General features: G+C 72.9%; 55 protein-coding genes and 1 pseudogene (1 of these 56 cut by a window edge). 38 read left to right on the top strand and 18 right to left on the bottom strand.

The window, feature by feature from the left end; genetic code table 11:
* Together DB033_RS13685 and DB033_RS13680 are read left to right on the top strand one after the other, a co-directional pair.
* Window positions 1-495, top strand: partial view of a trans-sulfuration enzyme family protein gene (locus DB033_RS13685; protein WP_205843895.1) — the final stretch only. It extends 705 nt beyond the left edge of the window; 495 of the gene's 1,200 nt are visible here — the last part of the coding sequence; the start codon falls outside the window, past its left edge; the stop codon is at window positions 493-495.
* A complete protein-coding gene (locus tag DB033_RS13680; protein WP_111767527.1) occupies window positions 492-947 on the top strand; it encodes a nucleoside deaminase in 456 nt (151 codons plus the stop codon). The genes DB033_RS13685 and DB033_RS13680 overlap by 4 nt, the downstream gene beginning before the upstream one ends.
* 50 nt (window positions 948-997) lie before the next feature.
* Here DB033_RS13680 and DB033_RS13675 read toward each other — a convergent pair whose 3' ends face one another.
* Both DB033_RS13675 and DB033_RS13670 read right to left on the bottom strand, forming a co-directional pair.
* Window positions 998-1,390, bottom strand: a complete 393-nt coding sequence (locus DB033_RS13675) for a VOC family protein (protein WP_111767526.1) — start codon at window positions 1,388-1,390, stop codon at window positions 998-1,000.
* Window positions 1,391-1,547: 157 nt separating this feature from the next.
* Window positions 1,548-2,528 (bottom strand): nucleoside hydrolase, encoded by a 981-nt coding sequence (locus DB033_RS13670; protein WP_111767525.1) that lies wholly within the window; start codon window positions 2,526-2,528, stop codon window positions 1,548-1,550.
* A 168-nt stretch (window positions 2,529-2,696) separates the two neighbouring features.
* On the opposite strand from DB033_RS13670, the gene DB033_RS13665 reads away from it, so the two are divergent.
* From DB033_RS13665 to ligA, 7 genes are all read left to right on the top strand, one after another.
* Window positions 2,697-3,476: an electron transfer flavoprotein subunit beta/FixA family protein gene (locus tag DB033_RS13665; protein WP_240615896.1), complete on the top strand. Its 780-nt coding sequence runs from the start codon at window positions 2,697-2,699 to the stop codon at window positions 3,474-3,476.
* Between the two features lie 34 nt (window positions 3,477-3,510).
* Window positions 3,511-4,470, top strand: coding sequence for an electron transfer flavoprotein subunit alpha/FixB family protein (locus DB033_RS13660; protein WP_111767523.1), 960 nt, complete (start codon window positions 3,511-3,513; stop codon window positions 4,468-4,470).
* 149 nt (window positions 4,471-4,619) lie between these two features.
* Window positions 4,620-5,837: a cysteine desulfurase family protein gene (locus tag DB033_RS13655; protein WP_111767522.1), complete on the top strand. Its 1,218-nt coding sequence runs from the start codon at window positions 4,620-4,622 to the stop codon at window positions 5,835-5,837.
* A 7-nt stretch (window positions 5,838-5,844) separates the two neighbouring features.
* Window positions 5,845-6,915 carry a tRNA 2-thiouridine(34) synthase MnmA gene (gene mnmA, locus DB033_RS13650; RefSeq protein WP_111768297.1) on the top strand — a complete coding sequence of 357 codons (1,071 nt, stop codon included), beginning with the start codon at window positions 5,845-5,847 and terminating at the stop codon, window positions 6,913-6,915.
* Entirely contained in the window at window positions 6,916-7,989 is a 1,074-nt protein-coding gene (locus tag DB033_RS13645; RefSeq protein ID WP_205843893.1) for a uroporphyrinogen decarboxylase/cobalamine-independent methonine synthase family protein, read from the top strand. It begins immediately after the preceding gene.
* Between the two features lie 49 nt (window positions 7,990-8,038).
* On the top strand, window positions 8,039-8,908 hold the full coding sequence (locus DB033_RS13640; protein ID WP_111767521.1) for a DUF6928 family protein: 870 nt from the start codon (window positions 8,039-8,041) through the stop codon (window positions 8,906-8,908).
* Window positions 8,909-8,955: 47 nt separating this feature from the next.
* A complete protein-coding gene (gene ligA / locus DB033_RS13635) occupies window positions 8,956-11,484 on the top strand; it encodes an NAD-dependent DNA ligase LigA (RefSeq protein ID WP_240615895.1) in 2,529 nt (842 codons plus the stop codon).
* A 139-nt stretch (window positions 11,485-11,623) separates the two neighbouring features.
* Here ligA and DB033_RS13630 read toward each other — a convergent pair whose 3' ends face one another.
* Window positions 11,624-12,277 carry a hypothetical protein gene (locus DB033_RS13630; RefSeq protein ID WP_111767519.1) on the bottom strand — a complete coding sequence of 218 codons (654 nt, stop codon included), beginning with the start codon at window positions 12,275-12,277 and terminating at the stop codon, window positions 11,624-11,626.
* Window positions 12,274-13,335: a MarR family transcriptional regulator gene (locus DB033_RS21135; protein WP_205843892.1), complete on the bottom strand. Its 1,062-nt coding sequence runs from the start codon at window positions 13,333-13,335 to the stop codon at window positions 12,274-12,276. The genes DB033_RS13630 and DB033_RS21135 overlap by 4 nt, the downstream gene beginning before the upstream one ends.
* Before the next feature lie 186 nt (window positions 13,336-13,521).
* On the opposite strand from DB033_RS21135, the gene fmt reads away from it, so the two are divergent.
* Both fmt and DB033_RS13610 read left to right on the top strand, forming a co-directional pair.
* Window positions 13,522-14,469 carry a methionyl-tRNA formyltransferase gene (gene fmt, locus DB033_RS13615; protein ID WP_111768295.1) on the top strand — a complete coding sequence of 316 codons (948 nt, stop codon included), beginning with the start codon at window positions 13,522-13,524 and terminating at the stop codon, window positions 14,467-14,469.
* Window positions 14,466-15,875, top strand: a complete 1,410-nt coding sequence (locus DB033_RS13610; protein ID WP_111767518.1) for an RsmB/NOP family class I SAM-dependent RNA methyltransferase — start codon at window positions 14,466-14,468, stop codon at window positions 15,873-15,875. Before fmt ends, DB033_RS13610 begins: the two co-directional genes overlap by 4 nt.
* Window positions 15,876-15,921: 46 nt before the next feature.
* On the opposite strand, the gene DB033_RS13605 is transcribed toward DB033_RS13610, so the two are convergent.
* On the bottom strand, window positions 15,922-16,623 hold the full coding sequence (locus tag DB033_RS13605) for a nicotinamide mononucleotide transporter family protein (protein ID WP_111767517.1): 702 nt from the start codon (window positions 16,621-16,623) through the stop codon (window positions 15,922-15,924).
* Window positions 16,624-16,754: 131 nt separating this feature from the next.
* Between DB033_RS13605 and rpe the strand changes: the two genes are divergently transcribed.
* Window positions 16,755-17,408, top strand: coding sequence for a ribulose-phosphate 3-epimerase (rpe, locus tag DB033_RS13600; protein WP_111768294.1), 654 nt, complete (start codon window positions 16,755-16,757; stop codon window positions 17,406-17,408).
* 9 nt (window positions 17,409-17,417) lie between these two features.
* Here rpe and DB033_RS13595 read toward each other — a convergent pair whose 3' ends face one another.
* Window positions 17,418-17,801, bottom strand: a complete 384-nt coding sequence (locus tag DB033_RS13595) for a hypothetical protein (protein WP_111767516.1) — start codon at window positions 17,799-17,801, stop codon at window positions 17,418-17,420.
* An 811-nt stretch (window positions 17,802-18,612) separates the two neighbouring features.
* Here DB033_RS13595 and DB033_RS13590 point away from each other — a divergent pair.
* From DB033_RS13590 to DB033_RS13565, 6 genes are all read left to right on the top strand, one after another.
* Entirely contained in the window at window positions 18,613-19,263 is a 651-nt protein-coding gene (locus DB033_RS13590; protein ID WP_111767515.1) for a response regulator, read from the top strand.
* Window positions 19,260-21,305, top strand: a complete 2,046-nt coding sequence (locus DB033_RS13585; RefSeq protein ID WP_111767514.1) for a sensor histidine kinase — start codon at window positions 19,260-19,262, stop codon at window positions 21,303-21,305. The genes DB033_RS13590 and DB033_RS13585 overlap by 4 nt, the downstream gene beginning before the upstream one ends.
* Before the next feature lie 111 nt (window positions 21,306-21,416).
* Window positions 21,417-22,058 carry a riboflavin synthase gene (locus DB033_RS13580; protein WP_111767513.1) on the top strand — a complete coding sequence of 214 codons (642 nt, stop codon included), beginning with the start codon at window positions 21,417-21,419 and terminating at the stop codon, window positions 22,056-22,058.
* A complete protein-coding gene (locus tag DB033_RS13575) occupies window positions 22,055-23,398 on the top strand; it encodes a bifunctional 3,4-dihydroxy-2-butanone-4-phosphate synthase/GTP cyclohydrolase II (RefSeq protein ID WP_111767512.1) in 1,344 nt (447 codons plus the stop codon). The genes DB033_RS13580 and DB033_RS13575 overlap by 4 nt, the downstream gene beginning before the upstream one ends.
* Entirely contained in the window at window positions 23,395-23,889 is a 495-nt protein-coding gene (gene ribH, locus DB033_RS13570; protein ID WP_111767511.1) for a 6,7-dimethyl-8-ribityllumazine synthase, read from the top strand. Before DB033_RS13575 ends, ribH begins: the two co-directional genes overlap by 4 nt.
* Window positions 23,889-24,488 carry a PH domain-containing protein gene (locus DB033_RS13565; RefSeq protein ID WP_111767510.1) on the top strand — a complete coding sequence of 200 codons (600 nt, stop codon included), beginning with the start codon at window positions 23,889-23,891 and terminating at the stop codon, window positions 24,486-24,488. Before ribH ends, DB033_RS13565 begins: the two co-directional genes overlap by 1 nt.
* Before the next feature lie 24 nt (window positions 24,489-24,512).
* Here DB033_RS13565 and DB033_RS13560 read toward each other — a convergent pair whose 3' ends face one another.
* Window positions 24,513-24,881 carry a DUF1844 domain-containing protein gene (locus DB033_RS13560; protein WP_205843890.1) on the bottom strand — a complete coding sequence of 123 codons (369 nt, stop codon included), beginning with the start codon at window positions 24,879-24,881 and terminating at the stop codon, window positions 24,513-24,515.
* Window positions 24,882-25,237: 356 nt separating this feature from the next.
* Between DB033_RS13560 and infC the strand changes: the two are divergent.
* The 4 genes and pseudogenes from infC to DB033_RS13540 all read left to right on the top strand — a co-directional run.
* Window positions 25,238-25,754: pseudogene (infC, locus tag DB033_RS21815) on the top strand (translation initiation factor IF-3); the annotation flags it as partial.
* Between the two features lie 654 nt (window positions 25,755-26,408).
* Window positions 26,409-26,603, top strand: a complete 195-nt coding sequence (rpmI, locus tag DB033_RS13550; protein ID WP_111767508.1) for a 50S ribosomal protein L35 — start codon at window positions 26,409-26,411, stop codon at window positions 26,601-26,603.
* A 143-nt stretch (window positions 26,604-26,746) separates the two neighbouring features.
* Window positions 26,747-27,136, top strand: a complete 390-nt coding sequence (gene rplT, locus DB033_RS13545) for a 50S ribosomal protein L20 (protein ID WP_111767507.1) — start codon at window positions 26,747-26,749, stop codon at window positions 27,134-27,136.
* 98 nt (window positions 27,137-27,234) lie between these two features.
* The gene (locus tag DB033_RS13540) at window positions 27,235-28,131 is read left to right on the top strand and encodes a TrmH family RNA methyltransferase (RefSeq protein ID WP_111767506.1); all 897 of its coding nucleotides are present in this window, start codon (window positions 27,235-27,237) and stop codon (window positions 28,129-28,131) included.
* A gap of 116 nt (window positions 28,132-28,247) precedes the next feature.
* On the opposite strand, the gene DB033_RS13535 is transcribed toward DB033_RS13540, so the two are convergent.
* On the bottom strand, window positions 28,248-28,808 hold the full coding sequence (locus tag DB033_RS13535; RefSeq protein WP_111768292.1) for a type II toxin-antitoxin system PemK/MazF family toxin: 561 nt from the start codon (window positions 28,806-28,808) through the stop codon (window positions 28,248-28,250).
* A 237-nt stretch (window positions 28,809-29,045) separates the two neighbouring features.
* Here DB033_RS13535 and pheS point away from each other — a divergent pair, with 237 nt between their 5' ends.
* Genes pheS through DB033_RS13515 form a run of 4 tightly spaced genes read left to right on the top strand, consistent with a single transcriptional unit; the run spans window position 29,046 to window position 34,365 of the window.
* The gene (gene pheS / locus DB033_RS13530; protein WP_111767505.1) at window positions 29,046-30,101 is read left to right on the top strand and encodes a phenylalanine--tRNA ligase subunit alpha; all 1,056 of its coding nucleotides are present in this window, start codon (window positions 29,046-29,048) and stop codon (window positions 30,099-30,101) included.
* On the top strand, window positions 30,101-32,596 hold the full coding sequence (gene pheT, locus DB033_RS13525) for a phenylalanine--tRNA ligase subunit beta (RefSeq protein WP_111767504.1): 2,496 nt from the start codon (window positions 30,101-30,103) through the stop codon (window positions 32,594-32,596). The genes pheS and pheT overlap by 1 nt, the downstream gene beginning before the upstream one ends.
* Before the next feature lie 28 nt (window positions 32,597-32,624).
* Window positions 32,625-33,221, top strand: a complete 597-nt coding sequence (locus DB033_RS13520) for a DUF5998 family protein (protein ID WP_111767503.1) — start codon at window positions 32,625-32,627, stop codon at window positions 33,219-33,221.
* Between the two features lie 4 nt (window positions 33,222-33,225).
* Window positions 33,226-34,365, top strand: a complete 1,140-nt coding sequence (locus DB033_RS13515) for an alkaline phosphatase family protein (RefSeq protein WP_111767502.1) — start codon at window positions 33,226-33,228, stop codon at window positions 34,363-34,365.
* Window positions 34,366-34,387: 22 nt separating this feature from the next.
* On the opposite strand, the gene DB033_RS13510 is transcribed toward DB033_RS13515, so the two are convergent.
* From DB033_RS13510 to DB033_RS13465, 10 genes are read right to left on the bottom strand one after another with little or no spacing between them, the layout of a single operon-like run.
* Window positions 34,388-35,332: a hypothetical protein gene (locus DB033_RS13510; protein ID WP_111767501.1), complete on the bottom strand. Its 945-nt coding sequence runs from the start codon at window positions 35,330-35,332 to the stop codon at window positions 34,388-34,390.
* A 49-nt stretch (window positions 35,333-35,381) separates the two neighbouring features.
* Window positions 35,382-36,383, bottom strand: coding sequence for an agmatinase (speB, locus tag DB033_RS13505; protein ID WP_111767500.1), 1,002 nt, complete (start codon window positions 36,381-36,383; stop codon window positions 35,382-35,384).
* 12 nt (window positions 36,384-36,395) lie between these two features.
* Window positions 36,396-37,172 carry a class II aldolase/adducin family protein gene (locus tag DB033_RS13500; RefSeq protein WP_111767499.1) on the bottom strand — a complete coding sequence of 259 codons (777 nt, stop codon included), beginning with the start codon at window positions 37,170-37,172 and terminating at the stop codon, window positions 36,396-36,398.
* Between the two features lie 16 nt (window positions 37,173-37,188).
* Complete coding sequence (locus DB033_RS13495) at window positions 37,189-38,241, bottom strand: PDR/VanB family oxidoreductase (protein WP_111767498.1); 1,053 nt, start codon at window positions 38,239-38,241, stop codon at window positions 37,189-37,191.
* Window positions 38,228-39,445 (bottom strand): aromatic ring-hydroxylating oxygenase subunit alpha, encoded by a 1,218-nt coding sequence (locus tag DB033_RS13490; protein WP_111767497.1) that lies wholly within the window; start codon window positions 39,443-39,445, stop codon window positions 38,228-38,230. Before DB033_RS13490 ends, DB033_RS13495 begins: the two co-directional genes overlap by 14 nt.
* Window positions 39,442-40,359 (bottom strand): sugar phosphate isomerase/epimerase family protein, encoded by a 918-nt coding sequence (locus tag DB033_RS13485; RefSeq protein WP_111767496.1) that lies wholly within the window; start codon window positions 40,357-40,359, stop codon window positions 39,442-39,444. The genes DB033_RS13490 and DB033_RS13485 overlap by 4 nt, the downstream gene beginning before the upstream one ends.
* A complete protein-coding gene (locus DB033_RS13480) occupies window positions 40,356-41,348 on the bottom strand; it encodes an NAD(P)-dependent oxidoreductase (protein ID WP_111767495.1) in 993 nt (330 codons plus the stop codon). Before DB033_RS13480 ends, DB033_RS13485 begins: the two co-directional genes overlap by 4 nt.
* A gap of 52 nt (window positions 41,349-41,400) precedes the next feature.
* The gene (locus DB033_RS13475; protein ID WP_111767494.1) at window positions 41,401-42,189 is read right to left on the bottom strand and encodes an amino acid ABC transporter ATP-binding protein; all 789 of its coding nucleotides are present in this window, start codon (window positions 42,187-42,189) and stop codon (window positions 41,401-41,403) included.
* Window positions 42,186-42,926, bottom strand: a complete 741-nt coding sequence (locus DB033_RS13470) for an amino acid ABC transporter permease (protein ID WP_111767493.1) — start codon at window positions 42,924-42,926, stop codon at window positions 42,186-42,188. Before DB033_RS13470 ends, DB033_RS13475 begins: the two co-directional genes overlap by 4 nt.
* Before the next feature lie 4 nt (window positions 42,927-42,930).
* Window positions 42,931-43,809, bottom strand: a complete 879-nt coding sequence (locus DB033_RS13465) for a transporter substrate-binding domain-containing protein (protein ID WP_111767492.1) — start codon at window positions 43,807-43,809, stop codon at window positions 42,931-42,933.
* Window positions 43,810-44,038: 229 nt separating this feature from the next.
* On the opposite strand from DB033_RS13465, the gene DB033_RS13460 reads away from it, so the two are divergent.
* The 12 genes from DB033_RS13460 (at window position 44,039) to tyrS (ending at window position 56,452) form a co-directional block, all read left to right on the top strand.
* On the top strand, window positions 44,039-44,983 hold the full coding sequence (locus DB033_RS13460; protein WP_276309215.1) for an Lrp/AsnC family transcriptional regulator: 945 nt from the start codon (window positions 44,039-44,041) through the stop codon (window positions 44,981-44,983).
* Window positions 44,980-45,687 (top strand): 3-phosphoshikimate 1-carboxyvinyltransferase, encoded by a 708-nt coding sequence (locus DB033_RS13455; protein WP_157970685.1) that lies wholly within the window; start codon window positions 44,980-44,982, stop codon window positions 45,685-45,687. Before DB033_RS13460 ends, DB033_RS13455 begins: the two co-directional genes overlap by 4 nt.
* A 69-nt stretch (window positions 45,688-45,756) precedes the next feature.
* Window positions 45,757-46,785 carry an N-acetyl-gamma-glutamyl-phosphate reductase gene (gene argC / locus DB033_RS13450; RefSeq protein WP_111768291.1) on the top strand — a complete coding sequence of 343 codons (1,029 nt, stop codon included), beginning with the start codon at window positions 45,757-45,759 and terminating at the stop codon, window positions 46,783-46,785.
* A complete protein-coding gene (argJ, locus tag DB033_RS13445) occupies window positions 46,782-47,933 on the top strand; it encodes a bifunctional glutamate N-acetyltransferase/amino-acid acetyltransferase ArgJ (protein ID WP_111767489.1) in 1,152 nt (383 codons plus the stop codon). Before argC ends, argJ begins: the two co-directional genes overlap by 4 nt.
* Window positions 47,930-48,856, top strand: a complete 927-nt coding sequence (gene argB, locus DB033_RS13440) for an acetylglutamate kinase (RefSeq protein ID WP_111767488.1) — start codon at window positions 47,930-47,932, stop codon at window positions 48,854-48,856. Before argJ ends, argB begins: the two co-directional genes overlap by 4 nt.
* Window positions 48,849-50,111 carry an acetylornithine transaminase gene (locus DB033_RS13435; RefSeq protein WP_111767487.1) on the top strand — a complete coding sequence of 421 codons (1,263 nt, stop codon included), beginning with the start codon at window positions 48,849-48,851 and terminating at the stop codon, window positions 50,109-50,111. The genes argB and DB033_RS13435 overlap by 8 nt, the downstream gene beginning before the upstream one ends.
* Window positions 50,108-51,025 (top strand): ornithine carbamoyltransferase, encoded by a 918-nt coding sequence (argF, locus tag DB033_RS13430; protein ID WP_111767486.1) that lies wholly within the window; start codon window positions 50,108-50,110, stop codon window positions 51,023-51,025. The genes DB033_RS13435 and argF overlap by 4 nt, the downstream gene beginning before the upstream one ends.
* Before the next feature lie 13 nt (window positions 51,026-51,038).
* The gene (locus tag DB033_RS13425; protein ID WP_111767485.1) at window positions 51,039-51,524 is read left to right on the top strand and encodes an arginine repressor; all 486 of its coding nucleotides are present in this window, start codon (window positions 51,039-51,041) and stop codon (window positions 51,522-51,524) included.
* 82 nt (window positions 51,525-51,606) lie between these two features.
* Complete coding sequence (gene argG / locus DB033_RS13420; protein ID WP_111767484.1) at window positions 51,607-53,031, top strand: argininosuccinate synthase; 1,425 nt, start codon at window positions 51,607-51,609, stop codon at window positions 53,029-53,031.
* A gap of 1 nt (window position 53,032) precedes the next feature.
* Window positions 53,033-54,478: an argininosuccinate lyase gene (argH, locus tag DB033_RS13415; protein WP_111767483.1), complete on the top strand. Its 1,446-nt coding sequence runs from the start codon at window positions 53,033-53,035 to the stop codon at window positions 54,476-54,478.
* On the top strand, window positions 54,465-55,118 hold the full coding sequence (locus DB033_RS13410) for a DNA-3-methyladenine glycosylase (protein WP_111767482.1): 654 nt from the start codon (window positions 54,465-54,467) through the stop codon (window positions 55,116-55,118). The genes argH and DB033_RS13410 overlap by 14 nt, the downstream gene beginning before the upstream one ends.
* Window positions 55,119-55,132: 14 nt before the next feature.
* Window positions 55,133-56,452: a tyrosine--tRNA ligase gene (tyrS, locus tag DB033_RS13405; protein ID WP_170315558.1), complete on the top strand. Its 1,320-nt coding sequence runs from the start codon at window positions 55,133-55,135 to the stop codon at window positions 56,450-56,452.
* Window positions 56,453-57,046 lie beyond the last annotated feature (594 nt).

The raw sequence follows: 57,046 nt of genomic DNA, 5'->3' as shown, positions 1-57,046 counted from the left end.
GGCTGGGCCTACGCGATCGGTGTCGGGATGACTCCCGACCCGCACGCCGCCTGGCTGACGTTGCGGGGCCTGCAGACGCTGCCGCTGCGGATCCGGGAGGCCAGCGCCAACGCCACCGAGCTGGCCGCCCGGCTGGCCGCCCATCCGGCCGTGCAGGCCGTCCACCACCCCTCGCTTCCCGGCCACCCGCAGCACCGTCTCGCCGCGACCCTGCTCGACCGGCCGGGGGCGATGCTGTCGTTCGACCTGGCCGGCGGCGCCGCGGCGGCCAAGCAGTTCACCTCGGCGGTCGGCCTCATCCAGCTGGCTGCGTCCCTCGGTGGCGTCGAGACGTTGACCATGCACCCGGCGTCGAGTTCGCACCGCGCGTACACGCCCGATCAGCTGGCGGCCGCGGGGATCAGCCCCGGCACCGTGCGGCTGTCGACCGGCGTCGAGGACGTCGAGGATCTCTGGTCCGACATCGCGCAGGCTCTGCAGAAGGTGGACGCATGACCGCACCGACCGACGACCGTGCCCTGCTGGCCGCCGCCGTCGCCGAGGCCCGGCAGGGGCTCGCCGAGGGGGGCATCCCGATCGGCGCCGCCCTCGTGGTGGACGGCGAGGTGCTGGCGACCGGACACAACCGGCGCGTCCAGCTCGGCAGCGCCATCCGGCACGGCGAGACCGACTGTCTGGAGAACGCCGGGCGGCTGCCGGCCGCGGTGTACGCCCGCGCCACGATGGTCACGACGCTGTCGCCGTGCGACATGTGCACCGGTGCGATCCTGCTGTACGGGATCCCGCGGGTGGTCATCGGCGAGAACACCACGTTCTACGGCGGTGAGGACCACCTCCGGTCCCGTGGCGTCGAGGTGGTGGTCCTGGACGACGACGAGTGCACCGCGATGATGCGCGACTTCATCCGGGACAACCCGGAGCTGTGGAACGAGGACATCGGCGTCTGACCCGGTGCCGTCGCCGCCGGTCCGGGTCGACCGACGCCGGTGACGCCGGCTCAGGCGCCCGCGTCCCGGTCGCTGCAGAGCCCGAGTCGCCGGCCGGACGGGTCGGCCAGCTCGGCCCACCAGCCCATGCCCTCGGCGATGAGGGTCCGCGGGGTGATCACCGTGCCGCCGGCGGCGGTGGCCGCCGCCAGCACCTGCTCGAGGTCCGCGACGTTGACGTAGATACGGACCCCACCCCCGGCCGGCTCCTCCGACGAGGCGAACAGCCCGCCGATCATCCGGTCCCCGAGGTTGACCGCCAGGTACCCGTCGCCGAACGGCGCGACCGTCCAGCCGAACACCGCGGGATAGAAGCGCGCCGCCTCGTCCAGGTCGGCCACCGGGATCTCCCACCAGGTGACGGTGTTCAGGCTGGGATCGGTGGGCGGGGTCGTGGTCGTCATGACAGCTCCTCGGGTCGGGGACCCGCGTACCGGCGGGGCCCCGGGGTCGTGGACACCTTCGGGACGTGGGGGGCCGCCGGATCCGACACGGCTGCGGGCCCGGTTCCGACCCGATCGCGGCGGGCCGGCCGCACGACGGCGGCCCACCCACATCCTGTCAGCCGGTGAACGCGGAGAGCCAGAGTGCGCGGTACCGGTCGGCGTCGACGGTGAGGGCCACGTCGGTGGCGGTGCCGTCGCGATGGGACCGGACCGGGGCGTCACCGACCCATCGCCGGCGGTCGACGACGGTCTGACCCCGGGTGGCGCCGGCGCCGGTCTCGACGCGGACGGGGTACCGCCCGGTGCCGATGCCGCCCGGGTCGATGACCGCGCAGACCGCACCGGCGTCACCGATGGTGCAGGCGTCACCGCCGAACACCCCCAGCGAGAACTCGATGAGCCGGCCGGCCAGTTGGGCGGCGGAGTCGTGGGAGGCCGCGAGCCGCGCGCCGTCGGCCGTCCCCACCTCCACGTCGAGGAAGACGTCCAGGCCGTACATCGTGACCGGGATGTCGAGTTCGTCGGCCGCGGCCAGCACGATCGCGGTGGCTTCCGGGTCGGCGTAGACGTTGAACTCGGCGAGCGCGGTGACGTTGCCGACCGACGCCGACCCGCCCATGAACACGATCCGCTCGATGCCGGGCGCCACCTCGGGGTGGGAGCGCAGCAGCAACGCGATGTTGGTCTGCGGCCCGAGCGGCACCAGGGTGATGGTCTCGCCGTTGCCGATCGCCGCCATCAGCTCGCGCCGCAGCAGGTCGGTGGCGTGCAGCTTTTCGATCCGGCGGTCCGAGGGCCGGGAGAAGCCACCCAGTCCGTCCGGCCCGTGGATCTCCGTCGCGTGGTGCGGCGGGGTGAGCAGCGGCCGGGTCGCCCCGCGGCCCACCGGCACCTCGGGCGCACCGGCGACGTCGAGGACGTAGGCGGTGTTGGCCACCACCTGGTCGACGCCGACGTTTCCGGACACGCAGGTCACCGCGCGCAGGTCCAGGCGCGGCGAGCGGGCCGCGAGCATCAGGGCCCAGGCGTCGTCCACGCCGGTGTCCACGTCGAGGATCACCGGGATGCGGGTGTCGTCAGGGGTGGCGTCGGTCACAGGAGCACCGTACCGGCGCCGGTGGGCGACTCCCGGGGCGGCACCGGGTGCCGTGGCGCTCGACGGCGCCGGACCGGAGCGCTAACTTGGGAACCAGCAGCGACCTAAGCGGTCGCTTAGATGCTGGCCACCAGCGGGTCCGACCCGCTCCGACAGGAAGCAGCCGACGTGGACATCGTCGTACTGATCAAGCAGGTCCCCGACACCTACTCCGAGCGCAACCTGCGCCCCGCCGACGGTCTGCTCGACCGGGACGCGGCCGACGCCGTCATCGACGAGATCGACACCCGCGGCGTCGAGGCGGCGCTGCAGCTGACCGCCGCCGAGGGCGGCGAGGTGACGGTGCTGACCATGGGCCCGTCGCGCGCCGCCGAGGTGTTGCGCAAGGCGCTGGCCATGGGCGCGGACAAGGCCATCCACGTCAACGACGACGGCCTCCAGGGTTCCTGCGCCGTCCAGACCTCCGCCACCCTGGCCGCCGCGCTGAAGACGGTCCCGTTCGACCTGGTCATCGCGGGCAACGAGTCCACCGACGGCCGCACCGCGGCGGTTCCGGCGATGCTGGCCGAGCGGCTGCAGCTGCCCCAGCTGACGTTCGTGCGCAACCTGACCGTCGACGGCACCACGCTGAAGGCCGAGCGGGTCGTCGAGGGCGGCTACTCCTCGCTCGAGGCGTCGCTGCCCGCGGTCGTGTCCGTCACCGAGAAGATCAACGAGCCGCGGTACCCGAACTTCAAGGGCATCATGGCCGCCAAGAAGAAGCCGCTGACCACGCTGACGTTGGCCGACCTGGGCATCGGCGCCGACGAGGCCGGGCTCGCGCACTCGCACTCCGCCATCGTCGACGCGACGCCCAAGCCCCCGAAGGAAGCCGGCGAGAAGATCGTCGACGACGGCACCGCCGGCACCAGGGTCGCCGAGTTCCTCGCCTCCGCCCGCCTGGTCTGACCGGCCGGCTCCCGAATCCTCGAAAGGCTTTCCCATGTCCGAAGTCCTGGTCCTCGTCGACATCGTCGACGGTCAGCTCCGCCCCGTGAACGCCGAGATGCTGGCCTTCGCGGCCCGTCTCGGCACCCCCGCGGCCGTGGTCGTGGGTGCCCCCGGCACCGCGGCGGCGCACCGTGAGCAGCTCGCCGGCTGGGGGGCGCAGACCGTCTACGCCGCCGAGTCCGACGACGCCCCGCACTACCTGATCACCCCGCAGGTCACGGCGCTCGCCACGGTCGCGGCGTCCGTGCAGCCCGCGGCCGTGCTGTTGCCGCTGACCGTGGACGGTCGCGAGACGGCCGGTCGGCTCGCCGTGCGCCTGGACGGCGCGCTGCTGTCCGACGTCGTCGACCTGGCCGCGGACGGCACCGTCACGCACTCCGTCTACGGCGGCAGCTACACCGTGCACGCCAGGGCGGCGGCGGGTATCCCGGTCATCACCATCCGGCCGAACTCGCTGCCCGACCCGCAGGCCACCCCCGGCGCCGGCACCCTGACGGAGGTGCCGCTGACCTTCGACACCGCCACCGCGACCCGGATACTGCAGACCGAGACGGAGCCCGTCGGCGACCGTCCGGACCTCGCGGCCGCCTCGGTGGTCGTCTCCGGCGGCCGCGGCGTCGGTTCCGCCGAGAACTTCGCCGTCGTGGAGGACCTGGCCGACGCGCTCGGCGGTGCCGTCGGGGCGTCCCGGGCCGCGGTCGACTCCGGGTACTACCCGCACCAGTTCCAGGTGGGCCAGACCGGTACCTCGGTGGCCCCCCAGCTCTACATCGGCCTCGGCATCTCCGGCGCGATCCAGCACCGGGCCGGGATGCAGACGTCGAAGACGATCATCGCGGTCAACAAGGACGCCGACGCCCCCATCTTCGAGATCACCGACCTCGGCATCGTGGGTGACCTGTTCACCGTGGCGCCCCAGCTGGCCGAGGCCGTCAAGGCCCGAAAGAGCTGACCCTCCGGGGTTCGAGCCCGGTCCACCACCCGGTGGGCCGGGCTCCGTCGTCTCCGGACGGCGTCGGTGCCGTTCTTCGAGGGGCCGCCGTCCGTTCCGACCGGCGACCGTCGAGGGCCCGCCGCCCGCGCGGTTACCCTGGTCGATTGATGGTGTATCTCGATCATGCCGCCACCACCCCGGTCCTTCCGGCCGTGGTCAGGGCGATGACCCAGGCGTTCGCCCACACGGGGAACGCCTCCTCGCTGCACTCCGCGGGCCGCGCCGCCCGCCGCCGCGTCGAGGAGGCACGCGAGACGATCGCCGCCGCGCTCGGTGCCCGGCCCAGTGAGGTGATCTTCACTTCCGGCGGCACCGAGTCCGACAACCTGGCCATCGCCGGGCTGTACCGCGCCCGGCGGCGGGTGGACGCCGCCCGCGTCCGCATCCTGGCCAGCCCGACGGAGCACCACGCGGTGCTCGACGTCCTGGAGCATCTCGAGGCCGACGAGGGCGCCACCGTCGACTGGCTCGAGGTGGACGACTACGGCCGGGTGCACGCCGACACCCTGTCGGCCGCCATCGCGGAGAACCCGGACGACGTCGCGCTGGTCACCGTCATGTGGGCCAACAACGAGGTGGGCACGGTCAACCCGGTCCGCGAGCTCGTCCAGGTCGCCCACGCCCGCGGGATCCCGCTGCACACCGACGCCGTGCAGGCCGTCGGACAACTCGCCGTGGACTTCGGGGCGTCCGGGGCCGACGCCCTGACGCTGACCGCTCACAAGCTGGGCGGCCCGACCGGCGTGGGGGCGTTGCTGCTCCGCCGCGACGCGACCGTCGACCCCATCCTCTTCGGCGGTGGGCAGGAACGCGGTGTGCGGTCCGGGACCTTGGACGTGGCCGGGATCGTCGGGTTCGCCGTGGCGGTGCAGGACGCCGTCGGGTCCCTGGACCGGCGTCAGCCGCAGCTCGCCGCGCTGCGCGACGCCCTGATCGCCGGGGTCCGCGGCGTGGTGCCGGACGTGGTGCTGGCCGGCGATCCCGGACAGTCGCACGTCGACGGCGGGCCCAGCCGGTTGCCCGGCAACGCCCATCTGCGCTTCCCCGACTGCGAGGGCGACTCGCTGCTGATGCTGCTGGACGCCCAGGGCATCGAGTGCTCCACCGGCTCGGCCTGCACCGCCGGCGTCGCCCGTCCGTCCCACGTCCTGCTCGCCATGGGGGTTCCGGAGGCCGAAGCGGTGGGCGCCCTGCGGTTCTCCTTCGGTCACACCTCCACCCCGGCGGACGTGGATGCGGTGGTCGCCGCCATCGGCCCGGTCGTCGAACGGGCCCGCCGGGCCTGGCAGGCGTCCCGTCGCCGGGTGGTGACCTCGGATGCCTGAGCCGCGGCTGCGCGTCCTCGCGGCGATGAGCGGCGGGGTCGACTCCGCGGTCGCCGCGGCGCTCGCCGTGGAGGCCGGCCACGACGTGACCGGCGTGCACATGGCGCTGTCCCGGCAGCCCGGCACCCTGCGGACCGGGTCCCGGGGCTGCTGCACCATCGAGGACGCGATGGACGCCCGCCGGGTCTGCGACCTGCTGGGCATCCCGTACTACGTGTGGGACTTCTCGGCCGAGTTCGTCGAGGACGTCGTCGCCGATTTCCTGTCCGAGTACGCGGCCGGCCGCACGCCCAACCCGTGCCTGCGGTGCAACGAGAAGATCAAGTTCGCCGCGCTGCTGGACCGGGCCATCGCCCTGGGCTTCGACGCGGTGGTCACCGGCCACCACGTCCGGCTGGTCGACGGCGAGCTGCGGCGATCGGTCGACGAGGCCAAGGACCAGTCGTACGTGCTGGCGGTGCTGACCCGCGAACAGCTGGCGCACAGCATGTTCCCGCTGGGCGGCCACACCAAGGAGTGGGTCCGGGCGGAGGCGGCGCGGCGCGGGTTCTCGGTCGCGGCCAAGCCCGACTCGTACGACATCTGCTTCATCCCCGACGGCGACACCCGCGGCTACCTGACCGAGAAGCTGGGCAGCCGGCCCGGTGCGGTGGTCGACGCCGAGACCGGCGAGGTGCTGGCCGCACACGACGGGACGTACGGCTACACCATCGGCCAGCGCAAGGGCCTCAACCTCGGCCGCCCCGCGACCGACGGCCGCCCCCGCTACGTGCTCGACATCGAGCCGGTCAGTGGCACGGTGACGGTCGGCGCCGCCGAGCGGTTGTCGGTGTCGGTGATCAGCACCGCGGAGCCGGTGTTCCCGACGGCAGGCGGGCAGGAGTTCCCGATGCGCACGGTCATCCAGGTCCGGGCCCACGGCGGGACCGCCGCCGCCAGTGCCGATCTGGTCGACGGGCGGTTGCGGATCACGCTGGACGAGCCGCTGCGCGGCATCGCCCCCGGGCAGACCGTGGTGCTCTACGACCCCGCCAACGAGCGCGTCCGCGCGTCGGCCACCATCGTGCGGGCGGGCTGAGTGACCACCGCCGAGACGCCTCCGCCGCCGGCCTGGCCCGCGGCCGCCGCGACCGGTCTGGGGGCGATGCCCGGTCACGACGTCGCCGAGAGCCTGCGGGTCATCGTCGGGGAGGTCCCGGAGCTGCCGTTCCTGCCCGTGCTTCCCGCCCGGGGTGTGGGCGCGGACCCGGTGGGCCGCTCCATCGCGCTGCTCGTCGACATCTGGGCCGACGTGGTCCCGTCCGGATGGCGGGTCTCGCGCCGGCCGTCCCGTGACGTCCGCCGCGGGCGGGACCTGCTCGACCGGGATCTGGACACCCTGGAGGAGCTCGCGTCGGCCGCCGGGACGGTCAAGCTGCAGGTCTGCGGGCCCTGGACCCTCGGTGCCGAGCTGGAGACCTCGGCCGGAAACCGGATGCTCACCGACGCGGGTGCGATGGACGATCTCGTCGCGTCCCTCGCCGAGGGGCTCGCGCAGCACGTCGCCGAGGTCCGCCGGCGGCTGCCGCACGCCGGCCTCGTCGTCCAGCTCGAGGAGCGGCTGCTGCCGGCGGTGCTCGCCGGGGCGCTGCCGACCGCCAGTGGTCTGAGCACCGTCCGGGCCGTCGAGGAGGCGGTCGTCCGTGACGGTCTCCGCGCGGTGCTGGCGGCGGTTCCCGGGGTACGCACGGCGTTGGACGCCGGCCGCCGGCCGCCGCCGTGGTCGCTGCTCGGCGCCGTCGGCTTCGACGCCGTCCGGGTGGACTTCACGTCCCTCGGCCGCACCGCGGCGGAGCTCGACCCGGTCGGGGAGGCGCTCAACGCCGGCACCGTGCTGCTGGCCGGTGTCATCCCGCCCGCCGCACCCGCGAACGGCCCGGCGGTGCCGCTCGCCGAGCGTGCCCGGCCGATCACCGAACCCCTGCGTGCCCTGGGCTTCCCCGACGCCACCCTCGCCTCGCTGATCGTGCCCACGCCGGCCGGCGGCCTGGACGCCGTCCCGGGGGGCACCGCGGTGCAGGTGCTGCGGTCCGCCCGCGAGGTCGCCCGGCTGCTCGCCGAGGGCGCCGGCGCGGACGGGCTCGACGACCACCCGATCGACGCCCACCGCTGAGACGTCCGCCCCGTCCGGACCGAGATATCCCCTCCAGGAGGCATTCCCGATGGCCAAGATCGAGATCCTCGGTCTGGCCGCCGGTCTCCCACGCACCGAGCTGGTGCCCGGGACCGGTGGCGACCCGTCCGTGGCCCGTGATCTGCTGACGCGGTTGTTCCCGGGGCGGATCGGTGCGCCGCTGCCCCCCGCGGACCTGTTGACCGCCAGCTATCCCGAGTACGGCCGGATCTACGCCGGCGTGTTCGGGCGCACCGCGGTCGTCTGCGGCCAGGACCTGCTGGAGTTGACCGACCTGACCGCGGCCCTCGCCACCGTCGGCGCCGGTCGCACCGCGGTCCGGCTGCAGGTCAACAGCGTCGCCGACAGCACCGCCCTGGAGATCCTCGGACCCGACGGCGACACCGCCCGCGAGCTGATGCTCGTCGCCGAGCAGGGGGTGATCGTCGACGAGGGCGCGAGGTTGGATTTCGAGCAGCCCTTCTGGGCCGGCGACGAGGACCCGGAGGGTGCCTTCGCCGTCGTCAACGGCGCCGGGATGCCCTTCGACGTGATCGATTTCGGGCAGGAGGCGCTGCGCACGCTGTTCGGCTTCGTGGTCGACCAGGACCGGCGCCCGGGTGATCTGGACGCACGGCGCATCCTGCTGCACGGCTTCGTGATCGCCGCCGACGCCGACGATCCCGCCGACATGGCCGCGGCGCGCAGTGGTGGCGACGTGCCCGAGCTGCCCGCCGACGTCGCGCCGGATCCCGGCGGCCCGCGCAGCCGTCTCCGTCCCCCCGCCGACGGGGACACCACGGACCTCGGCGGTGGCGGCAGCGGTGGCAGCGGTGCCGCGCCCGGACCGGACGGCTCCGCCGACAGCCGCGCCGGCGGTTCCTGGTGGGCCCGGCTGCTGGACCGCCTCTTCGGCTGACCGCCACGGCCCGGTCACTGTCGTCCCTGCGTCGTAATGTCACACGCGTGACCGCACCCACCCCTGGAACGACCGACCCGGTGTCCGCCGACGATCCGGAGGCCGTCGTCCCGGCCGCCGCGCCGCCCGCCGACGACGCGCCCGCCGCCGCACCGGTCACCGATCCGGAGGTCCTCCGCCGGCACGGTGAGCTGGCCGACGAGATCAGCGGCCACCAGTTCCGCTACTACGTCCAGGACGCGCCCACCGTCACCGATGCCGAGTTCGACGCACTGCTGCGCGAACTCACCGCGATCGAGCAGGCCCATCCGGAGCTGGTCACCCCGGCGTCACCCACCCAGCGGGTGGGCGGTGGCTTCGCCACGGAGTTCGCGACCGTCCAGCACCGCGAACGGATGCTGTCGCTGGACAACGTCTTCTCCCTCGACGAGCTGGCCGCCTGGCTGGAACGCGCGGAACGCGACGCCGCCGGGCCGGTGCACTGGCTGACCGAGGTCAAGATCGACGGTCTGGCGATCAACCTGCGCTACGAGCGCGGGCGGCTGACCCTGGCCGCGACCCGGGGCGACGGCACCACCGGCGAGGACGTCACCCTCAACGTCCGCACCATCACCGGGATCCCGATTGCGCTCGCCGACGACGGCGGGCACGACATCCCCGAACTGGTGGAGATCCGCGGCGAGGTGTTCTTCCCGCTCGACGGGTTCGCCGAGCTCAACGCCTCCCTGGTGGCGGCGGGCAAGGCGCCGTTCGCCAACCCCCGCAACTCCGCGGCCGGCTCGCTGCGGCAGAAGGACCCGCGGGTCAGCGCCGCCCGCCCGCTCCGCATGCTGTGCCACGGCATCGGTGCCCGGGTGGGCTTCGACATCACGCGCCAGTCCGAGGCCTACGAACGGCTCCGCGCCTGGGGGCTCCCGGTGTCCGACCACAACCTGGTCGTGGACACGCCCGCGCAGGTGCTCGAGCGGGTGGAGTACTGGCGGGAGCACCGGCACGACATCGAGCACGACATCGACGGCCTCGTCGTCAAGGCCGACGAGATCGGCGTGCAGCGCCGGCTGGGCACCACCTCCCGGGCGCCGCGCTGGGCGATCGCGTTCAAGTACCCGCCCGAGGAGGTCAACACCCTGCTGCGGGACATCCAGGTCAACGTCGGACGTACCGGCCGGGTGACGCCGTTCGCCGTTCTCGAGCCGGTGCTCGTGGCCGGCTCGACGGTCGGGATGGCCACCCTGCACAACGCCGGCGAGGTGCTCCGCAAGGGCGTCCTGATCGGCGACACCGTCGTGGTCCGCAAGGCCGGTGACGTCATCCCCGAAGTGCTCGGGCCGGTCGTCGAGCTGCGCGAGGGCCGCGAGTTGCGGGCGTTCGTGATGCCGACGGAGTGCCCCGAGTGCGGCTCGCCGTTGCGGCCGGCGAAGGAGGGCGACATCGACATCCGTTGCCCCAACTCCCGCTCGTGCCCCGCCCAGCTGCGGGAACGGGTCTTCCACCTGGCCGGCCGGGGTGCCTTCGACATCGAGGGGCTCGGGTACGAGGCGGCCACCGCGTTGCTGGCCGCGGGGGTCATCACCGACGAGGGTGATCTGTTCGATCTCACCGAGGACGACCTGCGCCGTGTCGGACTGTTCCTGCGGGCCAAGGACGACCAGCTCACCGAGGTCGGGCGCCGGTTGCTGCGCAATCTCGACGCCCGGAAGGACCAGCCGCTGTGGCGGGTGCTGGTGGCGCTGTCGATCCGGCACGTCGGGCCGACCGCCGCCCGGGCGCTGGCTCAGGAGTTCGGCTCGATGGAGGCCATCCGGGCCGCGTCGGAGGCCGAGTTGGCCGCCGCCGAGGGCGTCGGCCCCACCATCGCCGGCGCGCTGACCGAATGGTTCGCCGTCGACTGGCACGACGAGATCGTGCGGAAGTGGACAGCCGCCGGGGTCCGGATGGCCGACGAGCTCGGCGACCGGCCCGAGCAGACGCTGGCCGGCCTGTCGGTGGTCGTGACGGGTTCGCTGGAGACGTTCTCCCGGGACGAGGCGAAGGCCGCCCTGCTCGAGCGCGGTGCCAAGGCCGCGGGCAGTGTCTCGGCGAAGACGGCCTTCGTGGTGGTGGGGGAGTCGCCCGGTTCCAAGCACGACAAGGCGGTCCAGCTGAAGGTGCCGATCCTCGACGAGGACGGCTTCCGGATCCTGCTCGAACAGGGGCCCGACGCCGCCCGGGCGGTGGCGGTCGTCGGCGACGGCAGCGAACCGGCGCCCGGTCCGGCCGACGGGGCCGAGGCTGCCGCCGCCGGCGGTGACACGCCGCCGCCACCGAAGAAGCGGGCGCCGCGGAAGAAGCCGGCCGCCGCGCCGGCGGACGCCGCGCCCCCCGACCTCGCGCCGGCTGCCGACGGACAGCCCGCCACCGCGGCCGCAGTGGCGGACGGGGCTGCGGGAGACACGCCGCCGCCGCCGAGGAAGCGGGCGCCACGGAAGAAGCCGGCCACGCCCGCCGACGCCGCTACGGCCGCCGCCGAGGACCCTGCTCTCGCGGCAGTCGGGGCGGACGGTACTGCCGCGGAGGCGCCGCCGCCGACGACGTAGGCGTCGCGGAAGACGTCGGCCGCTGCGGCCGCCGACGTCGCCGTCCCGCCTGTCGGGGCAGCGCTTCCCGACGGATGTGCACCACGCCCGAGCGGGCGGGTGCCGCTGGGACGGACGAGGTGCCCGCGAGCGGCTGACCTCAGTCGATCTCGGCGCCGGCCCGGAGCAGGTTCTCCCGGGTGGCGGTCAGGAAACCAGCCGGGTCGTCGGTCCACGCGCAGATGACGTGGATCGCCGTCGGGCCGGCCTTGGGCACTCTCACGGTGCGGGGGGTGGCCAGCACGATCTGCACGGTGGTCTCGGAGGAGACGGTCACGTGCAGGGCCGCACCCTCGGGGGCGTCGGTCAGCTGCAGCGTGCGGTTGCCCGGCAGCTTCTCCCGGTGCACCCGGACCTCGGCGACCTCGTCCCAGCCGATGACGTGATCGACGGAGAACCCGGAGCGGATGCGGATACCGTCCGGCCCGACGAGATGCGGACAGACGTACATCGACGCCAGCAGGCCGAGCATCCACAGCAGCCCCCACAGGCCCAACCCGAGGCCGACGAGACGCCAGGTCAGCGTGGGCAGCAGGAGATCCAGGATGGGGATCTCGACCGCGGAGATGCCGATGAACACCCAGAACAGCGGGGCGGCGGCGGCCCCGTACCCGAAGGTGACGGTGCCGGGAGCGATCCGTGCCGGACGCCGGAACACCCAGCGGTACAGGCTGACCCAGATGTTCACCTCGAGTCGCACGACGCGCACCGCCAGCCGGAACGCCTGACCGGGAAGTCGGAGCGCGGCGTTCACCGCCGCACCTCGGGTGATGCGGCACCCTCGAGTCGGCCGCCGTCCCCCACCGGAGGAGGGGGCGTGCTCCCGGCGACCGGCGCACCTCCGGCGACCGGACCGGCATCGCCCGAACGGGCGGGACGTGCCGATCCGGTCGAGCGGGCCGGTCCGGTCGAGCGTGCCGATCCGGCCGACTCTGCGGTCCCGCCTGTCCCAGCCGAGCGGGCTGTCCCGGCCGGGCGGGCCGGTCCGGTCGAGCGGGCTGTCCCGGTCGAGCGGGCCGGTCCGGTCGAGCGTGCCGGTCCGGCCGACTTCGCCGTCCCGCCTGTCCCGGTCGAGCGGGCTGTCCCGGCCGGGCGGGCCGGTCCGGTCGAGCGGGCTGTCCCGGCCGAGCGTGCCGATCCGGCCGACTTCGCCGTCCCGCCTGTCCCGGCCGAGCGGGCTGTCCCGGCCGACTGCGGCGTCCCGGTCGACCCTGTCGACCCATCCGTCCCTGTCGACCCATCCGTCCCTGCCGCCGCGGCCGTCCCTGCCGCCGCGGCCGTCCCTGCCGCCGCGGCCGTCCCTGCCGCCGCGGCCGTCCCTGCCGCCGCGGCCGTCCCTGCCGCCGCGGCCGGCCCCGCCCCCGCGTCCGTCGTCGCGGATGCCGCGGCCAACCGCTCCAGCACCGCCTCGCTGACGTCCAGGAAGGCGGCCAACCGGTCGTCGTCGATGTCACCGAAGAGGGTGCGGCTCAGCTCCTGCCGGCCGGTGACGAGCCCCTCGGCGACCGTCTCGCCGTGCGGGGTCAGCCGCACCGACACCGCGCGCCGATCGGTGGGGTGCGGGGCCCGTTCGACGAACCCGGTCGCCACCAGACCGTCGACGAGACCGGTGATGTTGCGTGGGGTCACACCCATGCGGGCCGCCAGTGCCTGCTGGGTCCGGGGCCCTTCGGCCTGCAGCACCCACAGCAGATGGGCTCTGGGCACGGTGAGGCCGACCGCGGCGAGCCCGCGGGTCATGTCGTCGTCGAACACGACGACGAGTTCGAGCACCCGGTCCAGCGCCTCGGTCGGCGTCGGGGCGTTCCGCATCGTGAACCTCCTACATTGTGTAGTGCCTTCACGATACGCCGCAGGGAGGCGGCCGGTGAGGGAGTCGCGCGCCCCCGCACCGGTCCGCCAGCGACGCCCACCGTCCCTCGGCGATCCTGAGGACCCGCCACGGTGCCTAGACTTCTGTCGAACGTCCCGCGAACGGGACCCGTCCTTGGAGCTGTCCTGCGCATCGTCTTCGCCGGAACCCCCGAACCGGCCGTGGTGTCGCTGCGGGCCCTTCTCGACTCCGGACACGAGGTGCTGGCGGTCGTCACCAGGCCTCCCGCGCCGACGGGCCGCGGCCGGACTCTGCAGCCGAGTCCGGTGGAGGAGCTCGCCCGCGACCGCGATTTGCGGGTCCTCACGCCGACCGGCGGCCGTGACCCGGAGCTGCTCGACGCTCTCACCGCGCTCGCGCCCGACGCCGCCGCGGTGGTCGCCTACGGTGCGCTGCTGCCGCAACCCGTGCTCGACGTCCCGGCCCACGGCTGGGTCAACCTGCACTTCTCGCTGCTCCCGGCTTGGCGTGGGGCGGCTCCGGTGTACGCCGCGATCAGGCACGGTGATGACATCACCGGTGCGAGCACCTTCCGGCTCGAGGCCGGCATGGACACCGGGCCGGTCTTCGGCACCGTGACCGAGCCGATCCGTCCCACCGACACCACGACCGACCTGCTCGGACGACTGTCCGTCAGCGGCGCCGAACTGCTCGTCCGGACCCTGGACGGCATCGCCGACGGCACGCTGGAACCGGTGCCACAGCCGCCGGGCGGCGTGAGTCACGCGGGCAAGGTCACCGTCGCCGACGCGCGGATCGACTGGACGACGCCGGCCGTGGCGATCGACCGGGCCGTGCGGGCGTTGACCACCGAACCCGGCGCCTGGACCGTCTTCCGCGGCCATCGGCTGGGCCTGGGCCCGGTCGAGCGGTCCGGCGCACCGGCCGGCGAACTGGCCCCGGGCCAGTTGGCCGTGTCCAAGACGTCGGTCCTGGTCGGGACGGCGACCACGCCGCTGCGTCTGGGCACGGTCCGACCGCCCGGCAAGCGCCCGATGCCCGCCGCCGACTGGGCCCGCGGTGTCCGCCCCGGCCCGGAAGACCGTTTCACCCATCCCGAGGAGCAGGCATGACGCGACCCAGCGGACCCGACCGACGGGGCGGAACCCGGCCTCCGCGCCGGCCGGACACCGCGCCGCCGCCGGCCGTCGACCAGGCGCGCGCGGCGGCGCTGGAACTGCTGTCCGCGGTCCGCACCGACGGCGCCTACGCCAACCTGGCCCTGCCCAGGATCCTGGCCGCCCGCGGCCTCAGCGGCCGCGACGCCGGTCTGGCCACCGATCTCGCCTACGGCTCGTGCCGGGCGATGGGTCTGATCGACGGCATCATCGCCGAGTGCTCGGACCGGCCGCTGGAGGACCTGGACGGCGCCGTGCTCGACGCCCTCCGCCTCGGCACGTACCAGCTGCTGCGCACCCGGATCCCGGCGCACGCGGCCGTGAGCACCACGGTGGATCTCGTCCGGTCGGGTCCCCGTCCCGGTGCCGCCGGGTTCGCCAACGCCATCCTGCGCAAGGTCGGCCAGCGGTCCGAGGACCAGTGGGTCGCCGTGCTCGCGCCGCCGGTCGACGTGGACCCGGTCGGTCACTGGGCGGTGGCGACCGCGCACCCGCGCTGGATCTCGCAGGCCTTCGCGGACGCACTCGCTCCCCGGAGCGACGAGCTGGCCGCGGCGCTGCAGGCCGACGACGTGCGACCCCGGGTGCACCTGGTGGCGCGGCCCGGCCGCATCACCCGGGACGAGCTGGTGGCCGCGGCCGGCGGGACGGCGGCCGCGTACTCGCCGTACGGGGTGTATCTCGACGAGGGCGACCCCGGCCGGATCGCCGCGGTGGCGGACGGCCGCGCGGCCGTGCAGGACGAGGGCTCGCAGCTGGTCGCGGTGGCCCTGGCGAACGCGCCGCTCGAAGGCACCGACCGCCGCTGGCTGGATCTCGCGGCGGGTCCCGGCGGCAAGGCGGGCCTGCTGGGCGCACTCGTCGCCGGGCGGGACGGCACCCTGGACGCCGTCGAGCCCGCACCGCACCGCGCCGATCTGGTCCGCAAGACCGTCCGCGGCCTGCCGGTCACCGTGCGCACCGCGGACGGCCGCGACCCCGGCTTCGAGCCGGGCACGTTCGATCGCGTGCTGCTGGACGCGCCCTGCACCGGTCTCGGTGCACTGCGTCGCCGACCCGAGGCGCGTTGGCGTCGCAGCCCGTCGGCGGTGGCCGGCTTGGTCAGTCTGCAGGGGGAGCTGCTGGCGAGCGCGCTGCGGCTGGTGCGGGTGGGGGGAGTGGTGGGCTATGTGACCTGTTCGCCGCACCTGGCCGAGACCGAGGGCGTGCTCAGGCGTCTCGGGGACGACGTCACGGTGCTGGATGCCCGGGCGATGCTGCCCGGCGTGCCGGATCTCGGCGACGGGCCCACGGTCCAGCTGTGGCCGCACCGGCACGGCACCGACGCGATGTTCCTGGCCCTGATCCGCCGCGACGCCTGACGGGCCGGGCCGCTCGCGGCGGGCGCCGGTCGCCGCCGGCGCCGGATCAGGCCAGCGTCGTCATGGCCGGGTCGTGCAGTCCGACCGGCGGTGGGCGGCGCGAGATCCGCAGCCAGACCACGAAGCCCCACACGACGAAAGCCCCGTACACGGCGTAGAGCACCGCGGACGGGTAGAAGCGGAAGTACAGCAGCTCCGGCACCCCGATGAGGTCCACGGCGATCCAGCACAGCCAGAAGTCGACCCAGCCGCGGGCCATCGCGTAGGTCGCCAGCACCGACCCGACGAAGATCCACGAGTCGGCGAGGTAGTACCACCACGCCGCGGGGAACCCGGCCCCGATGGACCGGAACGTCACGAAACAGACCAGCACACCGGCCACGGCGGCGGTCAGGTAGACGGCCCGCTCGCGGGCGGTGGCCCACCGGGGGATGACCGCCTCCCCGCCGGAGGTCGCCCGCGTCTGCCGCCAGCGGTGCCAGCCGTAGACGCTGGCGGCGATGAAGAACACCTGCCGGGCCGCCTGCCCGTAGAGGGTGGCGCCCTGCGGGTTGCCGAAGGCCACCCCGAGGAACACGGTGAACAGCAGCAGGTTGCCGACGATGCCCACCGGCCAGGCCCAGACCTTGCGTCGCAGACCGCCGATGGCGGAGGCGAGACCGAAGCCGTTGCCGACGACCTCCCGGACGGTGATCTCGGCGCCGCCGATGGTGAGGTGGGCCGCGAAGGCCGTCTCGAACCAGTTCATGCCCGTCCAGTCCCCGTGAAGGGCGTCGCCGGTCCGACGCGGGGTCCGCGACGCCGCACTCCGCCGCCGAGAGCGTAACGGCGCCGCGGCCGGTGCCATTCCCGGTCGCTAGGGTGGCTCGCGTGCAGACGCTGATCGCCCCGTCCATCCTGTCCGCCGACTTCGCCCGGCTGGGGGAGGAGGCCGCTGCGGTCGCCGACGCGGACTGGCTGCACGTGGACGTGATGGACAACCACTTCGTGCCCAACCTGACGTTGGGGTTGCCCGTGGTGAAGTCGCTGCACGCGGCCACCGATCTGCCCCTGGACTGCCATCTGATGATCAGTGACCCCGAGCGGTGGGCGGTCGGCTACGCCGAGGCCGGCGCCTACAACGTGACCGTGCACGCCGAGGCGATCACCGGCGACCCGGTGCGGCTGGCCGGGCGTCTCCGCGACGCGGGCGCGAAGGCGGGACTGTCGCTCAAGCCGGGCACCCCGCTGGACGACTGGTCGGAGGTGCTGCGGTCCTACGACACGCTGCTGATCATGACGGTGGAGCCGGGCTTCGGCGGTCAGAGTTTCCAGCACGAGATGCTGGCCAAGATCAGGCAGGCCCGCTCACTGGTCGACACCGGCCACCTCAACGTGGTCGTCGAGGTGGACGGCGGGATCGCCGAGGACACCATCGCCCTCGCCGCCGAGGCGGGCGCCGACTGCTTCGTGGCCGGGTCGGCGATCTACGGCGCCGACGACCCGGGCCGGGCCGTCGGCGCGTTGCGACGGCTGGCGGCTTCCGCGCGCTGACGCGGCGGCTCAGCGGCGCTGGGCGAAGAAGGCGTTGGCCGCGGGCGTCGACAGGACGGCCAGCACGACGACCGCGAAGACGAGTGACCGCAGAGCCGACGACTGCAGGGTGCCGTCGGTGTTGACCAGCGTCACGATGGCCACCGCGGCCTGGACGACATTGACCACGGCGACCACCGCACGGGCCGTCGGGTTGCCGTTCAGCAGCCCCTTGGCCACCGCGAAGTGGATGAGACCGACGACGAGCGCGAACACGGCCGCCACGACCGCCGGGCCCGGCAGGCCGAACAGCACGACGGCCGTGAACACGGACGAGATGCCACTCAGCACGATCAGGACGACGAGCACGGTGACGAGGACGGGGCGCTTGACGGAGGTGACGGACGTGGTCATGGTGGAGCCTTCCGGATGACGCCACTCGATCGTGGCCTGTTCGACAGGGTCAAGGGACGGTAGGGACGAGAGGTCCACCTCCTCCATAGACCTGGGCCCTGTCCGCCGCGCGGTGGTCGTCGGGTGGTGGCCGCGCCGTGACGCCGCCGGGTCGCTTCGATCCCGCCGGTTCGCTGCGGACTCCGCCGGTCCGTTGCCGGCCCCGCCGGTGCGCTTCGCGCGTGGCTGGTCGACCGCGACCTCCGCCGGCTTGCTCGGGGCCCCCGCCCGTTTGCTCGGGACCCCGCCGGTTCGCTGCGGGCCCCGCCGGTCGGCCCCGCGCCCGCCGGTTCCCTCGGGGCTCCGCCGGTTCGCTGGTGGGTCCCGACCGTTTGCGCCGCGCCAGCCGGTTCGCGCCGGGGTGCGCCGCTTCCCTCCGCATCGCCGCCGGTGTGCTCCGCGTCGCCGCGGGTTCCCTCCGCATCGCCGCCGGTGTGCTCCGCGTCGCCGCGGGTTCCCTCCGCATCGCCGCCGGTGTGCTCCGCGTCGCCGCGGGTTCCCTCCGCATCGCCGCCGGTGTGCTCCGCATCGCCACCGGTCCGCGTCGACGTTGCCGGCTCGTCTCGACGTGGCGCGGTTCGCGCCGGGGCTCCGCCGTCCCTACGACAGCCCTGCCGGTGCGTTCGCCGCCTGGTCCGACTCCGTCCCCGGACGGTACTATCGGCCGGCCCGGGCGGGGCCGGGACCTGGGTCTATTCCGCATTCCGGGTCCGCACCGACACTGGTGCGGGGTGCACATCGCATCCGCCGGATGCCGTGCGAGGAGCGACGCGTGAAGGTCGTCATCGGTGAGGACGAGGTCCTGCTCCGGCGGGGCCTCACCCTGGTGCTCGAGAGCGCGGGTTTCGAGGTCGCCGCCGCCGCCGACGACGGCCCCGGCCTGTTGGCGCTGACGGAGCTGCACCGGCCCGACCTGGTCATCACCGACGTCCGGATGCCGCCGACGCACAGCGACGAGGGCATGGTCGCCGCGCTCACCATCGCCCGCAGCCATCCCGAGATGGCGGTCGTCGTGTTGTCCCAGTACGTGCAGCGTCGTTACGCGGTCGAGCTGCTGGCGGAGAAGCGCCGCGGTGTGGGTTACCTGCTCAAGCAGCGGATCGCCGACGTCGACACCTTCTGCGCCGACCTCCGCCGGATCCAGGTCGGCGGGGCGGTGATCGACCCCGAGGTCGTGGAGATCATGGTGGCGCGGGCCGGCCAGGACGACGGGGCGATCGCCCGGCTGACGCCCAGGCAACGACAGGTGCTGACCCTGGTGGCCGAGGGGCGCAGCAACAGCTCGATCGCCGCCGCGCTGGTGGTCACCGAGAAGGCGGTCGTCCAGCACACGTCGCGGATCTACGACGCCCTGGGACTGTCGGTGGACGACGAGGGCCACCGACGCGTGCTGGCGGTGTTGAAGTACCTGGCCCGCTCGTGAATGCCGACCCGGCGGTCGCGGCGCCGCGACCGCCGAGGTCGGACCTGCTGCGCTCGCAGCGACGCGCCCTGCTGTTGGTGGCCGTGGGGGTGCTGGTCTCCGGCGGCGTGCTGCTCGCCGTGATGGTCGCGGAAGGTCTGCCCGGTTGGTGGGCCCTGGTCCCCTTCCCGACCTGTGTGCTGTGGGCGGGAGCCGGCATCTTCGCCTGGTGGCGTCGACCGGGCAACGGGCTGGGGGCCCTGCTCGTCTGGGGCGGTTTCAGCTTCCTGCTGTCCGCCCCCAGCGGCTCCGACACCCCGTGGCTGGCGATGATCGGCGCGGAGTTCGGCGCCGCCCAACTGGCCGTGCTGGTGCACCTGCTGCACGCCTTCCCGGCCGGTCGTCTCCGGGGGCGCTTCTCGGTGATCACGGTGGTCTGCGTCTACGTGGTGTCCTTCGTCCTGCAGATACCGAAGTGGGCGTTGGACGGACGGCAGTCCGACCTGCCGCTGTTCGTCGCGGATCGTCCCGGACTCCACCACGGGCTCGGCATCGTCCAGTCGGCGTCCGGCGCGCTGGCGATGGTCGCGACGACGGTCCTGCTGGTCGGCCGGCTCCGCCGCGCCAGGCCGTTCCAACGCCGGGTGCTGATCCCCCTGTTCACCTACGGGATCCTCACCGCGCTCTGGGTCCCGTTCTCGGCCAACGTGCTGCGACGGGGACTCGGCGTCCCCGAGGTGATCACCGACGGCACCCAGAACATCCTGCTGGCCGGCATCCCCATCGCGTTCGCGCTGGCGGTGTTCCGCGGTGGCTTCGCCCGCACCGGGGAGCTGCAGGAGCTGTCGGAATGGCTCAGCGCCCGGGACGACCGGCGGTCGCGCCTGGGGATCGCGCTGGCGTCCGTGCTGGGTGACCCGAGCCTGCAGCTGGTGTTCTGGGTCCCGGACGAGCAGCGCTACGTCGACGCCGACGGCCTGCGGGTCGAGATGCCCGAGGCGTCCGAGGCGCGCGGCGTGGTCACCATCGAGCTGTCCGGCGAGCCCATCGGCGCGGTGATCTACGACGCGGAGCTCATCGACGACCCCGAGCTGGTCCGCGCCGCGGGTCGGGTCGTCGCCCTCGGTGTCGACCGGGAGCGGCTGACCGCCGCGTTGCACGTCACCGAGCAGTCGTTGCGTCGGTCGAGGGAGCGCATCGTCGAGACGGCCGACCGCGAGCGCCGCCGGATCGCCCAGGACCTGCACGACGGCCTGCAGGTCAAACTCGTGCTGCTGGCCCTGGAGGCCCAGCAGGTCGCCAACGAACTGGCCCCCGGTGCCCACACCCGGGTGCAGGCCACCGAGCTGCGGCACGGCATCGACGCCGCCGCGGCCGAACTGCGGGCCCTGGTGCACGCGGTGATGCCGTCGGCCCTGCTCGAGCGGGGCCTGGCCCTGGCCACCGAGGACCTGCTCGACCGGGTGCCGCTGCGGTCGGTGCTGCGGGTCAGCGGCGTCGGACCGCTGCCGATGCCGGTGCAGAGCACCGCCTACTTCGTGGTCGCCGAGGCCGTCGCCAACGTGGTCAAGCACGCCCACGCGGGGAAGGTGTCGGTGCACGTCGTCCGGCGCGGCCACCTGCTCACCGTCGACGTCCAGGACGACGGGGTCGGCGGTGCCTCGGTCGACCTCGGCACGGGCATCCGCGGTCTGCTCGACCGGGTGGACGTCCTGGGCGGTGACCTGCAGCTGACCAGCCCGCCGGGCGCGGGCACCCGGCTGACCGTCCGGCTGCCGGTGTCCGCCGACGCGGAACCGCCTACCGCGCCGACCGCCGCCGCCGCGCCCGCCGCCACTGTGCCCGCCGCCGCCGTGCCCGCCGCCGCCCCGGTGCCCGCCGCGGCCCCGGCGCCCGCCGGTCCCGCAGTGCCCGCCGCCGTCGGGGCGCCGGCCGACGCCGGGGCGCCCGCCGGCGCGGCGTCGCCCGCCCACGCCGGGGTGGGGGAGCGGTCCACCGACGCGCTGCACGTCGCCGCGACGGGAACCCGCGGGACCGCGACCCCGGCCCGACCCGGGGTGTGACGACGATCCGACCGGACCGCCGCGTCGATGGGGGAGACTGGACGGTGGCGCCGCCGCTCGGCCGCGCCGGTCCGTCACGCACGGACGCCCCGTCCGCAGGAGGAATGGCACGTGTTCACCGGCATCATCGAGGAACGCGGCGAGGTGCTCGACCTCACCCTCGCCGCCGATGGCGACTCAGCCCGCCTGACCATCCGGGCCGCCACGGTCACCGACGACGCGGGTCACGGCGACTCGATCGCGGTGTCCGGTGTGTGCCTGACCGTCGTGGACCGTGCTGCGGGCACCTTCACCGCCGATGTGATGGCCGAGACCCTGTCCCGCACCACCCTGGGCGCCCTCGCCGTCGGTGACGCGGTCAACCTCGAGCGTTCTGTGCTCCCGACGACCCGGATGGGCGGCCATGTCGTCCAGGGCCACGTCGACGGCGTCGGCACCCTGGCGTCACGCACCCCGCATCCCGCCTGGGACGAGATCCGCATCGCGGTGGGACCCGAGCTGGCCCGCTACATCGCCGGCAAGGGTGCCATCGCCATCGACGGCATCTCGCTGACCGTGGTCGACGTGCACGACACCGACACCGGCGCCGAGTTCGGCATCGGCGTCATCCCGGAGACCCGGGCCGCCACCACCCTCGGCGGCCGCGGTCCCGGCGACCGCCTGAACATCGAGGTCGACGTGATGGCCAAGTACGTCGAGCGGCTGCTCGGCACCACCCGCGGCACCGCTCCCGACGGGAGCGTCCCCGCGTGACCGCCGCAGACCACCGGTTGCCCAACGGCTTCCACACCATCGAGTTCGCCGTCGCGGAGTTGGCCGCCGGCCGCACCATCCTGGTGGTGGACGACGAGGACCGCGAGAACGAGGGCGATCTGATCTTCGCCGGCGAGCTCGCCACGGCCGCCGAGACGGCCTTCATGGTGCGCTGGTCCTCCGGCGTCATCTGCGTGCCGATGCCCGCGGAGGACTGCGACCGCCTCGAGCTGAGCCCCATGACGCTGGTCAACACCGATCCCAAGGGGACCGCGTACACCGTCTCCGTCGACGCGAAGGTGGGTGTCGGGACCGGGATCTCGGCCGCCGACCGGGCCCGCACCATCCGGGCGCTGAGCGACCCGGCCACCGAGGCGGGCGACCTCAGCCGGCCCGGCCACGTCTTCCCGCTGCGCGCCCGCGAGGGCGGGGTGCTGACCCGCCCCGGGCACACCGAGGCCGCGGTCGACCTGCTGCAGATGGCGGGTCTGCGCCCGGTCGGTGCCATCGCCGAGGTGGTCAGCGAGGACGGGTCGATGGCGCGTCTGCCCGAGTTGCGGGAGTTCGCCGCCACCCACGGGCTGGCCCTGATCACCATCGCCGACCTGGTGGCCCACCGGCGGCGCTCCGAGGTGCACATCGACCAGGTCGCCGACGCGCGGCTGCCGCTGCCGCAGGGCGAGTTCCGGGCGATCGGCTTCCTCAGCCGGGTGACCGGCAAGGAACTCGTCGCGCTGGTCAAGGGGGACATCGCCGACGGCGAGAACATCCTCGTCCGGGTGCACTCCGAGTGCCTGACCGGCGACGTCTTCGGTTCGCTGCGGTGCGACTGCGGGCCGCAGCTGGACGCGGCGCTGGACGCGGTGGCCGCCGAGGGGCGCGGGGTCGTGCTGTACATCCGGGGCCACGAGGGCCGTGGCATCGGGCTGCTGCAGAAGCTGCGCGCCTACGAGCTGCAGGACGCCGGTGCCGACACCGTGGACGCCAACCTCGATCTGGGGTTGCCGTCGGACGCCCGCGAGTACGGCACCGGTGCGCAGGTGCTGGCCGCCCTGGGGATCCGGTCGATGCGGCTGCTGACCAACAACCCGGCCAAGCGCGCCGGGCTCGAGGGCTACGGGCTGTCCATCGTCGAGCGGGTGCCGCTGCCGGTGGAGAGCAACCCGGAGAACCTCCGGTACCTGACCACCAAGCGTGACCGGATGGGGCACGCCCTGGCCGGGCTGGCCGCCGAGATCCTCGGCGCCGAACGGGTCACCGACGGCAGTCCGGTCGACCCGGTGGACATCGACAACGCCGACGGGGCCGTTCCCGCCGACATCACGAGGAGCCGTTCATGAGTGGCGAAGGCCGCCCCGCCCTGGTCGTACCGGACGCCCGCGGTCTGCGCGTGGCGATCGCGGTGGCCCAGTGGCACCCCGAGATCATCGACGGACTGCTGAGCCGCGCCCTGGCGGTGGCGGGGGAGGCGGGCACCGCCGAGCCGACGGTGGTGCCGGTGCCGGGATCGATGGAACTGCCCGTGGTGGTGGCGCAGCTCGCCACCAACCACGACGCGGTGGTCGCTCTCGGCGTCGTCGTCCGCGGTGGCACCCCGCACTTCGAGTACGTCTGCGAAGCCGTCACCCACGGGCTCACCCGAGTGAGCCTGGACGCGGGTGTGGCCATCGGCAACGGCGTGCTGACGGTGAACACCGTCGAGCAGGCGGTCGACCGGGCCGGTGGCCCCGGCGCCGCCGAGGACAAGGGCGGGGAGGCGATGGCGGCCGCACTGGCCACGGCGCTGACCCTGCGCAACCTGCGGGCCCCGGCCGCGAGAATGGGTTTCTGATGTCCGACCAGCCGCATCCGGCCGCACCCCCGGCCACCGGTCCCACCCCCGGGGCCGTGACGGTCCGACCTCGACGCATCGCCGTCTACGCCGCCATCGGGGCCGCCGCGGTCATCCTGGTGGGGGTCTTCGTCGCGCTCAAGCTGCGCGGCTCCGACACCGGGGTCTACTTCCGCACCTCCGACGCCGTCGCGATGGCCGGCCTCGGGCTGCTGTTCGCCGGCGGCATCATGCTCACCGCCCGACCGCGGCTGCGGGCCGACGCGCACGGTCTGCGGGTGCGCAACATCGTCGGTGAGCGCTTCGTCCCGTGGCCGGTGATCGAGCGCATCTCGTTTCCGGAGGGCGCCGTCTGGGCGCAGCTGGAGCTCGCCGACGACGAGGTCATGTCGGTGATGGCCATCCAGTCGATGGACAAGGAACGCGCGGTGGTCGCCCTGCGCGAGGTGCGCGCCCTGTACGACCACCACGCGCCGCCGCAGACCCGGCGGCAGCGGACGCCCGTCCCGGCGGAGGACCCGAACCGGCCACTGGGCCGGCTGGAGATCATCGACCGCGAGAAGGCCGCCCAGGGCGGCGGTCGCAAGCGCCGCCGCTGAGCTCGGCCGACCGACCCCCGGCGGTCAGTGCGGGCGGGGACGACTCTCGCCGGGACCCTGACCGGGCTGGTCGGGGACGGCGGAGTACTCCCGGAAGGCGCCCTGCAACGCGCCCAGCCCCTCGCGGAACGCCGCGGCGTGGGGCCCCAGGTCGGGGAGCGCGGCGTTGAGCAACCCGGCCAGGGCCGTGATGAGGGTGCGCGCCTCGTCCAGGTCCCGGTGCGCGGGCCGGTCCGGGTCCTCGTCGGCGAGGCCGAGCTGCTCGGCGGCGGCGCTCATCAGCATCACCGCGGCCCGTGAGACCACCTCGACGGCGGGGATGTCGACCAGGTCCCGCTCGGCCGGGCCGGTCGGTTGCGGGTGCTCGGGACGGAGTTCTGCTGGCGGGTTCACATGCGCTAGACTCTCAGGTGCGAGTGTCCAGGACGAAATCGTGAGATCAGCCCCGGACGCCTCGCACAGACTGCAAGTGGAGCCCGACTCCCACCCGCGCTGCCTCCGGCGGCCGGGTTCGGTCCAGCATTCCGGGCCGGTGTCCTCCCGCCCACCGCGAGGTGGTGCGACGATGCCGTTCCTGTCCGCTGTATTGCCTTCCCGGCGTGCCGGGTGGGGTGGAATCGGGTCCCGTTGCCTTCGGCAGCGGGACTTTTTGCATTCTGCGGTCCGTTGTACCGGTGGTGACGCCTCTGGCGCGGCCGACCGGCCGCAGCACAGCGCCACCCGAACATCACCGTCTTCAGGAGGACTCAATCAGCGTCGAGCCACGCATCAACGACAGGATTCGCGTGCCGGAGGTCCGGCTCGTCGGACCGAACGGCGAGCAGGTCGGCATCGTGCCGATCAGCCGCGCCCTGGACATGGCCGCCCAGGCCGATCTCGACCTGGTGGAAGTCGCTGCGACCGCACGTCCGCCCGTGGTCAAGATCATGGACTACGGCAAGTTCAAGTACGAGAACGCCCAGAAGGCGCGTGAGGCCCGCCGTAACCAGGTCCTCACCGTCATCAAGGAGATGAAGCTCCGTCCAAAGATCGACGGGCACGACTACGAGACCAAGAAGGGTCACGTCGTACGCTTCCTCAAGGTCGGCGACAAGGTCAAGGTCACGATCATGTTCCGTGGCCGCGAGCAGTCGCGCCCGGAGCTGGGTTTCCGGCTGCTGCAGCGGCTCGCCGCCGACGTCGCCGACCTGGGCTTCGTGGAGGCCGCCCCCAAGCTGGACGGCCGCAACATGATCATGGTCCTGGCTCCCCACAAGGCGCCGACCAAGGTCGCCAAGTCGCCGACCCCGGCCAGCGGGCCGCGCACCCCGCGCGGTGAGCAGGTCCAGGGATCGCAGGTCGACGGCGACGAGGACGTCTCCGACGATCTCGACGACGACGACATGACCGACGACACGACGACGGACGCCCCGGTCACCCCCGCGGCGCCCGCCGAGCCGGCACCGGAGCCGATCTTCAAGAAGGCGGCGGTACCGCCGACGCCGATCGCCGCGCCCGAGCGTCCGGAGCGGCTCGACCGCCCGGACCGTGCCGAGCGCTCGTCGTCCGGTCGCCCGCCGTCGGGCACCCGGCCGTCCGGACCGTCGTCGCGTCCGTCGGCCCCGCGTCCGACCAGCAACCCGTCCGGTCCGTCGGCGCCGTCCTCGGCCCCGTCGACCGGGTCCTCGGCTCCGTCGTCCGCACCGCGGCCGCCGGCACCGTCCGCCCCGCGTCCCGCGGTCCGGCCGGCGACCACCGGTGGCACCCCGGGCAAGCCCGGTGGCGGCGCTCCGCGTCCCGGTGCTCCCGGTCCGCGTCCGGGTGCTCCCGGTCCGCGGCCGCCCAAGCCGACGACCTGATCCAGCACATCCACTTGAACCACCCGCCGGCAGCCAGCCGGCACCTGTCCGCGTGCGGACGGGCTGAGAGACGAGGAACGACATGCCCAAGATGAAGACCCACTCCGGGATGAAGAAGCGGGTCAAGGTGACCGGCTCCGGGAAGCTCGTCCGCGAGCAGGCGAACAAGCGCCACCTGCTCGAGGTCAAGAACAGCAAGCGCACCCGGCGCCTGACCGGGACGACCGACGTGGCCAAGGTCGACGTGCCCCGCGTCAAGCGGATGCTCGGTCGCTGACCTCAGGTCTGCTGCTCCACCACCGGCCTCCGGGCCACGCCGCCGGTTCCACCGGCCACCCGCACGACCCCATCCCAGAATCCCGCTCCGCCGTCCGACCCGAGGTCGCGGCGTGAGCACGAAGTAGAAAGACAGGTGCCACCGTGGCTCGCGTCAAGAGGGCGGTCAACGCCCAGAAGAAGCGCCGCACGACCCTGGAGCGCGCGGCCGGTTACCGCGGCCAGCGCTCGCGGCTGTACCGCAAGGCCAAGGAGCAGGTCCTCCACTCCCTGAACTACGCGTACAACGACCGTCGCAAGCGCAAGAACGAGTTCCGCAAGCTGTGGATCTCCCGCATCAACGCGGCCGCCCGCGCGAACGGCATCACCTACAACCGCTTCATCCAGGGCCTGAACCTGGCCGGCGTCGAGGTCGACCGCAAGATTCTGGCCGAGCTCGCCGTCCGCGACGCGGCGGCGTTCGCCGCGCTCGTGGCGATCGCCCGGGACGCGGTGCCGAGCCTGGCCGGCGCCGGTACGAGCGACGCCGCCTGAGTACGCACCAGGGTGGCTCCCGCCCCCGTCGTGAGCGTCCGGCCGGTCCGCCGGTCGGACGCACCACGCCGGGCGGCCGGGACGCCACCGGTCTCCCGGTGACGAAGTCGGGCTCGTCGGCCAAGGACGCCGACTTCTTCACCACTGCCGACGACGAGACCGAGGTCAACGGCGACGGTGTCCTCACCGAGCGCAGCTCGCGGGTCGCCGCCGCGCACCGGTTGCTGCGCCGGTCCCGGCGCACCGAGGCGGGGGAGTTCCTCGCCGAGGGCGCCCAGGCCGTCACCGAAGCGCTGGCCTACGCGCGGGAGCATCCCGGGATCGTCCTCGAACTCTTCGTCACCCCCGACGCCGCCGCCCGGCACGTCGACCTCGTGCGCGCGGCCTACGCCGCCGACGTCGAGGTGAGCGTGGTGAACCGGCGGGCCATGGAACTGCTCAGCGACACCCAGACGCCGCAGGGCCTGATCGCCCGGTGCGCATCGCTGGACGTGCCACTGGCCCGCGCGCTCGGGGACGGCGCGAAGCTGGTCGCCGTGCTCGTCGACGCCAACGATCCCGGCAACGCCGGCACCGTCGTACGGCTGGCCGACGCCGCCGGCGCCGACGCCGTCGTGTTCGCGGGGGAGTCCGTCGATCCGTTCAACCCCAAGGCCGTGCGGGCCTCGGTCGGCAGCATCTTCCACCTGCCGGTCGCCCGCGCGGTCGACGTGGACGAGGTGCTCGCCGCCCTCGCCGGGGCCGGCCTGTCCGTCCTGGCGACGACCGGGTCGGCCGACACCGATCTGGACGCCGCTGCACGTGACGGGGTCCTGGATCTGCCGACCGCCTGGTTGTTCGGATCCGAGGCCCACGGACTGCCCGGGCACGTCATCGAGGCCGCCGACGCCTCGGTCCGGGTGCCGATCCACGGCAGGGCCGAGTCGCTGAACCTGGCCACCGCCGCGGCGATCTGCCTGTACGCCTCGGCGTCCGCCCAGCGCCGGGAGTCCTGACCCCGGTCGACACCGCACCGTTTCCGCCGGTCGTGGCGGCTCCTCCCCCCACCGCGGGGGGGGGGCCGCCACGACCGTCGTGTATCCGGGAGCCGTGGAACCGGGGTCGGCGCCGCTCAGCTCCAGTGGTAGCGGCGGGTCAGGGCCGCCTCGACCAGCCCGTACCGACGTGCGTCCAGCGCGGTCGCCTCCCGGCGCATCCCCTCCGGGTGCACCCGGAACACGCGGTCGAGGTCGACCCAGCTGGGCCGGCCCTCCGCGTCCCAGGCGCCGCTGCCCAGCGCGACGAACTCGCCGTCGCCGGTGTGGGCCTTGCTGGTGAGCTGGACGGCGAGCACCGTGCCCGTCGACTCCGTCGCCACCACGAGGACGGGCCGGTCCTTGCCGCGGCCGTCCTTCTCCTCGTAGGGCACCCAGGTCCAGACGATCTCCCCGGGATCCGGGTTGCCGTCGGTGTCGGGTGAGTAGGTCATCCGTACCCGCCCGACATCGCCCGGATCCACCTCGACGGTGGCGGTGCCGCCGGAACGGCCCCTGACCGGCGCATCGGGGGCGGGGCGGGGCGCGCGGGGGGCCGGCGGCCGCCGCGCCGGAGGTGCCGCCGGCGCCGCGCGTCCGCGGCCGAGCACGGACGTGAGCAGGGACGACGCCAGGTCGGCGAGGAAGGAGCGGGCCATCTGCGGCACCCTACCGACCGGCCGCCGGACCAGGCGGAACCGGCGGACCCGGCCCGGTCGGCGGCGCCGCCCCCGAGTCCGCGCCGCCCGCAGGCGGGAAGGGGGCCTGGTGCCGATCGCATATGCTCAGCGGTCGGTGCGGCAGCCCCGGCAGCGTTCCCGGCCGGTCGTCACCGCGCCCGAAACCGCCGCCCGTCCCGGGTGGCTCCCCACAGGACACCGAGGACTCACGCGTCGATGAGCAGCACACCCGAGCCACGCGAGACCACGGCGGCGCCCGACCCGGTCGGTTCCGCCCAGCAGGCGTTCGCCGCGGCCGGCACGTTGGCCGAGCTCGCCGAGCAGCGGCAGGCCCATCTCGGCGACAGGTCGCCGGTGCTGCTCTCCCGCCGTGCGCTCGGTCAGCTGCCCGGCTCGGAGCGGGCGGCCCGCGGCAAACAGATCAACGCCGAACTGCAGGCCATCACCGCCGCCCACGACGCGCGACTGGCCGTGCTGACCGAGGAGCGCGACACCGCCGTCCTCGCCGCCGAGCGGGTGGACGTCACGTTGCCCGGTGATCGGCGCGCGGCGGGTGCCCGGCATCCGGTCTCGCTCATCATGCAGCAGACCGTCGACACCTTCCTGGCCATGGGCTGGGACGTCGCCGAGGGTCCCGAGCTGGAGGCGGAGTACTTCAACTTCGACGCGCTGAACTTCCTGCCCGACCATCCGGCGCGCGCGCTGCAGGACACCTTCTCGATCGCCGCGCCGGACGGCGGCACCGACTCCGGGCTGGTGCTGCGCACCCACACCTCGCCGGTGCAGGCCCGGACGATGCTGCACCGCGAGCCGCCGATCTACGTCGTCTGCCCGGGCCGGACCTACCGCACCGACGAGCTCGACGCGACCCACACGCCGGTGTTCCACCAGGTCGAGGGACTGGCCATCGACCGGCACCTGACGATGGCCCACCTCAAGGGCACCCTGGACCACTACGCCCGGGCGATGTTCGGTCCCGAGTCGCGCACCCGGCTCCGGCCGCACTTCTTCCCGTTCACCGAGCCCAGCGCCGAGCTGGACGTCTGGTTCCCGCAGAAGAAGGGCGGCGCCGGCTGGGTCGAATGGGGCGGCTGCGGCATGGTCGACCCGGCGGTGCTGGTCAACTGCGGTATCGATCCGGCCGAGTTCACCGGTTTCGCGTTCGGGATGGGAATCGAGCGCACCCTGCAGTTCCGCAACGGCATCCCCGACATGCGGGACATGATCGAAGGCGACGTGCGGTTCAGCGCGCCCTTCCCGACGGAGGTCTGATGCGCGCCCCGCTGGAGTGGATCCGGCAGTACGTGGCCCTGCCCGACGAGGTCGGTGTCGCCGAGATCGAGGCCGCGCTGATCCGGATCGGTCACGAGGTCGAGGACGTGCACACACCACCACCGACGACCGGTGACCTGGTCGTGGCCCGGGTGCTGGCCGTCGAGGAGCTCACCGGGTTCAAGAAGCCCATCCGGTTCGTGACGCTCGAGGTCGGTGCAGGGCTCGGCGCCGACGGTTCGGCCGAGCGCCAGGTCATCTGCGGCGCCCGCAACTTCGCCGTCGGTGACCTCGTCGTCGCTGCACTCCCGGGCGCGGTGCTGCCCGGTGACTTCGCGATCGCGTCCCGGTCGACCTACGGCCGCATCTCCGACGGGATGATCTGTTCGGCCGCGGAGCTGCGGGTCGGCAACGACTCCGACGGCATCATCGTGCTCGACGCCGACGACCCCGCCGCCGTGATCGGCGCCGACGCCCGCCCGCTGGTCGGGGCGACGGACACGGTGCTGGAGCTGGCGATCACCCCCGACCGGGGCTACGCGCTGTCCATCCGTGGCCTCGCCCGGGAGCTGTCGGCGGCGTTCGAGGTGCCGTTCACCGACGTCGCCGGTACCGACATCCGCGACGTCGCCGGCGCGCCCGTCCCCTGGCCGGTGACCATCGACGACCCGGCCGGCTGCGACCGCTTCGTCGTCGTCAAGGTGTCCGGAGTCGATCCGTCGGCCAGGAGCCCGTACTGGATGCGCCGTCGGCTGCTCGCCGCCGGCATCCGGTCGATCTCGCTCGCCGTGGACATCACCAACTACGTGATGCTCGAGGTCGGCCAGCCGCTGCACGCCTTCGACGCCGCCACCCTGGCGGGCCCGATCACCGTCCGGCGCGCCACTCCGGGCGAGAAGCTCGTCACCCTGGACGGTGTCGCCCGCACCCTGGACGCCACCGACCTCGTCGTCGCCGATCCGAGCGGCGCGATCTCACTGGCCGGGGTGATGGGCGGTGCGAGCACCGAGATCTCCGAGACCACCACCGAGGTGCTGATCGAGGCCGCGCACTGGACGCCGTCGGTCATCTCCCGCACCGCCCGCCGGCGGTCGCTGACGTCCGAGGCGTCGCGCCGCTTCGAGCGCGACGTCGACCCCGCCGTCGCGCCGGGCGCGGCCGAGCGTGCCGCGGAACTGCTGGTGCGCTACGGCGGCGGTCACCTGGAACCCGGTCGCACCGACGTCGGCGCACCGAACCCGCCGGCCACCGTCGCGCTCCCGCTGACGGAGCCGGAACGGCTGCTCGGTCGGCCGGTGTCGGCCGAGACCGCCGCGCGGCGGCTCGTGCAGGTCGGATGCCTCGTCGAGGCGTCGGAGTCCGGTGACGCGCTCCTTGTCACCCCGCCCACCTGGCGGCCCGACCTGCTGCGTCCGGCCGACCTGGTCGAGGAGATCGCCCGTCTCGACGGCTTCGATCTCATCGGCTCGGTGCTGCCGCAGGCCCCGGCCGGCGCCGGATTGAGCTCCGCCCAGCGACGTACCCGTGCGGTCGCCGCGGATCTCGCCGCGATCGGACTGACCGAGGTGCTGACGTTCCCGTTCATCGGACCGCGGGACTTCGTCGCGCTCGGCATCGACGAGAGCGACATCCGTCGGCGCACCGCCACGCTGCTCAACCCGCTCGACTCCGCGCGGCCCCTGATGCGCACCACGATGCTGCCCGGACTGCTGGAGGCGCTGTCGCGCAACCTCGCCCGGGGTGCGCGTGACGTCGCGCTGTTCGAGCTCGGGCTGGTCTTCCTGCCGCGGCCGGACGCCCCGCGACCCCCGGTGATGACCGTCGGTGCCCGCCCGTCCGACCACGACCTCCGCGTCCTGGAGGCCAGCGTGCCGACCCAGGTGCAGCACGTCGGGGCGGTGCTCACCGGACAGTGGGACCGCGCGGGCTGGTGGGGTCCCGGCCGTGCCGCCGACTGGGCCGACGCCGTCGAGCTCGCCCGCCGGATCGGCCGCACCGCCGGCGCCGAGCTCCGGGTGGAGACCGCGGAGCTCGCACCGTTCCACCCCGGTCGCTGCGCCGGTATCCGGGTCGGTGACTGGCCGGTCGGCTACGCCGGTGAGCTGCACCCCGCGGTCATCGAGCGCCTCGGGTTGCCCGCCCGCACGGTCGCCCTGGAGCTGAACCTGTCCGGGTTCCCGGAGCGTCGCCCGGTGGTCCCACCGGTCGTCTCGTCGTTCCCGCCGGTCCTGCAGGACGTCGCGCTGGTGGTCGCCGACACCGTGCCCGCGGGCCGCGTGACCGAGGTGCTGCGCCGGGCCGGTGGCCCGCTGCTGGAATCGGTGCGGCTGTTCGACGTCTACACCGGGGATCCGGTGCCGGCGGGGCACAAGTCCTTGGCGTTCGCGCTGAGCGTGCGCGCCGCCGACCGGACCCTGACCGGCGCCGACGCGCAACAGGTCCGGGACGCCGTGGTGGAGGCGGCCGCCCGCGAGTTCGGGGCGGTGCTGCGATGAGCCGCCGCCCGGGGCCGGGAGCCCGGCGATGAGCGCCACGCTGCCGAAGCGGCTCGCCGAGCAGATCGACAAGGCGGGCTACTACCCGGCTTTCGTCACCGACGTGCTGGACGTGGCGCTGGCCGGCGAGGAGGTCTCCGGGCACCTGGTGCACGGCGAGACCACCTTCGACGCCGACACCATCCGACGGCACCTGTCGGTGCTGGTGCTCACGCCGAACCGGCTGATCTTCGTCCACGCGGACGACCACGCGGGCGACGAGGAGCACAGCGGTGACGCCCACGGGGTGGCCACGTCCGAGGCGGTGCCGCTCAACGCGGTCCGCACGGTGATGCTGACGCACGTCGTCGGCAAGCCGGCCGAGTACCCGGCGCGTCGCCGCGCCAACGACCTCAGCGGCCGCGACATCACCCTCACGATCGGCTGGGGCGGGGTGTCCCGGGTCGACCTGGAGGTGGCCGGTTGCGGTGACCCGCAGTGCGACGCCGACCACGGCTACACCGGCACCCTGGCGGGTGACGACCTGGCCCTGCGGATCAGCGCCGACGCCGAGGGCGCCGCCGCGCTGCAGGACGCGCTGGCCTTCGCCCGGCTGCTGTCGGCCGCCACGGCCTCCCGTCGCTGAGCCGATGAGCGTTCCCGGCCCGGTGGTGCCCGACTACGCGGGCGACGTGCTCGGCCGGGTCATGCCGGCCGCCGCCGGCGCGCTCGGCGTGAACGCGCACCACGCGCCGGACTGGGGACTGCCCACGGTCGACCGGGTCTGTGTCGTCCTGGTCGACGGGTTGGGCCACGACAACCTCGCCGACCCGGACACCCGGGCGCCGTTCCTCAAGGGTGCGCTCCCCGGTTCCCGGGTACTGCGCGCGGGCTTCCCGACCACCACCGCGGTGTCGATGGGCTCGTTCGGCACCGGCCGCCCACCGGGCGAGCACGGACTCGTCGGCTACGACATGCTCGACCCCGCCCAGGACCGGTTGCTCAACGGCCTGCGCTGGGCCGAGGGGGTGGACCCGGTGGCCTGGCAGCCCTACCCGACGGTCTTCGGTGCCCTCGACGCGGCGCAGGTCCCGTCGTTCCGGCTCGGGCCCGACCGTTTCGAGAGCTCCGGCCTGACCGAGGCCGCGCTGCGCGGTGGGTCGTTCGTGGCGGCGACGAAGCTGCCCGATGCCACCCGCACGGCCGCCGAGCTGCTGCACCGGCACGAGCGGGCGCTGGTCTATCTGTACTGGGGCGGCGTCGACTACAACGGCCACACCCACGGGTGGCGGTCGCGCCACTGGCGCGACGCCACCGCCGAGCTCGACCGCCTGCTCGCCGATCTGCGCCGCACCCTGCCGAAGGGCACGCTGCTGCTGGTCACCGCCGACCACGGCATGCTCGACCTGGGCCACCAGTACCGCCACGATCTGGCCCGGACGCCGGGGCTGCTGACCGGGGTGCGCCACATCGCCGGCGAGACACGTTGCCTGCAGTTGCATGTCGAGGACGGCGCAACCCGCACGGTGGCCGACGCGTTCGCGGCGGAGTTCGGCGATCAGGTCTGGGTGCGGACCCGCGACGAGGCCGTCGCCGACGGCTGGTTCGGGCCGGTGGTCGACGAACGGGTGCGGCCGCGGATCGGCGACGTGCTCGTCGCCGCCGCGATGACCGACTTCGGTCTCGTCGACTCCCGGGTCGTGGACCGCAAGGTGCTGCGGCTGATCGGTCAGCACGGTTCGCTCACCGAGCCCGAGCAGCGGGTGCCGTTCCTGACCTTCCTGACCTAGGTCGAACGGCGGCCTCGCGGGGTCAGCCGCGAGCCTTGTTCAGCGCGGCCCGGGCCGCCTTCTGCTTCTGCTCGGCCGCCCTGGTCTGCTTCTGCGCCTCGTCCAATGCCCGGCGGGCGGTCGAGAGTTCCCGTTGCAGGCGGGTGATCAGCTGCTGCGCCGCGTCGGCCCGGTCGACCGCGTCCTGCACGGCCTGATCGGCCGCGTCGGCGTCGGCCTGCGCCGCGGCGACGGCCCGGTCCTTCGCCGCCTGCTCCCGGGTGGCCCGGTCCTCCGCCGCCTGCTTCTTCACGGACCCGCGTGCGGCGGTGTCCTTCGCCGTCCCAGTTCCGGCGGGCTCCGCCGCCCGGGCCCCGGTGCGGCCGGCGGTGGCGCGGGTACGCGTGGGCGCCGCCGGCGCCGGCGTCTCGTGCGCGGTCTCGTCCGGTGCCTCCGGCGTGGGATCGCCCGGCGCCGCGGCCGGCCGTGGGCTGCGGATGAGGGTCAGTTCGGGCGGGCTGAACCCGAAGCCGGACGATTCCGCGGCCCGGACGAGGATGCCCTGCCGGAGCTGATCGGCGACACCGGTGTCGGCCAGGGCCGCGGTCAGCGTCGCGGTGACCTCCTCGCGCTGACCCGCGGTGGGGGACTGCTGACCGATGATGTCGAACGCCTGCCGCGTCAACCGGTCCAGCAGAGCGCGCCGCCGGGTGTTGAGCTCCCGCAGCTCCTTCGCGTCGCCGGCCGTCTGCGCCTGCTGCAGGGCGGTGCCCAGGTCGACCAGGGCGTCGATGGCGCCCGGGTCGGTCCGGGCCAGCCGGTTGATGGTGAACGCCGACTGGGTGGGTTTGCGCAGCGCACCGATGGCGGTGGCCGCCTCCTTGTCGCCGTCGGCCCTGGCCGCCTTGACCAGTTCGCCCCGGCGACCGATGAAGCGTTCCAGGTCGAGTGCGTACAGTTCGTCCACCGCATCGTCCAGCAGCGACACCGAACCCTCCCCGGGGCGGGGTGGGGCACCCCGCGCCCCGAGTGTCCCATCAGGCCGGGGCCATCACCGACAACAGCTCGTACCCGACGTGGGCGGCGGCGATCCCGGTCAGCTCGGCGTGGTCGTAGGCCGGGGCGACCTCGACGATGTCGACGCCGACGATGTCGAGTCCGGCGAGCCCGCGGATGGTGTTGAGCAGTTCCCGTGAGGTCATGCCGCCGGCTTCGGGGGTGCCGGTGCCGGGGGCGTGGGCGGGGTCGAGGCAGTCGATGTCGACGGAGACGTAGACGGGGCCACCGTCCAGACGCCTGCGAACCCGGTCGACGACGCTGGCGATGCCGTCGAACTGGTAGTCGTCGCTGCGGACGATCTGGAATCCGGCGACGGCGTCGTCCTCCAGGTCCTGTCGGCCGTACAGGGGTCCGCGGATACCGACGTGCTGGCAGCGTTCGGCGTCCAGCAGGCCCTCCTCGGCGGCGCGGCGGAACGGGGTGCCGTGGGTGTAGGGCGCACCGAAGTAGGTGTCCCAGGTGTCCAGGTGGGCGTCGAAGTGGAGGACGGCGACGGGCCCGTGGATGCGGTTGAGGGCCCGCAGCAGCGGGAGCGCGATGGTGTGGTCACCGCCCAGGGTGAGCAGCCGGGACCCGTGTTCGGCGAGGGCGGTGGCCGATGCGGTGACGGTGTCGAGCGCTTCGACGATGTCGAAGGGGTTGACGGCGATGTCGCCGGCGTCGGCGACCTGCTGGCTGTGGAACGGGAACATTCCCGTGGCCTGGTTGTAGGGGCGGAGCAGCTTCGACGCGGTCCGGATGTGGGCCGGGCCGAACCGGGCACCTGGCCGGTAGCTGACGCCGGTGTCGAAGGGCACGCCGACGACGGTGATGTCGGCGTCGCCCACCTGGTCGAGCCGGGGCAGTCGGGCGAAGGTGGACGGCTCGGCGTAGCGGGGGACCCGGGCGGCGTCGAGTGGTCCGTACACCGTCCGGCCGTCCGGGGCGGTGGCGGTGGTGAACGGGTTCGGGCCGACGGTGGGAACTGCGGGGATGCTCATGGAGGTGGGGGCTCAGTCTCGGTAGTCGGGGGCGATCCGGTCCAGCAGTCGCAGCATCGCGGCCCAGGCCAGGTCGTAGGCGTCGGTGTCGGCGAGATCGTCGCCGTCGGCGGTCCCGATGAGCTGCTGGGCCGTGTGCTCGGCGATCGCCTCGTCGGGAATGATCAATTCGCCCAGACCGCCCGCGGCGACCTGGATCTCGCAGGCCTTGTTGAGGTAGAACATCCGCAGGAAGGCCTCACCGGGGGTCCGGCCCACGGTCAGCAGGCCGTGGTTGCGCAGCAGCAGCGCGGTGTGGTCACCCAGGTCGTAGACGATGCGTTTCTGCTCCTCGAGATTCAGCGCGACGCCCTCGTAGTCGTGGTAACCGACCCGGTTGTGGAACTCCATCGAGATCTGGTTCAGCGGCAGCAGTCCCGTGCTGCTGGCCGCGACGGCGCAGCCGGGCAGGGTGTGCGTGTGCAGGATGCACTGAGCGTCCTCGCGGGCGGCGTGGATCGCACTGTGGATGACGAACCCGGCCGGGTTGACCCGGTACGGGGACTCGCCGACGATGCGCCCCTGCAGGTCGATCCGGACCAGACTCGACGCGGTGATCTCCTCGAAGAGCAGCCCGTAGGGGTTGATCAGGAAGTGGTGCTCGGGCCCGGGGATGCGCACCGAGATGTGGGTGAAGATCAGGTCGGTCATCCGGTAGTGGGCCACCAGCCGGTAGCAGGCGGCCAGTTCCCGGCGGAGCGCAGCCTCGTCGGCGGCCGGCGTCAGCACGGCGGGCGGATGGGTGGTCATCGAACGTCCTCCACGGTCAGAGATCCAGGATCAGCCGTGTCCCGCAGGCGCGGGACACGCAGGGGAAGAAGCAGTCGTGCGCGGCGCGTTCGGCGTCGGTGAGGACGTGGTCACGATGGTCCACGGCACCGTCCAGCACGCCGGTCTCGCAGGTCCCGCAGGTCCCCTCGCGGCAGGACCACGGCAGGTCGGCACCGGCCTCGTTGAGCACGTCCAACGCCGGCACACCCGCGGGGACGGTGAGGACCGCACCCTCGACGCCCAGCTGCACCTCGAAGGGACGGTCGGCGGCACCGGGCTTCTCCGAGATGTCCACCAGCAGTGACGTGGTCACCGGTACCGGCTCGGGATCGGGTGCCGGGTCGAAGGATTCGGTGCGCAGCCGAGCCGCGGGGACGAGCTGCCGGGCGGCCCGGATCATGCCGGCGGGACCGCACACGTACACCAGCGTCGCCTCGTCGTCCCCGGCGTCGTCGACGACGGCGTCCAGGTCGAGCCGCGGCCCGGAGTCCCGCGGATGCAGGACAACGGTGTGCCCCGCCCCGGTCGCCGCTCGCGCCAGCCGGTCCAGGTACGCCATCGCCGACCGGCTCCGCCCGGCGTAGTGCACCGTCCAGGTCGCGCCGGTGCCGGCCAGCTCCTCGATCATCGGCAGCAGCGGGGTGATCCCGATGCCGCCGGCGACGAAGAGGTAGCGCGGGGATCGCTCCAGCGGGAACTTCTGGCGCGGCGCGGAGACCCGCACCCGGTGCCCGACCCGGAGCGACTCGTGCACGAACGACGAGCCACCCCGCGAGGTCTGCACGGCGCGCACCGCCACCGTCCATTCGGCCTCGCGGCCGGTCTCGCCGCACAGCGAGTACTGGCGGACCAGGCCGTCGTGCAGCTCGATGTCGAGATGGGCACCGGGCGCCCAACTGTCCAGGGCGGCACCGTCCGGCCGGGCCAACGTGACCGAGACGACCCCGTCCGCCTCGAGCCGCAGCTGCCGGACGACGAGCGTCTGCCAGCCGGTGCGCGTCCGGGGCGGCGCGGTCTGCAGGTCGCCGCCGGTGTCAGGGCCGGTCATCGGCGACCTTGCGGGCCACGATCGTCTGGAACAGCGCGGTGATCTGGTCCCAGTGGGAAACCAGGTTGGTGGCGTCCGAACCGGGGGAGTGGCGGCCCGCCTGCAACTTGTAGAGGATCGGCAGATCCTGCTCGTTGACCTCGAAGAGCACCTCGGACAACCGTTTCCGGGTGGCGCTGAACTCCTCGCCGGCCGCGGCGACGTCGACGAAGACGGCCATGTGCTCCACGGTGTGGTCGGGCGCGAGCGGGTCGAAACCGATGACCTGGAACCAGTCCGCCTCCAGGAACAGCAGCGCGTTGGGAAAGACGCAGAAGATGTCCTGGCTCTGCACCCGGTCGGCGGGGACGTCACCGAGGAACGGCAGGGCGTCGTCGGTCTTGTCCGCCTTGCCGGTGGCACCGCGCGGGTAGCAGCCACCGACGATCGCGTCGGCGAGCACGACGTCGTCCACGTCCATCGAGGCACTGACCGGTCCGACCTGCGGGTGGATGAACGGCAGGTGGTAGAAGTCGAGGAAGTTCTCCACGATCAGCTTCCAGTTGGCCCGGATGTCGAAGACCCGCTCGTCGGCGAGACTGATGCGGGTGAGGTCGATGTGGGCCCACCGCCGGGTCAGTGGCGCCATCAGGGCGTGGAAGTCGTGGTCGGTACCGGTGAGATCGGTCCCGGCGTCGGCGGCCAGGTTGACGAAGACCATCCCGGCCCAGACGACCGACGCCACGGGCAGCAGCCCGAGACGCGACGCCAGGTCCGGATCCAGCCTGGACCGGCGTTCGCGGCTGAGGTACGGTGCGGCGGCGAGCTTCCCGTCGAGCTGGTAGGACCAGCAGTGGTAGGCGCACTGGATCCGCTGCTCGACCTGGATCTCGTCCTCGGTCAGTGCCATCCCGCGGTGCCGACAGGCGTTGTGGAACACCCGCAGCTCATCGTCGGTCCCGCGCACCAGCAGCAGCGGTCGACCCGCGATGGTCACCGGCTTGACCTGGCCGCTGTCGGCGACCCAGTGCGCGAACCCGGCCCACACCCAGCCGGAGGCGAAGACCGCCTGCTGCTCGCGGTCGAACTCGGCCTGCCCGGTGTAGGCCCGGGCGGGCAGGATGGCCGACCCGGTGGTGTCGGAGGTGACCGGTCCGTGGACCACGACGTTGCCCTGGGTGGTCAGGTGCGATCCGAGTCCGTTGTCGATGCCGATGCTCGTCATCGGTTGATTCCTTCCGGTGCGGTCGAGTGGTCGGGCACGAGAGCGGCGGCGAACGCCTGCTCGGCCCAGGTCTTCAACACCAGCGCCTCGGCCCAGCGGTCGGACAGTTCGCGGCCGGTGCCGTCGGTGATGGCGTAGGGGGTGGTGCCGAGCTCGGTGCAGAACAGCACCCGGCCGTCGCGCGGACCGGTGCCGGCGGCGACGCGGGCCACGACGGCCCGGAGGCCCTGCTGCCACCAGGCGCGGAAGCGGGGCTCGGCGGTGTGACCCATCGGGAAGCCGAGCGGGATCTGTACCTGGCAACGGGTGGCGATGCGCCCCTGTGCCGAACCGGACCGGTCCAGCACCGCGGTGATCAGGTCCTCGACCACCGGGTCATGGCCGTCGGGGAGTTCGTTGGCGCAGACGAAGTGCGACAGGTCCGCGGCCAGCAGCACCGCCGGGTCCAGTTCCGCCAGCAGCGCCACGGTGGCGCGGAGGTCGTTGGTCAGGGTGTTCCGGTGGGTCTCCAACTGCAGCTCGACCCCGGCGCCGGCGCAGCGCCGGTGCCAGCGCGCCACGGTGGTCGCCGCGGCGGCCAGGTCACGGGTGTACAGCTGTGCGCACAGCACGATGCGGTCCGCGCCGACGACGTCGGCGTAGGCGAGCGCGGTGTCCAGCCCGGCGTCGTCGGCGACGAAAGCGACGACGGCGCAACGGAGCTCGCGTTCGCCCAGCAGCGGGGCCAGGACGGCGGCGGTCGGCACCCGGCGCGCACCGAGGTCGACAGCCACGCCGTGGAAGCCGTGCCCGGCCACGAGGTCGAGCTGTTCGGTCAGGGTCCACGGGGTCGGCCGGGGACCGGTGGGGGCCCACGGCAGGTCCTCCATCGCCCACAGCGACTGGAACACCTCCAGGGTGGCGGTCGAGGTCATCGGGTGCCTTCCAGGATCAGCGGGTCGTTCACGGGCCGCAGCGGCCGCCCGTCGCGGGCCCAGGCGAGGACGTTGCGCGCCTGGCCGAGGACGTAGTCGGCGCTGCTGTCCGCGGACAGGAAACCGACGTGCGGGGTGACGAGCACATCCCCACGTCCGAGCAGCGGATGCCCGGCGAGAGGCGGTTCGACGTCGAGGACGTCGACGGCGGCGCCGGCCAGCCGCCCGGCGTCCAGCGCCGCGACCAGGGCCGAGGTGTCCACGATCGGCCCGCGGGCGACGTTGACCAGGTACGCACCGGCCGGGAGCCGCGCCAGCGCGGTGGCGCCGATCAGTCCGGTCGTCGTCTCATCCAGCGGTAACGCGACGACGAGGACATCAGCGGCGGAGAGGGTCTCGTCCAGTGATGCCCGACGCACCCCGGCCGGGGTGCCGAAGTCGGACCGGGGGTCGTGGGCGATCACCGCGGCGACCGCGGGCCGGGCGTGGTCGATCAGGGTGCGGCCGATCCGACCCAACCCGAGCACGCCCAGGGTGAGGCCCGACAGCCGCCGTGGTTCCACCGCCGGACGCTGCGACCAGGCCGCGGCCGGAGTCCCGCCGAGGCCCGCGAAGAACGGCAGTCGCCGGACCAGCGCCAGCGCCAGCGCCCAGGCGTGCGTCGCGACCTCCTCGGCGCCGACACTGCCCAGGGCGGCGACCCACACCCCGCGGCGATCCGCCGCCGCCAGATCCACCGTGTCGCAACCGCGCGAGGCCAGCGACACCATCCGCAACCGGGGGAGCGCGGCCAGCAGGGCGTCGTCCACCGCCGTCCAGCCGACCAGCAGGACGTCGGCGGCCCGGGCCGCCGCCGATCCGGCAATCACCGCGGGATCGGCGGTGTCGAGCACCGTGACCTCGAATCCGTTGTCCTCCAGCAGTTCCCGCCCCAGCCGGGGTGAGAGGCCGTCGAGGTCGGCGTACACCGCGCGGTGTCGGTCGGTCACGTCTGCTCCTCTCCGGCGGGGCGGGGGTGGTGGTCGTCGGGCATCGGTCGTCTCAGTGCAGGTGGGACAGGAACTGCCGGGTCCGCTCGTGTTGCGGATCGTCGAAGAACGCGTCCGGTGCGGCCTGTTCGACGATGACGCCGCGGTCGAACAGCATGACCTCGTCGGCGACCCGGCGGGCGAACCGTGCCTCGTGCGTGACGACGACCATCGTCATGCCCTGCGCGGCGAGGTTCTCCATGACCTCGAGCACCTCGCCGACCAGCTCCGGGTCCAACGCGGACGTCGGTTCGTCGAACAGCATCACCGACGGGTTGAGCACCAGCGCCCGGGCGATGGCGACCCGTTGCTGCTGACCGCCGGACAACTCGCCCGGGTAGTGGTGCAGCCGGTCGGCCATCCCGACCCGTTCCAGGATCTCGACCGCGCGCTCGCGCGCCTCGGACTTCTTCAGCCGGGCCACCGCGGTCTGCGCGAGCATCACGTTGTGGACGACGTCGAGGTGCGCGAAGAGGTTGAAGCGTTGGAAGACCATGCCGATGTCGCGGCGCTGGACGGCGAGGTCGGTCTCCCGGAGGGGCCGCGTCCGGCCGTCGCGGCCGGCGACGACGCCGAGCTGCCGGCCGTCGAGCAGGATCTCGCCCTCGTCGACCGGTTCCAGTAGCGCCATCAGCCGCAGGATCGTGCTCTTCCCGGATCCCGACGGCCCGAGCAGGGCCTTCACCTGCCCGCGGTGCACCTGGAAGTCCACCCCCTGCAGCACCTCGGTGCGCCCGTAGCACTTGTGCAGGTTGGCCGCCTGGAGCAGCGGGGTGGTCGTCGCGACGGATGCGGCGCTCATCGGGAATCCTTTCCGGCGAGAACCTCCAGCGGTGGCGGTGTCCCGATCGAGGTGATGCCACGGGACACCCAGCGGTAGCGGCGCTCGACGAGTTGCTGACCGGCCATCAGGACGCTGACGATGACGAGGTAATAGACCAGGGCGGCCGTGTAGTACTCGGCGTAGCGGAAGGTGACCGAGACCCCTGCCTGTGCGGTGGTGAGCAACTCACGCAGCGAGATGACCGACGCCAGCGACGTGTACTTCAGCATCGCGATGAACTCGTTGCCCGACGGCGGGATGGCGACCTTGATCGCCTGCGGCAGCACGACCCTGAACAGGACCTGCCGCGGCGGCATACCGAGCGCGCGGGCGGCCACGTGCTGACCGTCGTCCACCGACTGCAGGGCCGACCGCAGGATCTCGGCCATGTACGCGGCCTCCACGACGGAGAACCCGATCAACCCGGCCAGGAACGGGGTGAACCAGTTCTCCCGCAGCGACGGGAGGATCTGCGGGCCGGCGTTCCAGATCAGCAGCAGCACCAGCAGGGTCGGGATCGCCCGGAAGAACCAGACGTAGACCCCGCCGACGACGCGGGCGGGCCGGTTCCTGGCGATCCGCAGCAGGGCCACGCCGAACCCGAGCACGGTGGCCAGCACCATCGCGGTCGCGGCCAGAGCGATGGACAGCAGCGCCCCGTCGAGGAAGCTCTGCGAGAACAGCGCCCCGGTGAAGGTCTCCCAGTCGAAGGTCATCGGGTCAGGAGGCGATCTTGGTCGGGTCGAGACCGTACGTGGTCGCGATCGTGGCCAGCGTGCCGTCGGAGGCCAGTGTCTTGATCCCGGCGGCCACCGAGGGGGTCAGCGCGGAACCCTTGGTGGTGAAGACGCCGAACTCGGTCTCGGTCGGGAACACCCCGGCGACAGCCGCCAGGGCGCCGCCGGACTTGGCCACGATGTCGCCCACGGCGACGTCGGTCTCGATGAGCGCCTGGGCCTTGCCGTTGGTGACGGCCGCGACGGTCTCGGCGACCTTGGGGTAGGGCTGGATCGTGATGGGTTCCTTGCCCGCGGCGGTGAACTCGTCGGACAGGGTCTGCAGCGTCGCCTCGTTGGCACCACCGCCCTGGACCGCGACGGTCTTGCCGGACAGGCTGTCGGCGTCGGTGATGTCGGTGGTGCCCGCGGCGACGAGCAGTCCCGGCCCGGTCTTCAGGTAGGGCGCCGCATCGGCGACGGCGAGCCGCTCGGCGCTGGTGTAGAGGCCCGACCACACGATGTCACACCGCTGCGCCTGCAGGGCGGGCATCAGTCCGTCGAAAGACGTGATCTGCCAGGTGGTCTCGACACCCCAGAGGGCGCCGAGCGCGCGGGCGGAGTCGGCGTCGAAGCCGACGGGGTTGCTGGTGTCGGTGCCCTCGAAGTACTCGAGCGGGGCGTATTCGGGATCGATGCAGACCGACAGGGACGCGCTGTCGATCAGGCCGGTCGGAGCGGCGGCGGCCGGTGCGGTGCCCGACGACGCCGACCCGCTGCCGGAGGTGGCGCCGCCGGCTGTGGTCGGGGTGGAGCTGTCGCCGCACGCGGCCAGGGTGGTGGCCAGTGCGATGGCCGCCAGGGTTACGAGCGTCTTGCGCATTGTTGAGGTCCTTCCGGCGGCCTGACGCCGCGATGATCTGATCGGAGCGGGAAGATGGTGCAATCGGCGTGATCGTGACCTTAGGATTGCCGAATCGTCGTGACAAGTGACGGAAATGCAGCTGTGAGACCCAGGAATGCAGATAAGTACGACCGGGGGCGCCGATGTTCACTGATAAGCCCGCGAAGCGGCGCTCCACTGCAGGATCTGGGCACAATCGGGGAGGGCCGTGCAATTGTTAACGTCAGATCAAGAAGCTCACGCAGCCCGGGTCGACGAGGTCGACCTCCGCATCATGGACGAGTTGCGAGCGGACGGGCGCATCGGGCTGAACGATCTCGCCGTCTCCCTCGGCGTCTCCCGGGCCACGACGTCCAAACGCCTCGCCGCCCTCCTGGACAGCGGTGAGGTGCAGGTGGTCGGCATCGTGCATCCCGCGACCCTGGGCATCAGATCGCTGGCCCACGTGTCGATCTCGGTCGACCAACCGGTCCGTGCGGTCGCGACGGCGCTGGCCGGGATCGAGCAGGTGCCGTTCGTGTCCCTGGCCAGTGGGGCGTTCCCGCTGATCGTGGAGGCGCGGACCCGCGACGACCGCGAGCTGGCGGCGGTGTTGGAGCGCATCCGGAGCATCGACGGGGTGACCTCGACCGAGACGTTGTCCTACACCGAGCTCGTGGTGGACGTCCTGCGCCCGACCCGGGTGGACGACGTCGAGCTGGACCGGCTCGACAACCTCCTGCTGTCCCTGCTCCAGGACGACGGACGGCTGTCCTACACCGCGCTGGGGGAGCGGGCCGGGGTGGCGACCGGTACGGCGCGGACCCGGGTGCTGCGGTTGATCGACCAGGGGGTGGTGCGGATCGGGGCGTTGTCCAAGCCGGGCCGCCAACGGGAGTACGACGTCGGCATCGGGGTGCGGGTCCGGGGTCGGACCTCCACCGCCACGGATCTGCTCGCCGACCTGGCGGGGGTGCGATTCCTGGCCGCCACGCTGGGCCGCTACGACGTCCTGGCCACCGTGCGGGCGACGTCGTTGTCGGCCGCGGTCGGTCAGCTCGACCAGATCCGCGCCCTCCGCCCGGTGCTGCACCTGGACAGTTGGGTGCACCTGGAGACGGTCAAGGAGGTCTACCGCTATCCGGCGGTGTCGATGAGTGGATCGTCGCGGTGACCGGCCCGGTCCGGCCCGACGCGGAGGACCGCTGGGCGGCCCCGGCCGCGGCCCGCCCGGTGCGCGGGCGGGTGTGGCTGCCGGCCGAGGTGTCGCCGGATTTCCCGGCCGCCCTCGCAGCCGCGTTCTTCGCGGCGGCGGCCGTGGTGACCGGCGGCACGGTGCTCATCCGGAGCCGCCCGGCGGTGGACGACCCGCTCGCCGCGGCCGCACGTACCGTGTTCGACCGCGCCGGTGGGTACGTGGTCCGATCGGCGGACGGCCTCACCGTGACCACCCGGTCCACCAGTGGCGAGCTGACGCCGTTCGAGGCGGACCTCTCGGCGGCACCGCTGCTGGTCCCGCTCGCGGCGGTGGTCACCGCCGTGGCGGGAGGTCGGTCGGTGCTGCGCGGGGTCGGCGGACCGCGGGTCGCCCGGACACGGGACGCCCTGCGGTCGGTCGGAGCGTCGTGCGACCTGGACGGGACCGACCTCACGGTGCGGGCGGAGGCCCTGCGACCGGGACGTTGGGACGGTCGCGGGGATCCCCCGACGGCGGCTGCCGGCCTGGTGCTCGCCCTCGTGGTGCCGGGCGTCGAGGTGGCGGGTGTGCGGGAGCTCGGCGAGGTCCTGCCCGGGGTGGAGCAGGAATGGTTGCGGTTGCTGTCGTCCGAGGAGTACCTCATCCCCGGGAGCGCCCGGTTGCCGCACGACTACCTCTGACTCCGGCGGTCTGAATGACCATACATCTCGGTGTATTGTATTCGGAGTCGACGACGGGAACGGGTGATCATGACGTATCGGGTGGCTGTGGCCGGAGCGAGTGGCTACGCGGGTGGCGAGCTGCTGCGTCTGCTCCTCGGGCACCCCGAGGTCGAGATCGGTGCACTCACCGCGCATGCCAGTGCCGGCACCCTGCTCGGCGAACACCAGCCGCACCTGTGGCCGCTGGCCGACCGCGTCCTCGTCGAGACCACCGCCGCCGAACTGGCCGGTCACGACGCGGTGTTCCTGGCCCTGCCGCACGGTCATTCCGCCGCCATCGCCGCCGAGCTCGGTCCGGAGACGCTCGTGGTGGACTGCGGTGCCGATCACCGGCTGGCCGATCCGGCCGCGTGGGAGACCTTCTACGGTGGTGCGCACCCCGGAACCTGGCCGTACGGCATGCCGGAACTCCCGGGAGGTCGCGAGAAGCTCCGCGGCGTCGCCCGTGTCGCGGTGCCCGGCTGCTATCCGACCGCCGCGTCACTGGCGATGGCCCCGGCGCTGGTCGCCGGTCTCGTCGCGCCCGCCGTCACCGTGGTCGCCGCCTCGGGCACGTCCGGTGCCGGCAGGTCGCTGAAGACCAATCTGCTGGGCAGTGAGGTGATGGGCTCGGTGTCGGCCTACGGGGTGGGTGGCGTGCACCGCCACACCCCCGAGATGGTCCAGAACCTGTCCGCCGCGGCGGGCACCGCCGTCACCGTCTCGTTCACCCCGATGCTGGTACCCATGAGCCGAGGCATCCTGGCCACGGTCACCGCGCCGGCGGTACCGGGCACCACAATGGAGGATCTCCGTGCCGCCTACGACAAGGCGTACGGCGACGAGCCTTTCGTGCACCTGCTGCCCCCCGGCAGGTGGCCGCAGACCAAGGCCGTCGCCGGTTCCAACAGCGTCCACCTGCAGGTCGCGCTGGACGGGGCCGCGGGCACCGTGGTCGTCGTCGCCGCGGTCGACAATCTGACCAAGGGCACCGCCGGCGCCGCCGTCCAGTCCTTCAACCTCGCGCTCGGGTTGCCCGAGACCACCGGACTCTCCACGATCGGACTCGCACCGTGACCGTCACCGCTCCCGCCGGGTTCCGCGCCGTCGGCGTCGCTGCCGGGCTCAAGTCCACCGGTGCCCTCGACCTCGCGCTCGTGGTCAACGACGGGCCCGAGTACGAGGCCGCCGGCGTGTTCACCACCAACCGGGTCAAGGCCGCGCCGGTGCGCTGGTGCGAGGAGATCATCGGTCGCGGCCGGCTCGCCGCCGTGGTGCTCAACTCCGGCGGTGCCAACGCCTGCACCGGCGAGGCCGGTTTCGCCGACACCCGAGCCACCGCCGACCACGTCGCCGGGCTGCTCGGCGTGGCGCCGGACGACATCGCCGTGTGTTCCACCGGTCTCATCGGTGAGATGCTGCCGATGGACCGGATCACCGCCGGCATCGACGCGGCCCACGACGAGCTCGCCGTCGACGGCGGCGCGGCCGCCGCGCGGGCCGTCATGACCACCGACAGCGTGCCCAAGACGGTGTCCGTCACGGGTCCCGGCTTCACCGTCGGCGGGATGGCCAAGGGCGCGGGCATGCTCGCGCCGGGCCTGGCCACCATGCTCGTCGTGCTCACCACCGACGCCGCCGTGGGCTCCGCGGATCTGGACACCGCGCTGCGCGCCGCCACCAGGGTCAGCTTCGACCGGCTCGACTCCGACGGCGCCATGAGCACCAACGACACCGTGCTGCTGCTGGCCTCCGGTGCCTCGGGGCAGCGGCCGCCGCTCGAGGTGCTGACCGCCGCGGTCACCCGGGCCTGCAAGGACCTCGCCCGGCAACTGATGGCCGACGCCGAGGGCGCCACCAAGGAGATCGCCATCGAGGTGCTGCACGCCGCCTCCGAGGACGACGCGGTCGAGGTGGGGCGCTCGGTGGCCCGGAACAACCTGGTGAAGACGGCGTTCTTCGGCGGTGACGCCAACTGGGGCCGCATCCTGGCCGCCGTGGGCACCACCACGGCCGCCTTCGACCCCGACCAGCTCGACGTGGCGATCAACGGTGTCTGGATCTGCCGGGGCGGTGCCCGTGGCGAGGACCGCGGTCTCGTCGACCTGTCCGGCCGCTCCGTCCACGTCCGGATCGATCTGCACGCCGGCATCGAGACCGCCACGATCCTGACCAACGACCTGTCGCACGCCTACGTGCACGAGAACTCGGCGTACTCGACATGACCGACAGTGCAGCGATTCCCGGGTCGACCCCGGACACCCCCGCGGCAAGGGCGGCCGTGCTGGCGGCGACGCTGCCCTGGCTGCAGCGGTTCCGCGGCCGTGTCGTCGTGGTCAAGTACGGCGGCAACGCGATGACCGACGACACCCTCAAGGCGGCGTTCGCCGCCGACATGGTCTACCTGCGCGCGGTCGGGGTGTACCCGGTCGTCGTACACGGCGGGGGCCCACAGATCTCGGCGATGCTGAAGCGACTCGGGATCGCGGGCGAGTTCGCCGGTGGTTTCCGGGTCACCACCCCCGAGACGATGGACGTCGTCCGGATGGTGCTGGTCGGCCAGGTCGGCCGCGAACTGGTCAACCTGATCAACGCGCACGGCCCGCACGCGGTCGGGATGAGCGGTGAGGACGCCTCCCTGTTCACGGCCGCCCGCCGGACGGTCGACGTCGACGGGGTCGCCACCGACATCGGCCTGGTCGGCGACGTCGTCGCGGTGAACCCCGCGGCGGTGCTGGATCTCATCGCGGCCGGCCGGATCCCGGTGGTCTCCACCGTGGCGCCCGACGTCGACGGGGTGGTGCACAACGTGAACGCCGACACCGCGGCCGCGGCCCTGGCCATCGCGCTGGACGCTGCCAAACTCGTGATGCTGACCGACGTCGAAGGGCTGTACGCGGCCTGGCCCGACCGCGGTTCGCTGCTGTCGGAGGTCACGACCGACGAGCTGGCCGCGATGCTGCCGACCCTGGAGAGCGGCATGGTTCCCAAGATGGAGGGCTGCCTGCGTGCGGTCCGGGGCGGCGTCGCCGCCGCCCATGTCATCGACGGCCGGGTCCCGCACGCCGTACTGCTGGACATCGTGGCCGAGCAGGGCATCGGCACCACGGTGGTCCCGACGACGCCCACCGGGAGCACCGATGTCTGATCCGACCACCGTCGCCGACACCGGCGTCCCGGCGAACGACCGGGACGTCTCGGCCAACGACACCGCCGCCCGCCGCTGGTCGAAGGCGCTGATGGACAACTTCGGCGTCCCGCCGGTCGAGCTCGTCAGCGGTACCGGCGCGGTCGTCACCGACGCCGACGGCCGCGAGTACCTCGACCTGCTCGGTGGCATCGCGGTGAACGCCCTGGGCCACGCCCATCCGGCGATCGTCGAGGCCGTGTCCCGCCAGATCGCCACCCTGGGCCACGTCTCGAACTTCTTCACCCACCCGACGGTCCTCGCCCTGGCCGAGAAACTCCTCGACGTCAGCGGTTTCGCCGATCCCGCCGTCGCCGGCCGGGTGCTGTTCTGCAACTCCGGCGCCGAGGCCAACGAGGCCGCGTTCAAGATGGCGCGGCTCACCGGCCGGCCGCGGATGATCGCCGCCGTCGGTGGCTTCCACGGCCGCACGATGGGCGCGCTGGCCCTCACCGGGCAGCCCGGCAAACGTGCGCCGTTCGAGCCGATGCCGGCGGGGGTGGACTTCGTCCCGTACGGCGATCTCGCCGCCCTGGACGCTGCCGTCGACGACAGTGTGGCCGCCGTCTTCCTGGAGCCGATCCTGGGTGAGGGGGGCGTGGTCCCCGCCCCGGACGGGTACCTCGCGGCGGCCCGGCGGCTGACCCGTGACCGCGGCGCCCTGCTGGTGGTCGACGAGGTGCAGACCGGGATCGGCCGGACCGGCGCGTGGTTCGCCTTCCAGCACGCCGGCATCGTGCCCGACGTCGTCACGCTGGCCAAGGGTCTCGGTGGCGGGTTGCCGATCGGGGCGGTGCTCGCCGCCGGGCCGGCCGCTCGGCTGCTGCAGCCCGGCCAGCACGGCTCCACCTTCGCCGGCAATCCGGTCTGTGCGGCAGCGGCGCTGGCGGTACTGGCCACCGTCGCCGCCGACGGCCTGCTCGATCACGCGGCCGCCCTCGGCAAGCACATCGCCTCCGGCGTGGAGGATCTCGGTCACCCGTTGGTCGCCGGGGTCCGCGGCCGCGGACTGTTGCTCGGGATCGTCCTGCGCGCGCCGGTCGCGCCCGCCGCCGCCGTCGCCGCCCGCGGAGCCGGCTTCATCGTCAACGCCCCGGCGGCCGACGTGCTGCGGCTGGCCCCGCCGTTGATCCTCACCGAGGCGCAGGCCGACTCGTTCGTCCGCGCCCTTCCGACCATCCTCGACGCCCTCGACACCGAAAGCAGCGCCTCATGATCCGGCACTTCCTGCGGGACGACGACCTCACGCCCGACGAGCTCACCGCGGTGCTCGACCGGGCCGACACCTACAAGGCCGACCGCACCGGTTTCACCCCGCTGGCCGGCAAGGCCGTCGCCGTGGTCTTCGAGAAGAATTCCACCCGGACCCGGCTGTCGTTCGAGGTCGGTATCGCCCAGCTCGGCGGGCAGCCGGTCATCGTCGACGGACGCACCTCCCAGCTCGGGCGGGAGGAGACCATCGAGGACACCTCCCGGGTGCTGTCGCGCTACGTCGACGCCATCGCCATCCGCACCTTCGCCCAGCGGCGGATCGACGCGCTGGCGTCCGCGGCCTCGGTCCCGGTGATCAACGCGCTGACCGACGAGTTCCACCCCTGCCAGGTCCTCGCCGACCTGCAGACCGTGCGGGAGCGCAAGGGCACCCTCGCCGGGCTCACCCTGACCTACCTCGGCGACGGCAACAACAACATGGCGCACAGCCTGATGCTGGGCGGTGCCAACGCCGGCATGCACGTGCGGGTCGCCTCCCCGACGGGCTTCGACCCGCTGCCGTGGGTCGGGACCGACGCCAAGGAGCGGGCGGCGCAGACCGGCGGCTCGGTGACGATGGTCGCCGATCCGCACGCCGCGGTCGACGGTGCCGACGTGCTGGTCACCGACACCTGGACCTCCATGGGCCAGGAGAACGACGGGCTGGACCGGGTCGGCCCCTTCCGCCCGTACCAGCTCGACGCCGCTCTGCTGGGCCGGGCGGCGGAGGCGGCCATCGTGCTGCACTGCCTGCCGGCGCACCGCGGCTGGGAGATCACCGACGAGGTCCTCGACGGTCCCCAGTCCGCCGTCTGGGACGAGGCCGAGAACCGGCTGCACGCCCAGAAGGCGCTGCTGGCCTTCCTTCTCGAGCGGTGACCGGGGTGCCCCGATGACCGCCGGCACGCCGGCCACCAAGGCCGCCCGGTTGTCCCGGATCACCCAGGCCATCCGGTCCCAGCGGCTGCACTCGCAGACGGAGCTGTCGGCGGTGCTGGCCGGTGCGGGCATCGAGGTCACCCAGGCCACGCTGTCCCGCGACCTCGACGAGCTCGGGGCGATGAAGGTCCGCGGGGTCGACGGGGGCCCGCCGGTCTACGTCATCCCCGAGGACGGCGTCCCCCGTCCGATGCCCGGCGGCACCGACCGGCTGGGACGGCTGCTCAACGAGTTGCTGCTGTCCTACGACGCGTCGGCCAATCTCGCGGTGCTGCGGACCCCACCGGGGGCCGCGCAGTTCCTGGCCAGCGCCATCGACCGGGCCAGCCTCGCCGACGTGGTCGGCACCATCGCCGGTGACGACACGATCCTGGTGGTCGCCAGGGACGGTCTCACCGGCGACGAGGTCGGCCGCCGCATCGCCGGCCTCGCCGACTGAACCCGTTCCTCCGTCCCGCACCCCGTACCGCCCCCGCGGCTGCCGAACCGGGCAGCCCGCACCGCACAGATAGGCTCCGCACGTGTCCAAGGTTCTTGAATCCCTGCCCCAGGGCCAGAAGGTCGGCATCGCGTTCTCCGGAGGGCTCGACACCTCCGTCGCGGTCGCCTGGATGCGCGAGAACGGCGCCGTGCCGTGCGCCTACACCGCCGACCTCGGTCAGTACGACGAACCCGACCTGTCGGGCGTCCCGGGCCGTGCCCGGGAGTACGGCGCCGAGATCGCCCGCATCGTGGACTGCCGCGCCGCTCTCGTCGAAGAGGGCCTGGTGGCGCTGGCCTGCGGCGCCTTCCACATCCGCTCCGCGGGGCTCACCTACTTCAACACCACCCCGCTCGGCCGTGCCGTCACCGGCACCCTGCTGGTGCGGGCGATGGCCGAGGACGAGGTCGACATCTGGGGTGACGGCTCGACCTACAAGGGCAACGACATCGAGCGGTTCTACCGCTACGGGCTGCTCGCCAACCCACGGCTGCGCATCTACAAGCCATGGCTGGACACCCGTTTCGTGTCCGAACTCGGTGGCCGCACCGAGATGAGCCAGTGGTTGCTCGCCCGCGACCTGCCCTACCGCGCGTCCGTCGAGAAGGCCTATTCCACCGACGCCAACATCTGGGGCGCCACCCACGAGGCCAAGACCCTCGAGCAGCTCGACACCTCGGTCGAGATCGTAGAGCCCATCATGGGTGTCGCGCACTGGGACCAGAGCATCGCGATCGCGCCCGAGGACGTGACCCTGCGCTTCGAGCGTGGGCGCCCCGTCGCCATCAACGGCGTCGACTACACCGATCCCGTGGCGCTGGTCAACGAGGCCAACACCATCGGCGGCCGGCACGGACTGGGCATGTCCGACCAGATCGAGAACCGCATCATCGAGGCCAAGTCGCGCGGCATCTACGAAGCACCCGGGATGGCGCTGCTGTTCGCCGGTTACGAGCGGCTGGTCAACGCGATCCACAACGAGGACACCGTCGCCGCCTACCACAACGAGGGACGCAAGCTCGGCCGGCTGCTGTACGAGGGCCGCTGGCTCGACCCGCAGGGCCTGATGTTGCGAGAGTCGTTGCAGCGCTGGGTCGGATCGGCCATCACCGGCACCGTCACGCTCCGGTTGCGTCGGGGCAACGACTACACGATCCTCGACACCACCGGGCCGGCACTGTCCTACCACCCGGAGAAGCTGTCCATGGAGCGCGTCGCCGACGCCGCCTTCGGGCCGTCCGACCGCATCGGGCAGCTGACCATGCGCAACCTCGACATCGCCGACACCCGGGCCAAGCTCGAGCTGTACGCCGAACTCGGTCAGCTCGACGCGACGGAGACCCTGGTCGGCGCCCTGCGCCCCGGGGACGCCGCCGCCATCGCCAGCTTCGAGCCGACCGCCGCCGAGGCGGCCGCCATCGACCTGGCCAGCGAGGCCGCCGCCATGGAAGCCGGGACCGACTGACATGACGACCTCCGACGCCGCTTCCGGTGCCGCCCCGCTGAAGCTGTGGGGCGGGCGGTTCGCCGGCGGTCCGGCGGACGCACTGGCCGCCCTCTCGAAGTCGACCCACTTCGACTGGGTGCTGGCGCCGTTCGACATCGCGGGCTCCAAGGCCCACGCGAAGGTCCTCAACCAGGCCGGGCTGCTGACGCCGGACGAATTGACCGCGATGCACGCGGGGCTGGACACCTTGCTCGCCGACGTCCTCAGTGGCGCGTTCGTCGCCTCCGACGACGACGAGGACGTGCACACCGCCCTCGAACGCGGCCTGCTCGACCGTGTCGGCAAGGACCTCGGCGGCAAGCTGCGGGCCGGCCGTTCCCGCAACGACCAGGTCGCGACGCTGTTCCGCGCCTACCTCCGGGATGCCGCCCGCCGCGTCGGCCTCTTGATCGTGGATCTCCAGGAGGCGCTGCTGGCCCAGGCCGAGGCGCACCCGGGTGCGGCGATGCCCGGCCGTACGCACTTCCAGCACGCGCAGCCGGTGCTGCTGGCCCACCAGCTGGCGGCGCACGCCCAGGCGCTGTCCCGCGACGTCGACCGCCTCCGGGACTGGGACAAGCGGGCGGCGGTGTCGCCCTACGGCGGCGGCGCGCTGGCCGGATCGTCGCTCGGCCTCGATCCGGCGTCGATCGCGAAGGATCTGGGCTTCGACGGTCCGGCGGCCAACTCGATCGACGGCACCGCCTCGCGCGACTTCGCGGCGGAGCTGGCGTTCGTGCTGGCGATGACCGCCGTGGACCTGTCGCGCTGGTCGGAGGAGATCATCGTCTTCACCACCGCGGAGTTCGGGTACGCGACGCTGGACGACGCCTACGCGACCGGGTCGTCGATCATGCCGCAGAAGAAGAACCCGGACATCGCCGAGCTGGCCCGCGGCAAGTCCGGCCGTTTGATCGGCAACCTCGCGGGCCTGCTGGCCACGCTGAAGGGGCTGCCACTGGCCTACAACCGGGATCTCCAGGAGGACAAGGAGCCGGTCTTCGACTCGGTCGCCCAGCTCGAGATGGTGCTGCCGGCCCTGACCGGGCTGACCGCCACGCTGACCTTCCACGTCGACCGGCTGGCCGAGATGGCACCGGCCGGCTTCTCGCTGGCCACCGACATCGCCGAGTTCCTGGTCCGGGAGGGCGTGCCGTTCCGGGTCGCCCACGAGGCCGCCGGGGAGTGCGTGCGGCTGGCCGAGTCCTCCGGTCGCGAACTCCACGAGCTCACCGACGACGAGTTCGCGGCCATCGACGCCGCGTTGACCCCGCGGGTGCGGGACGTGCTCACCGTGGCCGGGTCGCTGGCCTCGCGGGACGGCGTCGGCGGCACCGCTCCGGCGCGCGTCGCCGAGCAACTCGCGCAGCTGCGGGACGTGACGCGCACCGACCGGGCCTGGTTGCAGCGCGGTGTCCACGGCTGACGGTCACCGGCTGGGCCGGGACTTCTTCGCCCGCGAGTCCGACGTGGTGGCCCGCGAGCTGCTGGGCCGGGTCGTCCGGACCGGCTCGGGGGAGTCGACCGTCGCCGTCCGGCTCACCGAGACCGAGGCCTACCACGGTGCGACCGACGCGGCCTCGCACGCCTACCGAGGTGAGACGGCCCGCACCGCGGTGATGTTCGGGCCGGCCGGCCACCTCTACCTGTACTTCGTCTACGGCATGCACTGGTGCGCCAACGTGGTGACCGGGCAACCGGGGACCGCGAGTGCGGTGCTGCTCCGGGCCGGAGAGGTCGTCGACGGGGTGCCGCTGGCCCAGGCCCGGCGCCCGGCGGAACGCAGCACCCGGAAGCTGGCGTCCGGGCCGGCGCGGTTGGCCGCGGTGCTGGGCTGGGGCACCGGCGACGCCGCCCGCGCCGCCAACGGGAGGGACCTGTGTGCCGCCGGGGGACCGGGCGAGGTGCTCGATGCCCCGGTGGACCCGTTCGACATCACGACGGGCCCGCGGGTCGGCGTGGCGGCCGCCGCAGAGGAGCCGCTCCGGTTCTGGATCAGCGGGGATCCGACGGTCAGCGCCTACCGCCCGCGCGTGCCGCGGCCGCGGAACCGGGGGACCGGGTGAGGCAGGATGGTTCGGTGACCCAGCCTTCCTCGACCGAGTTCTCCGCCCGCCAGCCCGCGCCGACCGGGTTCGACTCGGTCTACGACGAACTCGTCTGGCGCGGTCTGGTCCACCAGACCACCGGCGACGCGACGCTCAAGGAGCTGCTCGACGGTCCGCCCGTCACGTTCTACGTCGGATTCGACCCGACGGCCCCGAGCCTGCACATCGGCAATCTGGTGCAGCTGCTGACCGCGCGCCGCATCCAGGACGCCGGTCACCGGCCGCTGGGGCTGGTCGGCGGTTCGACGGGCCTGATCGGTGACCCCAAGATGAGTGGCGAGCGCGTGCTCAACACCCCCGAGACGGTGGCGGCCTGGGTCGAGCGGATCCGCGTGCAGGTCGAGAAGTACCTGGATTTCGCGGGCGACCACCCGGCCCGGATCGTCAACAACCTGGACTGGACGGCGCCGATGAGCGCCATCGAGTTCCTGCGCGACATCGGCAAGCACTTCCGGATGGGTCGGATGCTGTCCAAGGACACCGTGGCCACCAGGCTCGCCAGCGAGGAGGGCCTGTCCTTCACCGAGTTCAGCTACCAGATCCTGCAGGGGATGGACTACCTCGAGCTGTTCCGTCGCTACGACTGCCGGCTGCAGACCGGGGGCAGCGATCAGTGGGGCAACCTGGTCAGCGGCACCGAGTTGATCCGCAAGGTCACCGGCACCGAGGTGCACGCGATGGCCACGCCGCTGATCACCAAGGCCGACGGCACCAAGTTCGGCAAGACCGAGTCCGGCACGGTGTGGCTCGATCCGTCGCTCACCAGCGCCTGGGCGTTCTACCAGTTCTGGATGAACGCCGACGACCGCGACGTCGTCGGCTACCTCAAGGTGTTCAGCTTCCGCAGCCGTGCCGAGATCGAGGCGCTCGCCGCGGCGACGGCCGAGCGGCCGCACGCCCGGGAGGCCCAGCGGGCGCTGGCGGCCGATGCCACCACCCTGGTGCACGGCGAGGCCGCGACCGCCGGCGTCGTCGCCGCGTCGACGGCACTGTTCGGGCGGGGGGAGTTGGCCGCGATCGACGAGGTGACCCTGGCGGCGGCGCTCGGCGAAGCGGGAGTGGTGACCGTGGAGGGGGAGATGCCGTCGGTGGTGCACCTGCTGCAGCGCAGTGGCCTGGCGTCCTCGCTGGGGGAGGCCCGTCGGACGATCGCGGAGGGTGGTGCCAACGTCAACAACGTCCGGATCACCGACCCCGACCATGTGCCGTCCGGGTCCGACCTGTTGCACGGCGCGTGGCTGGTGCTCCGCCGGGGGAAGCGCTCGATCGCGGGGGTCCGGGTCGACGCCTGACGGCGCCCGGAACGCAGCGTGGCTCAGGCCACAGAATTTGCATGCGTGTCGATGGATGTGCTTGCCCCGGGCGCCCTGGCCGAGCCCCCGGGCCTGACCTGCGCAAACGTCTACGGGCAACCGCGATGACCTGGGGATTTGCGGAGCCGGCAATCTGCACGTAACTTAGTCCTTGCACCACGGAGTACCGAACAAGACGCAGGAGCCGAGAGGCGCCAGGCGCGTGGCCGGTCCGGGTGCCACAACCCGAAGATGGTACCTCCAGTCATGGAGGTCTGATCAACGCGGCCTCCTCACGGAGACCGCATCGGGGCGAGGCATCCAGAACACCCCTAGGTGAGCAGTACCCCCGACGTGGAGGGGCCTTCCGGCTCCGAGACGTCGAGTGGGTTTGTTGTTTGAGAACTCAACAGTGTACCGAAAGTCAGTGCTTAGTTTTTTCCCGTGCATCTGTCTTCTGTGGCCTCTTTTTGGGGGTTGTGGTTGGTGGGTGTTGGGTTCCTTTGATGCACTTTTGATCTGATTTTTTGTCAGGTTTTGTTGTGTGTTGGAGATCAGTTTTCTGATGTTTTCATTGGAGAGTTTGATCCTGGC

The sequence above is a fragment of the Nakamurella deserti genome (genome assembly GCF_003260015.1).
In the GTDB taxonomy this organism is placed as follows: domain Bacteria; phylum Actinomycetota; class Actinomycetes; order Mycobacteriales; family Nakamurellaceae; genus Nakamurella; species Nakamurella deserti.
This window is presented reverse-complemented; position numbering and strand designations above follow the sequence as displayed.

Coding starts and splice junctions, on each gene's coding strand:
- DB033_RS13680 (WP_111767527.1), top strand. CDS start 492: ATGACCGCACCGACCGACGACCGTGCCCTGCTGGCCGCCGCCGTCGCC.
- DB033_RS13675 (WP_111767526.1), bottom strand. CDS start 1,390: ATGACGACCACGACCCCGCCCACCGATCCCAGCCTGAACACCGTCACC.
- DB033_RS13660 (WP_111767523.1), top strand. CDS start 3,511: ATGTCCGAAGTCCTGGTCCTCGTCGACATCGTCGACGGTCAGCTCCGC.
- DB033_RS13655 (WP_111767522.1), top strand. CDS start 4,620: ATGGTGTATCTCGATCATGCCGCCACCACCCCGGTCCTTCCGGCCGTG.
- DB033_RS13640 (WP_111767521.1), top strand. CDS start 8,039: ATGGCCAAGATCGAGATCCTCGGTCTGGCCGCCGGTCTCCCACGCACC.
- DB033_RS21135 (WP_205843892.1), bottom strand. CDS start 13,335: ATGCGGAACGCCCCGACGCCGACCGAGGCGCTGGACCGGGTGCTCGAA.
- DB033_RS13610 (WP_111767518.1), top strand. CDS start 14,466: ATGACGCGACCCAGCGGACCCGACCGACGGGGCGGAACCCGGCCTCCG.
- DB033_RS13605 (WP_111767517.1), bottom strand. CDS start 16,623: ATGAACTGGTTCGAGACGGCCTTCGCGGCCCACCTCACCATCGGCGGC.
- DB033_RS13595 (WP_111767516.1), bottom strand. CDS start 17,801: ATGACCACGTCCGTCACCTCCGTCAAGCGCCCCGTCCTCGTCACCGTG.
- ribH (WP_111767511.1), top strand. CDS start 23,395: ATGAGTGGCGAAGGCCGCCCCGCCCTGGTCGTACCGGACGCCCGCGGT.
- DB033_RS13565 (WP_111767510.1), top strand. CDS start 23,889: ATGTCCGACCAGCCGCATCCGGCCGCACCCCCGGCCACCGGTCCCACC.
- rpmI (WP_111767508.1), top strand. CDS start 26,409: ATGCCCAAGATGAAGACCCACTCCGGGATGAAGAAGCGGGTCAAGGTG.
- DB033_RS13535 (WP_111768292.1), bottom strand. CDS start 28,808: ATGGCCCGCTCCTTCCTCGCCGACCTGGCGTCGTCCCTGCTCACGTCC.
- pheS (WP_111767505.1), top strand. CDS start 29,046: ATGAGCAGCACACCCGAGCCACGCGAGACCACGGCGGCGCCCGACCCG.
- pheT (WP_111767504.1), top strand. CDS start 30,101: ATGCGCGCCCCGCTGGAGTGGATCCGGCAGTACGTGGCCCTGCCCGAC.
- DB033_RS13520 (WP_111767503.1), top strand. CDS start 32,625: ATGAGCGCCACGCTGCCGAAGCGGCTCGCCGAGCAGATCGACAAGGCG.
- DB033_RS13515 (WP_111767502.1), top strand. CDS start 33,226: ATGAGCGTTCCCGGCCCGGTGGTGCCCGACTACGCGGGCGACGTGCTC.
- speB (WP_111767500.1), bottom strand. CDS start 36,383: ATGAGCATCCCCGCAGTTCCCACCGTCGGCCCGAACCCGTTCACCACC.
- DB033_RS13500 (WP_111767499.1), bottom strand. CDS start 37,172: ATGACCACCCATCCGCCCGCCGTGCTGACGCCGGCCGCCGACGAGGCT.
- DB033_RS13495 (WP_111767498.1), bottom strand. CDS start 38,241: ATGACCGGCCCTGACACCGGCGGCGACCTGCAGACCGCGCCGCCCCGG.
- DB033_RS13490 (WP_111767497.1), bottom strand. CDS start 39,445: ATGACGAGCATCGGCATCGACAACGGACTCGGATCGCACCTGACCACC.
- DB033_RS13485 (WP_111767496.1), bottom strand. CDS start 40,359: ATGACCTCGACCGCCACCCTGGAGGTGTTCCAGTCGCTGTGGGCGATG.
- DB033_RS13475 (WP_111767494.1), bottom strand. CDS start 42,189: ATGAGCGCCGCATCCGTCGCGACGACCACCCCGCTGCTCCAGGCGGCC.
- DB033_RS13470 (WP_111767493.1), bottom strand. CDS start 42,926: ATGACCTTCGACTGGGAGACCTTCACCGGGGCGCTGTTCTCGCAGAGC.
- DB033_RS13465 (WP_111767492.1), bottom strand. CDS start 43,809: ATGCGCAAGACGCTCGTAACCCTGGCGGCCATCGCACTGGCCACCACC.
- argC (WP_111768291.1), top strand. CDS start 45,757: ATGACGTATCGGGTGGCTGTGGCCGGAGCGAGTGGCTACGCGGGTGGC.
- argB (WP_111767488.1), top strand. CDS start 47,930: ATGACCGACAGTGCAGCGATTCCCGGGTCGACCCCGGACACCCCCGCG.
- DB033_RS13435 (WP_111767487.1), top strand. CDS start 48,849: ATGTCTGATCCGACCACCGTCGCCGACACCGGCGTCCCGGCGAACGAC.
- argF (WP_111767486.1), top strand. CDS start 50,108: ATGATCCGGCACTTCCTGCGGGACGACGACCTCACGCCCGACGAGCTC.
- DB033_RS13425 (WP_111767485.1), top strand. CDS start 51,039: ATGACCGCCGGCACGCCGGCCACCAAGGCCGCCCGGTTGTCCCGGATC.
- argH (WP_111767483.1), top strand. CDS start 53,033: ATGACGACCTCCGACGCCGCTTCCGGTGCCGCCCCGCTGAAGCTGTGG.